At 46.6% G+C, this 57,671-nt stretch carries 61 protein-coding genes, 1 pseudogene and 1 riboswitch (2 of these 63 cut by a window edge); of the genes and pseudogenes, 5 read left to right on the plus strand and 57 right to left on the minus strand.

The window, feature by feature from the left end; genetic code table 11:
* Nucleotides 1-1,178 carry the 5' portion of a hypothetical protein gene (locus M2108_RS22535; RefSeq protein ID WP_277471623.1) on the minus strand. 1,423 nt of this gene lie to the left of the window's left edge, so 1,178 of the gene's 2,601 nt are visible here — the first part of the coding sequence; it begins with the start codon at nt 1,176-1,178; the stop codon falls past the left edge of the window.
* Between the two features lie 298 nt (nt 1,179-1,476).
* Here M2108_RS22535 and M2108_RS22540 point away from each other — a divergent pair, with 298 nt between their 5' ends.
* The gene (locus M2108_RS22540; protein WP_277471624.1) at nt 1,477-2,454 is read left to right on the plus strand and encodes a phosphotransferase enzyme family protein; all 978 of its coding nucleotides are present in this window, start codon (nt 1,477-1,479) and stop codon (nt 2,452-2,454) included.
* Between the two features lie 64 nt (nt 2,455-2,518).
* On the opposite strand, the gene M2108_RS22545 is transcribed toward M2108_RS22540, so the two are convergent.
* Genes M2108_RS22545 through M2108_RS22555 form a run of 3 tightly spaced genes read right to left on the minus strand, consistent with a single transcriptional unit; the run spans nt 2,519 to nt 3,531 of the window.
* Nucleotides 2,519-2,902 (minus strand): hypothetical protein, encoded by a 384-nt coding sequence (locus M2108_RS22545; RefSeq protein ID WP_277471625.1) that lies wholly within the window; start codon nt 2,900-2,902, stop codon nt 2,519-2,521.
* Entirely contained in the window at nt 2,895-3,185 is a 291-nt protein-coding gene (locus M2108_RS22550; protein ID WP_277471626.1) for a hypothetical protein, read from the minus strand. Before M2108_RS22550 ends, M2108_RS22545 begins: the two co-directional genes overlap by 8 nt.
* A gap of 10 nt (nt 3,186-3,195) precedes the next feature.
* The gene (locus tag M2108_RS22555) at nt 3,196-3,531 is read right to left on the minus strand and encodes a winged helix-turn-helix transcriptional regulator (RefSeq protein WP_277471627.1); all 336 of its coding nucleotides are present in this window, start codon (nt 3,529-3,531) and stop codon (nt 3,196-3,198) included.
* Between the two features lie 185 nt (nt 3,532-3,716).
* Between M2108_RS22555 and M2108_RS22560 the strand changes: the two genes are divergently transcribed.
* Complete coding sequence (locus tag M2108_RS22560) at nt 3,717-4,067, plus strand: NAD(P)H-dependent oxidoreductase (RefSeq protein WP_277471628.1); 351 nt, start codon at nt 3,717-3,719, stop codon at nt 4,065-4,067.
* Nucleotides 4,068-4,225: 158 nt separating this feature from the next.
* Here the strand turns inward: M2108_RS22560 and M2108_RS22565 are convergent, their stop codons facing one another.
* From M2108_RS22565 to M2108_RS22580, 4 genes and pseudogenes are all read right to left on the minus strand, one after another.
* Nucleotides 4,226-6,064, minus strand: a complete 1,839-nt coding sequence (locus tag M2108_RS22565) for a DUF7017 domain-containing protein (RefSeq protein ID WP_277471629.1) — start codon at nt 6,062-6,064, stop codon at nt 4,226-4,228.
* A 12-nt stretch (nt 6,065-6,076) separates the two neighbouring features.
* Nucleotides 6,077-8,929 (minus strand): nuclease-related domain-containing protein, encoded by a 2,853-nt coding sequence (locus M2108_RS22570; protein ID WP_277471630.1) that lies wholly within the window; start codon nt 8,927-8,929, stop codon nt 6,077-6,079.
* 17 nt (nt 8,930-8,946) lie between these two features.
* Nucleotides 8,947-9,033, minus strand: a pseudogene (locus tag M2108_RS22575) (GNAT family N-acetyltransferase); the annotation flags it as partial.
* 113 nt (nt 9,034-9,146) lie between these two features.
* Nucleotides 9,147-10,034: an AraC family transcriptional regulator gene (locus tag M2108_RS22580; RefSeq protein WP_277471631.1), complete on the minus strand. Its 888-nt coding sequence runs from the start codon at nt 10,032-10,034 to the stop codon at nt 9,147-9,149.
* Between the two features lie 215 nt (nt 10,035-10,249).
* Here M2108_RS22580 and M2108_RS22585 point away from each other — a divergent pair, with 215 nt between their 5' ends.
* Nucleotides 10,250-11,005: an SDR family NAD(P)-dependent oxidoreductase gene (locus M2108_RS22585; protein WP_277471632.1), complete on the plus strand. Its 756-nt coding sequence runs from the start codon at nt 10,250-10,252 to the stop codon at nt 11,003-11,005.
* A gap of 137 nt (nt 11,006-11,142) precedes the next feature.
* Here the strand turns inward: M2108_RS22585 and M2108_RS22590 are convergent, their stop codons facing one another.
* Nucleotides 11,143-11,730 carry a TetR/AcrR family transcriptional regulator gene (locus tag M2108_RS22590; RefSeq protein ID WP_277471633.1) on the minus strand — a complete coding sequence of 196 codons (588 nt, stop codon included), beginning with the start codon at nt 11,728-11,730 and terminating at the stop codon, nt 11,143-11,145.
* 149 nt (nt 11,731-11,879) lie between these two features.
* Between M2108_RS22590 and M2108_RS22595 the strand changes: the two genes are divergently transcribed.
* Nucleotides 11,880-12,824 carry a ketopantoate reductase family protein gene (locus tag M2108_RS22595; protein WP_277471634.1) on the plus strand — a complete coding sequence of 315 codons (945 nt, stop codon included), beginning with the start codon at nt 11,880-11,882 and terminating at the stop codon, nt 12,822-12,824.
* Nucleotides 12,825-12,982: 158 nt separating this feature from the next.
* Here the strand turns inward: M2108_RS22595 and M2108_RS22600 are convergent, their stop codons facing one another.
* From M2108_RS22600 to M2108_RS31675, 14 genes are all read right to left on the minus strand, one after another.
* Nucleotides 12,983-13,771, minus strand: coding sequence for a nucleoside phosphorylase (locus M2108_RS22600; RefSeq protein WP_277471635.1), 789 nt, complete (start codon nt 13,769-13,771; stop codon nt 12,983-12,985).
* 23 nt (nt 13,772-13,794) lie between these two features.
* Nucleotides 13,795-14,712: an ABC transporter permease gene (locus M2108_RS22605; RefSeq protein WP_277506339.1), complete on the minus strand. Its 918-nt coding sequence runs from the start codon at nt 14,710-14,712 to the stop codon at nt 13,795-13,797.
* The gene (locus tag M2108_RS22610; protein WP_277471637.1) at nt 14,705-15,763 is read right to left on the minus strand and encodes an ABC transporter permease; all 1,059 of its coding nucleotides are present in this window, start codon (nt 15,761-15,763) and stop codon (nt 14,705-14,707) included. Before M2108_RS22610 ends, M2108_RS22605 begins: the two co-directional genes overlap by 8 nt.
* Entirely contained in the window at nt 15,756-17,291 is a 1,536-nt protein-coding gene (locus M2108_RS22615; RefSeq protein ID WP_277471638.1) for an ABC transporter ATP-binding protein, read from the minus strand. The genes M2108_RS22610 and M2108_RS22615 overlap by 8 nt, the downstream gene beginning before the upstream one ends.
* Before the next feature lie 16 nt (nt 17,292-17,307).
* Nucleotides 17,308-18,378 carry a BMP family lipoprotein gene (locus M2108_RS22620; RefSeq protein WP_277471639.1) on the minus strand — a complete coding sequence of 357 codons (1,071 nt, stop codon included), beginning with the start codon at nt 18,376-18,378 and terminating at the stop codon, nt 17,308-17,310.
* A 56-nt stretch (nt 18,379-18,434) separates the two neighbouring features.
* A complete protein-coding gene (locus M2108_RS22625; RefSeq protein WP_277471640.1) occupies nt 18,435-19,847 on the minus strand; it encodes an 8-oxoguanine deaminase in 1,413 nt (470 codons plus the stop codon).
* 166 nt (nt 19,848-20,013) lie between these two features.
* Nucleotides 20,014-20,111: riboswitch (purine riboswitch) on the minus strand.
* 578 nt (nt 20,112-20,689) lie between these two features.
* The gene (locus M2108_RS22630; RefSeq protein ID WP_277471641.1) at nt 20,690-22,366 is read right to left on the minus strand and encodes a YecA family protein; all 1,677 of its coding nucleotides are present in this window, start codon (nt 22,364-22,366) and stop codon (nt 20,690-20,692) included.
* Between the two features lie 373 nt (nt 22,367-22,739).
* On the minus strand, nt 22,740-24,497 hold the full coding sequence (locus tag M2108_RS22635) for a DUF2326 domain-containing protein (protein WP_277471642.1): 1,758 nt from the start codon (nt 24,495-24,497) through the stop codon (nt 22,740-22,742).
* Nucleotides 24,498-24,701: 204 nt separating this feature from the next.
* Complete coding sequence (locus tag M2108_RS22640; RefSeq protein ID WP_277471643.1) at nt 24,702-25,679, minus strand: SMEK domain-containing protein; 978 nt, start codon at nt 25,677-25,679, stop codon at nt 24,702-24,704.
* A 334-nt stretch (nt 25,680-26,013) separates the two neighbouring features.
* A complete protein-coding gene (locus tag M2108_RS22645; RefSeq protein WP_277471644.1) occupies nt 26,014-26,616 on the minus strand; it encodes a recombinase family protein in 603 nt (200 codons plus the stop codon).
* A 1,051-nt stretch (nt 26,617-27,667) separates the two neighbouring features.
* A complete protein-coding gene (locus M2108_RS22650; protein ID WP_277471645.1) occupies nt 27,668-28,351 on the minus strand; it encodes a helix-turn-helix domain-containing protein in 684 nt (227 codons plus the stop codon).
* A complete protein-coding gene (locus M2108_RS22655; protein WP_277471646.1) occupies nt 28,351-28,533 on the minus strand; it encodes a helix-turn-helix domain-containing protein in 183 nt (60 codons plus the stop codon). Before M2108_RS22655 ends, M2108_RS22650 begins: the two co-directional genes overlap by 1 nt.
* Before the next feature lie 432 nt (nt 28,534-28,965).
* Nucleotides 28,966-29,157, minus strand: a complete 192-nt coding sequence (locus tag M2108_RS22660; RefSeq protein WP_277471647.1) for a helix-turn-helix domain-containing protein — start codon at nt 29,155-29,157, stop codon at nt 28,966-28,968.
* Nucleotide 29,158: 1 nt separating this feature from the next.
* A complete protein-coding gene (locus tag M2108_RS31675) occupies nt 29,159-29,335 on the minus strand; it encodes a helix-turn-helix domain-containing protein (protein WP_481856941.1) in 177 nt (58 codons plus the stop codon).
* A 522-nt stretch (nt 29,336-29,857) separates the two neighbouring features.
* On the opposite strand from M2108_RS31675, the gene M2108_RS22665 reads away from it, so the two are divergent.
* Complete coding sequence (locus tag M2108_RS22665; protein ID WP_277471648.1) at nt 29,858-31,372, plus strand: recombinase family protein; 1,515 nt, start codon at nt 29,858-29,860, stop codon at nt 31,370-31,372.
* Nucleotides 31,373-31,584: 212 nt separating this feature from the next.
* On the opposite strand, the gene M2108_RS22670 is transcribed toward M2108_RS22665, so the two are convergent.
* The 34 genes from M2108_RS22670 to M2108_RS22835 all read right to left on the minus strand — a co-directional run.
* Entirely contained in the window at nt 31,585-32,331 is a 747-nt protein-coding gene (locus tag M2108_RS22670; protein ID WP_277472991.1) for a M15 family metallopeptidase, read from the minus strand.
* Nucleotides 32,331-32,597: a phage holin family protein gene (locus tag M2108_RS22675; RefSeq protein WP_277472992.1), complete on the minus strand. Its 267-nt coding sequence runs from the start codon at nt 32,595-32,597 to the stop codon at nt 32,331-32,333. Before M2108_RS22675 ends, M2108_RS22670 begins: the two co-directional genes overlap by 1 nt.
* Before the next feature lie 4 nt (nt 32,598-32,601).
* Entirely contained in the window at nt 32,602-32,865 is a 264-nt protein-coding gene (locus tag M2108_RS22680) for a hemolysin XhlA family protein (protein WP_277472993.1), read from the minus strand.
* Between the two features lie 151 nt (nt 32,866-33,016).
* Complete coding sequence (locus M2108_RS22685; RefSeq protein ID WP_277472994.1) at nt 33,017-34,324, minus strand: glycosyltransferase family 39 protein; 1,308 nt, start codon at nt 34,322-34,324, stop codon at nt 33,017-33,019.
* A gap of 96 nt (nt 34,325-34,420) precedes the next feature.
* Nucleotides 34,421-34,702, minus strand: coding sequence for a hypothetical protein (locus M2108_RS22690; RefSeq protein WP_277472995.1), 282 nt, complete (start codon nt 34,700-34,702; stop codon nt 34,421-34,423).
* 15 nt (nt 34,703-34,717) lie between these two features.
* Nucleotides 34,718-36,448, minus strand: a complete 1,731-nt coding sequence (locus M2108_RS22695) for a hypothetical protein (protein WP_277472996.1) — start codon at nt 36,446-36,448, stop codon at nt 34,718-34,720.
* Nucleotides 36,390-36,629, minus strand: a complete 240-nt coding sequence (locus M2108_RS22700; protein ID WP_277472997.1) for a hypothetical protein — start codon at nt 36,627-36,629, stop codon at nt 36,390-36,392. Before M2108_RS22700 ends, M2108_RS22695 begins: the two co-directional genes overlap by 59 nt.
* Before the next feature lie 69 nt (nt 36,630-36,698).
* On the minus strand, nt 36,699-37,241 hold the full coding sequence (locus M2108_RS22705; protein WP_277472998.1) for a hypothetical protein: 543 nt from the start codon (nt 37,239-37,241) through the stop codon (nt 36,699-36,701).
* Between the two features lie 66 nt (nt 37,242-37,307).
* Complete coding sequence (locus M2108_RS22710; RefSeq protein WP_277472999.1) at nt 37,308-39,335, minus strand: hypothetical protein; 2,028 nt, start codon at nt 39,333-39,335, stop codon at nt 37,308-37,310.
* Nucleotides 39,336-39,338: 3 nt separating this feature from the next.
* Nucleotides 39,339-39,698, minus strand: coding sequence for a DUF6711 family protein (locus M2108_RS22715; protein WP_277473000.1), 360 nt, complete (start codon nt 39,696-39,698; stop codon nt 39,339-39,341).
* Nucleotides 39,699-39,712: 14 nt separating this feature from the next.
* Nucleotides 39,713-42,571, minus strand: a complete 2,859-nt coding sequence (locus M2108_RS22720) for a phage tail protein (RefSeq protein WP_277473001.1) — start codon at nt 42,569-42,571, stop codon at nt 39,713-39,715.
* Nucleotides 42,571-42,951: a Gp15 family bacteriophage protein gene (locus M2108_RS22725; RefSeq protein ID WP_277473002.1), complete on the minus strand. Its 381-nt coding sequence runs from the start codon at nt 42,949-42,951 to the stop codon at nt 42,571-42,573. The genes M2108_RS22720 and M2108_RS22725 overlap by 1 nt, the downstream gene beginning before the upstream one ends.
* A complete protein-coding gene (locus M2108_RS22730) occupies nt 42,920-43,228 on the minus strand; it encodes a hypothetical protein (protein WP_277473003.1) in 309 nt (102 codons plus the stop codon). The genes M2108_RS22725 and M2108_RS22730 overlap by 32 nt, the downstream gene beginning before the upstream one ends.
* Nucleotides 43,229-43,247: 19 nt before the next feature.
* Nucleotides 43,248-43,697 carry a phage tail tube protein gene (locus M2108_RS22735; protein ID WP_277473004.1) on the minus strand — a complete coding sequence of 150 codons (450 nt, stop codon included), beginning with the start codon at nt 43,695-43,697 and terminating at the stop codon, nt 43,248-43,250.
* Between the two features lie 9 nt (nt 43,698-43,706).
* Entirely contained in the window at nt 43,707-44,096 is a 390-nt protein-coding gene (locus tag M2108_RS22740; protein ID WP_277473005.1) for a minor capsid protein, read from the minus strand.
* Nucleotides 44,093-44,464 (minus strand): minor capsid protein, encoded by a 372-nt coding sequence (locus tag M2108_RS22745; protein WP_277473006.1) that lies wholly within the window; start codon nt 44,462-44,464, stop codon nt 44,093-44,095. Before M2108_RS22745 ends, M2108_RS22740 begins: the two co-directional genes overlap by 4 nt.
* Before the next feature lie 21 nt (nt 44,465-44,485).
* The gene (locus M2108_RS22750) at nt 44,486-44,812 is read right to left on the minus strand and encodes a hypothetical protein (protein ID WP_277473007.1); all 327 of its coding nucleotides are present in this window, start codon (nt 44,810-44,812) and stop codon (nt 44,486-44,488) included.
* The gene (locus M2108_RS22755) at nt 44,812-45,177 is read right to left on the minus strand and encodes a head-tail connector protein (protein ID WP_277473008.1); all 366 of its coding nucleotides are present in this window, start codon (nt 45,175-45,177) and stop codon (nt 44,812-44,814) included. Before M2108_RS22755 ends, M2108_RS22750 begins: the two co-directional genes overlap by 1 nt.
* Before the next feature lie 8 nt (nt 45,178-45,185).
* Nucleotides 45,186-45,515 (minus strand): hypothetical protein, encoded by a 330-nt coding sequence (locus tag M2108_RS22760; protein ID WP_277473010.1) that lies wholly within the window; start codon nt 45,513-45,515, stop codon nt 45,186-45,188.
* Between the two features lie 39 nt (nt 45,516-45,554).
* Nucleotides 45,555-46,430, minus strand: coding sequence for a capsid protein (locus tag M2108_RS22765; protein ID WP_277473012.1), 876 nt, complete (start codon nt 46,428-46,430; stop codon nt 45,555-45,557).
* Nucleotides 46,431-46,460: 30 nt separating this feature from the next.
* Entirely contained in the window at nt 46,461-47,057 is a 597-nt protein-coding gene (locus tag M2108_RS22770; RefSeq protein ID WP_277473013.1) for a phage scaffolding protein, read from the minus strand.
* 106 nt (nt 47,058-47,163) lie between these two features.
* Nucleotides 47,164-48,279, minus strand: a complete 1,116-nt coding sequence (locus tag M2108_RS22775) for a phage minor capsid protein (RefSeq protein ID WP_277473014.1) — start codon at nt 48,277-48,279, stop codon at nt 47,164-47,166.
* Nucleotides 48,276-49,754: a capsid protein gene (locus tag M2108_RS22780; RefSeq protein WP_277473015.1), complete on the minus strand. Its 1,479-nt coding sequence runs from the start codon at nt 49,752-49,754 to the stop codon at nt 48,276-48,278. Before M2108_RS22780 ends, M2108_RS22775 begins: the two co-directional genes overlap by 4 nt.
* 3 nt (nt 49,755-49,757) lie before the next feature.
* Nucleotides 49,758-51,152, minus strand: coding sequence for a phage terminase large subunit (gene terL, locus M2108_RS22785; RefSeq protein WP_277473037.1), 1,395 nt, complete (start codon nt 51,150-51,152; stop codon nt 49,758-49,760).
* Complete coding sequence (locus tag M2108_RS22790) at nt 51,145-51,555, minus strand: phBC6A51 family helix-turn-helix protein (RefSeq protein WP_277473017.1); 411 nt, start codon at nt 51,553-51,555, stop codon at nt 51,145-51,147. The genes terL and M2108_RS22790 overlap by 8 nt, the downstream gene beginning before the upstream one ends.
* Before the next feature lies 1 nt (nt 51,556).
* Nucleotides 51,557-52,120: a putative metallopeptidase gene (locus tag M2108_RS22795; RefSeq protein ID WP_277473018.1), complete on the minus strand. Its 564-nt coding sequence runs from the start codon at nt 52,118-52,120 to the stop codon at nt 51,557-51,559.
* Nucleotides 52,121-52,239: 119 nt separating this feature from the next.
* The gene (locus tag M2108_RS22800) at nt 52,240-52,710 is read right to left on the minus strand and encodes a sigma-70 family RNA polymerase sigma factor (RefSeq protein WP_277473019.1); all 471 of its coding nucleotides are present in this window, start codon (nt 52,708-52,710) and stop codon (nt 52,240-52,242) included.
* A 20-nt stretch (nt 52,711-52,730) separates the two neighbouring features.
* Nucleotides 52,731-53,594: a hypothetical protein gene (locus M2108_RS22805; RefSeq protein WP_277473020.1), complete on the minus strand. Its 864-nt coding sequence runs from the start codon at nt 53,592-53,594 to the stop codon at nt 52,731-52,733.
* Nucleotides 53,595-53,599: 5 nt separating this feature from the next.
* On the minus strand, nt 53,600-54,115 hold the full coding sequence (locus M2108_RS22810) for a hypothetical protein (protein WP_277473021.1): 516 nt from the start codon (nt 54,113-54,115) through the stop codon (nt 53,600-53,602).
* A 132-nt stretch (nt 54,116-54,247) separates the two neighbouring features.
* A complete protein-coding gene (locus M2108_RS22815; RefSeq protein ID WP_277473022.1) occupies nt 54,248-54,550 on the minus strand; it encodes a DNA-entry nuclease in 303 nt (100 codons plus the stop codon).
* Nucleotides 54,551-54,554: 4 nt separating this feature from the next.
* On the minus strand, nt 54,555-54,779 hold the full coding sequence (locus M2108_RS22820) for a hypothetical protein (RefSeq protein WP_277473023.1): 225 nt from the start codon (nt 54,777-54,779) through the stop codon (nt 54,555-54,557).
* A gap of 3 nt (nt 54,780-54,782) precedes the next feature.
* The gene (locus tag M2108_RS22825; protein ID WP_280777194.1) at nt 54,783-55,157 is read right to left on the minus strand and encodes a RusA family crossover junction endodeoxyribonuclease; all 375 of its coding nucleotides are present in this window, start codon (nt 55,155-55,157) and stop codon (nt 54,783-54,785) included.
* 25 nt (nt 55,158-55,182) lie between these two features.
* Nucleotides 55,183-55,443, minus strand: a complete 261-nt coding sequence (locus M2108_RS22830; RefSeq protein WP_277473025.1) for a hypothetical protein — start codon at nt 55,441-55,443, stop codon at nt 55,183-55,185.
* Between the two features lie 282 nt (nt 55,444-55,725).
* Nucleotides 55,726-57,671, minus strand: the 3' portion of a protein-coding gene (locus M2108_RS22835) for an AAA family ATPase (RefSeq protein WP_277473026.1). The gene runs 313 nt beyond the window's last position; the window shows 1,946 of its 2,259 coding nt (coding positions 314-2,259); its start codon lies beyond the right edge, outside the window; its stop codon occupies nt 55,726-55,728.

A 57,671-nucleotide genomic window follows, 5' to 3' on the forward strand; every position in this document is an offset into this window, starting at 1 on the left:
TCTGACTTGTACTCCTTAATAAGCTGTGTATATTCATCAAAGAGAACCGGACGCATGGAACCGTAAGTTGCCACACTTAAAGGATGCGGCCGCCACCAAAGCGCTACATCATCACGGTTGTGGAAGGTGCCTAGTACAGACCGAAGCTTGGCTATATACTTTTCGTCCCCATTAAGAATAGGGCCTATGGATGTATTATAAAGCACTATTTTTTTCCAAGAACCATCAGGTTTCTCAATCCGCTTTTTCCATTGATTAGGCAGCTTGAAATCCTCCGGCTTGGAGTTTATTACCTTATCAAACTTTGGCGAACCGGATGCTACAATCTTTTCCTTCACATTTCCGAAACGGCCAGCGCAATTATGTTCCTTTTCAAAGGCTTGAATGGCACGGATGTAACCGTTGCGCACCTCATTAGATTGTACAAACACTCTGTCAGAATAGACAACACCTTCTACAGTACATAAGTGCTCATCCACGTTATTATTGGACGTCACAAAATACGGGGAGTAGCACAGCAGTCCCGTATGTTTTTTAAGATTTTTGCTGAAGTAATTCGGATGGACAACTGTAATCCTGTTAAACTCGTCGTAGCCGTTATGAATGAAGCTCACATCCGGGCGGCGTTCTTCTATATTATAGTCTTGCCAATCAACGATCGGCACATAGTCTGGATATTGATTTCCTTCATATTGTATTTGCCCTAACCTGCCATCTGGAAGCCTGTCATAATACGGAATCGGAACCACGTACGCATCACACTGGGGATCCGCTTGCGCGGCAAGCCATATTGATTCAAGAGCATCCCACATGGACGCCTTGTAAGGGAAAAATGCAACCTCGATTTTGCTTGGCTTAAGCACATTTTTAATGCTGTTTTCAATCATCCAAAGCTCTTTCTTCAGTTGCTTAATGAAGCTTGCATTAACAGTCTCAATTTGCACAGCAATATTATAAAGACTCGTGTGGTATCCGGTTAACAACTCAACCGTCCGTGTATTCTCAATTTCAATATTTCCTATATACTCACCTATATATACTGCCGCATCCTGACAATCGCCCAGCAGGTTAATTACAGTAGAGAAGTTTTTTTTGGAAAATTGCTTACTGATCTCCTCAGTTGCCTCATACAGTGTTGTTATTAAATCAAGCATTTGCTTCTGCTGGTATTTCCTCATCAAACTTCCACTCCTGTATGAATGTTATGTTCTTCCTCTGCTTTATTTCTGTACACACGGAACTCACTATATTATATAACTTATATCGGTTATAAGCCTCTTTTGATAAATAGTCTGCATAAATCGACAAAATAGACGGAGAAAGCCCCGTAGTAGCTAACTTACGACATATGATCCTCTCGTATGAGACGAATTCAAAGTTTCTTCAAAAACAAACATAATCAAACTTTACATAATCCCCCTAACAACAGATGTGCTATTGTAATCTCATACATTTGTACGAGGGAGTGATTTGGCGTTGAATGAACATTTGAGTATCGCGATGGATGCATTAAATGGCTACCCGATAACCTGCAAATCAATAGAATTTATAGCCCAAAGCGGAAATACGATCTATAAGGTCACTGACCTGGACAAGAATAGTTATAGTCTCCGCTTGCATCGATCTAAAGGGGGTGCCCTTGAAAGCTTTTGGAGCAAGCCGGAAGTGATCCGTTCTGAAATGGTCTGGCTTCAAGCCTTGGCCCTGGAAACAGATTTAACCGTGCCGGCGCCTTATAAGAATAACCACGGGGATTTCATTACGAGTGTGAACGATATTAACTGTACTTTACTAAGATGGGTGGAAGGTGAGCAGAAGCCTTTTATTCCTACAGTAGAGGACGCGGCGGCTATAGGGGAAATGACCGGCAAACTACATCGGCAAGCCTCGAATTGGAGCATCCCAAGTGCATTTGAACGCCCTTCCTTTGACAGCTCCCGTATATTGCAATCCCTGGACAAGCTCAGAGAGCGATCTGATGCAGGTATGCTTAACGCCGATGATTCAGCGCTTCTTCAGCAAGCCGGTCAACGAGTTATTGCAATGATGAACACTATTGAAAGAACCTCCGGCAATTGGGGAATGATTCATGCGGATTTAATTCCAAATAATCTGGTGTTTCATGGAAAAGGAGTACGGCCGATCGACTTTGGCGCTTGCGGGTTTGGTTACTATTTAGTTGATCTTGGCTGGACATTTTCCTATATCCATCCTGCTTTTAGAGACCAGCTTCTTCAATCGTATTCGCAATATTATCCGTTACCGGATAACTATATTGAGTTGTTGGAGGGCTTTTTTATTGCAGCGCAGCTTGAAACCATGAATTTCTGGCTCGGTCTGCCTGACTGGCAGGAATGGCTGCCTGACCATATTGGTAAATTAGCGGGCAGGGAGGTTAGTGCGTATATGAACGGTCAATCATTCCTCTTTAGTGGGAAACCTTACTGGGAATAAGCTGGCACTTTAGGCAGCCCAAAGTTCCTATGGCCATTTTTTTCATCCAATCCTTTTAATGAATTTAGCAGGAACGCCGCCGGCAATGATGGTCCCATCTCCGATCGTGATCATTTGCGAGCTCTTTCTTTTGCTTAATAAGATTTATCGCATAGCCGTGAATCCGGTCTGACGGTAAATGCTGCAGCATCTCAAAGGCGACGTCGCGTATGGCTTCATTATCACTTTCGGTAAGCTCGAAAATAAACTGCTCGTCCAGCGGAAAGCGCACCTTTTTAAACGTCCACAGTAGTTCCAGCTTTATTTCCAGATCGGTTTCCCGGACAGCGTATTCCGCTAATCTAAGCAGCTCATCTTCTGTAGCGGTCCTTGAATAACGGAGTGCCAGCCCCGGCTGCGGAACCCGCCCTGCCTTTCCTTTGCTGCTTCTACCAGTTCTTCTACGCATACTCCCCAAGCTGAATAACAATGCTCTTAAACGCAGAAAATCCATCCAGAGACGTTAACCACACACACAGCCATTCCAGGCTTTCCTTTACTGCAGGATTGTTGAGGCGGGGGAGTGATCCGAGCAGTGCATTATATTTTCCATATAACGCTTCTCTCGCTTTACTGCTTCCATCAGCAGCAAACAGATATAAAAGCTCGCACAACTGACTGAAAAGCCCTATATCCCGATTCTTCTGCATGAATTTGCGGATAATCGCCTTTTCAAAATAGCCTTTATCCATTTTCTCCCCATCAATTGCTGACCTCCGGCGGCTGCTCCTCCAGCAAAATAATAGCTTCTCCCCGTTCCTGTCTAATCTGAATATTCTCTTTACCCCAGGAGCACATCATGTCAATGATTCTATTGGCTGTAACTCCATATTCCGTTAGGCTATATTCGACTTTGCTGATAGACAATTCGAGCTCACGAAGCTGCTGGATCAGCACCTTTTGCGAAATACCTGTAATACTGTGCTGTAGCTCGCTGGTTCTCTTTGTGCCGGACATCAGTAAACATATGATCAACGCTTTCCATTTGCCGCCGATAATCTCCAGAGTCGCCTCTATGCCCAGATGATATTGCTTCATATAATAACACCCCATCCATGCTGATCTATCAAGCCAGATAAAAGATTTATTATCGCATTCCGTGTCAGGCCGAGTCCAGTACACACTTTGAGGTAACCATCTTACTTTATTGTGTGTATTTTCATTTGCCAAAGCCTGCAACATAATGATCATATCAACTATACGGGGTTAAAGGAGAATTCAAAATGAAGACACTGGTGATTCTGGCACATCCTAATCTTGAGGGTTCAAGGGTAAACCTGAGATGGAAAGAAGAGCTGCTACTATATCCAGACGATGTTACCCTTCACGAGCTTTTCAAAAAGTGTCCTGACTGGAGCATTGATGTTCCAGCCGAGCAACAACGATTAGAGGCACATGACCATATTGTCTTTCAATTCCCGCTGTATCGGTACAGCTATCCGCCCTTATTGAAGAAATGGTTTGATGATGTCTTCACTCATGGATGGGCTTACGGATCAACAGGAGACCGGCTGAAAGGGAAAAAGCTGGGCCTCGCCATGTCCATCGGGGATAAGCAGGAATTATCTGCCTGAGGGCTCCGTTTCTTTTACCGTGGATCAGGTGACAACGCCTTTCAAAGCCAGCACAAAATGATACAAGCTCAAGCCTATATAATCTCCCGTATCTGCATGTGCGTATTATATTGAACAGGGTTGGGTATAGATCCTGCCTTTGTATGCGGGAACAAATCCTAATACTCTTCTTCCTCATATTCCGTTTGTTCACTCTTCTCCACAGACGTTATTTTTTCCACTGTCCATCCCCATGCGTTTTTCTTCTTGTTGAACCTTCTCTTTTGGATATAATCGACCTTGTCATCATTTTGAATGTTGTGTTCCTCTACCAATTTAGGAGAGATAAATGCATCATTTACAAATGCAAATGGCTTCGTGTATTCCTTATCAACATAACCGCTCCCGGTTTGAACAAAATTAGATAGAAATGTTTCATCCCCCGGTGCAAGCTTATAAAGCTTAAATAAATTCGGTCGCTTTTTATCTTCAACCATTCTTACTTTTAGAGCTTCATCGGTTATCCAATGATGCGTTTCTTTAATGGAATCCATGTAGAAATATCCATCTTTTATCATTGAAAGACTGCTATTTCCCAGGTATGCAAAATTGACTACACCTTTATCTTTATTGATATAGGTAACAAAAATATTGGTAAACGGAAGCGTTCGATATAGGATTTCTTCAGCTTGGTCAGCGAATTCTTTCAGGTCATCTCTACTTTTAGCCGGCTTCGCTTCAAGATACCAGCTTTCACTTTTCCATTTTTCAAGCTGCTGAGATATTTTTCCCCATTTCTTCATTCGAGTTGAGATCAATTCATCCAATTCAAATTTTGCATGTGAAGACATCTTTTTCTCCACAAGAATCGGGATGATTTTTTCTTGTAAGCCAACTATCATTTCTGGTTTAGACTTACACAGTAATCCTGCACATAAGCAATTGAATTTTTCATCATCATTTCCAAGTTCACTAATTAAATCCCACACCCAGAAGTCCTTGCTTTTCGTTCTTGCAAATGAAGTAACAGTTTCAAGGGCTTCATCTTTTCGGTTCACTTTTATCAATAATTTCGCTTTATAATACAGGAGCCATTCAAACGAAGGATTTTTTCGTATATGTATATTCAGGACATCGATCATGGAATGCAGCCTTTGTTCCGTTACCATATAAAGATCCAATGATAACAGCTTCTTTGCATGAAAATTCAGAACAAATTCTGCCAATGGCCTAACTTCTACACTCTCGCCATTATTATTAGTAAAGTTAGTCTTCTGAAGATCTCCCCGGTCAAACCAATCGAATCCAATGATATCCATAAACAGGAGGTAATTAGCATCATTTAATCTCCCGATCATTTCCTTAATTAGGAAACGCGATGCGGAAGATTTACTATTCACATACAGCCCTCTGTTCTCAATAAACTTCGCTTCATGGCCACAAAACCTCAACAACTCTGGAAAAACGTTATTAGCAAACAGTTCTCCTTTCATGATTACCCTTCGAATGGACCACAAAATTGAATTGACTAACATTTTCTTTGAATCGTCAGTTGTAGACTCATTGAAAAAACAGCTTTCAAAAGATAGCACTGCATTATCATTCAAAATTCTTAAATTGTTGCTGTACCGGTCCACATTTCCTTCAGAAATTTTCAAATAATCATACATAATCCAGCCAAAAGTGATTACTGCATCTTCATTGTCTTGATTGGCTTTAAGATACGGAAGGATTACTTGGAATGCCTCTTGCAGCTTCTCCATTTTCCTCAGCTTCTTTGCTTCATCAATGGGGTCTTGATCCAGTTTCCCGCCGTTGCGCTGGACCTTCTCAGTTATTTTTCTTAACTCCATTAGTATTTCAGTTATTTCACTATCTTCTTTATTTAGTTTTAATTGCTGCACAAAAAGACTTTCATCGATCCGCTGGTTAGCGAAGTCTTGCAACAATTTGAATTTCACAAAGTACTTGGTGCAAATTTGATACAAGTCATCGTTATGGTTTTTTGTTGTGTACATTTTGCACCTCCATTAGTCTAAACCATAAACTTCCTTTATCAACTCAACGATTTTTGAGAAAAGTTCCTTACTTCCCTCAATGTAAATGAATTTAGAAATCATTCCATCACCGTTATACCAAAGCTGGACATCGACATTATTATTTCGACTCACTAAATGTAATAACAAATTCCATTCATGATGACCCGAAACCTTCATTTGAATCTCATCTTTTTCTAAAATACCAGCAAGCTCTTGCATATACGGTTTCATAACGCCAATTTCACTAGAGACATCCTTTCGAGCTGGTTGCAGTAATGGCAAAATCATTCCAAAATCCTCTTCTTGGCCGGACTTCAATCTTGGAATCTTCATTTCACCTTTCCCATTATAGTCGAAGAACAATTCAACTTTTCGGTTATTCATCTCCAGAGTGACAATTTCCAAATAATTTTTCGGGGCTATATTTAAGATAGTTGCCACACCTGACAACTTCGTTTCCAAATAGTTTTGAAGCTGTTCGGTAGAAGTTTGTTCCCCATTGGTGAGTGACAAAATGTAGTTCTTTTTATTTGGAGTGCTTACAGATGATGACTCACAAAATTCCGTTTTCAAAAAAGGAGAGATGGGTTTCCAATTAATCAGACGAACATGATTTAATCCGCTCGATATCCCTGTATAAATCCATTTGAAATATTCCTTATTCGTTCTGCCTCGATTTTCTTCCTGGTTGGTATTAAAGAACACCGTTTCAAACGAATAAGCCATTGCCTTATTCACTGTCATCGCCCAACCAAACTTTACTCTCGCAACATTTAAAAGCTTAAAATATTCGCTTGTTGGTACTTTTAATTTTTCCAGCACTCGATCTCTGTATGTTTTCTCAAAACAAGTCAACTTCCGTTTGTCTTTGGAATCCCGGTAAAGTCCTTTCCCGTCTTTTTCAATTATCGTATATTGGTCAGGATGTTGTAACATTTCTTGATATTCGGTGCTACCTTCATATGGTTCGTTCTTAAAAGCAGCCTCTTCATAGCTAGATAAAACCATTTGATACGCAATCATCTCGTTTTTTTCCAGCTCATTCTTATTAGCTTTCAAGTAATTGTCAAATACAAGCGTTTCAATGATACATCCGTCTTGGAGCTTGATTTGGCAAGGAATAAATCGCAGTATTACTTTTTCGCCTTTAATGACCATAGCTTTTTCGATTATACGGTCATGATCAACAGTGATCACTTCGCCAAAATAACCATTGTCCACCCTTCTAGGTTCCACAAAAGAAAAAGGTTGTTCCATACTATCAAATGGCGAGATATCGTTTTCCACCAAAGCCGGCCGATAAGCGTGAATGGTTGTGTTAAAGACTACATAATCCTTTGCTGCTATTTCTCGACCATTTTTAATAAGATGCTTTTTTATCCAAGTATTCACTTTATTTGCTTGCTCATTGGAAAAAACCAGAATCTTACTGCTATTTGGACTTAAATAGGCTTCCTTCAACACCTCTGTTTGGTCTTTCTTCTCACAAACGGTAATCTCTTCGCTTGAATACACAAATAGCTCATTGTATCGGTCAGCCCGTATATTCTTTGAAATCTTATTGCATACTTTAATGATTTCAGAGCTCCCTTCATGATCCGGCAACTCGATTTTCCCTATCTCTGAAGAAATATTCCGGCTAGCAAGAAGCGCTTCCAAGTATTCTGGATTAACTGCATTTTCAGTGTTCGACCCGTAACTCAGCTTATTTCTGTCTCCAATGAAAATAACCTTTCGCTCGGGATTAGACTCGAAATCAAGATAACTTAACACATCATCTAACAAATCCCCGGAACCGAATTGTAGCACGTCTGAATCAAAACTCGAATTCGTAATCAGTTGACTATCATCGATAATGTACAAGGCCTTATTTTGACCATGGATTTCATCATGTCCCTTTAAAGGAATATTCTTTTTGTAAAATTCATCGATTGTTTCACCCTTGAAATCATATACAGAATTAAATAGTGAATCCACTTCCTCTAGTTCGGGATTGTTTCTCAGCATCTTCCTTCTCAACCGATTAGAGTAAGCAAATACTGGAGCATCATTAAAACCTAAATCAAAGGCGATTTCTCGAATATCTGGAATGAGTGCAGTCTTACCACATCTCGTATTACCTGTCAGGGTCATAACTTTGCTGTCAGATGTTAGGAACTCCCGGATTTGCTGTAGATAATTGCTATTTTTAGTTCGTCCTTCAACAGGAAATTCTTGTAACTCCGGTTCAAATTGAATATCGGAGTGGTATTTATCCGCAGCAAATAAAGTCTCTGTAAACGTTTGTCTTCCCTTTTCCGACAGATAATTCAGATCCTCATCAACCAGCACATCAATTATGTCGACAATTTTGTTGAGATAATGGGTTGAATCAACAATCGAAAAACTGATTTGGAGCTGTCTTGGAATCCTACCAACCACTTCTACTTTATCCTGGAAGCAAACTACAGTAGATATAGACTTACGATCAAAGTCGTATAATCGAAATTTAAGTTCATCAATCAGCTTCATCCGTTGCTTGCCAAGTTGACTAAATGGATTCGGAGCGCTGCCTCCTTTAACAGTTACCTCACCATTTAACGTCCATCTACCAAATCTGAAGTTTTCCTCAGACGGAAGCTCTAGTGTCCCGCTATAATCTTTGAAATCAATAATAATAATTTGGTTTTCAGTAACCAACAAGCAGTCTATTTGCAAATCTTCTCGCACAATACACTCTGGCATTCCAAGTAAAATACCGTCCCACTGTCTTTGCTCAAACACTTTAGATAACTCAACCGATATTTTTCTGAAAAATTCGTTTTCGTACGATTTTGAGGATTTGCCCTTGCGAACCTCTAACATATCATTCTGCCTCCCTATAATGTTCCTTCCTTGATGAATCCATTCTTTAACAATACCTTCTTTGAAGTCTTATTTAAAGGTATCACTTCTGCCTGCATATTGCTGAAAGGTAATTAGAAATTGCTTTTTCCTGTATTACATCGAAAAAAAGCGGGAGCATTAGCGCTCCCGCAATGAATCACATAGCCTCTGGTCTAGAGTGCCATTCCTATTGTGCTTAATTCCTCGTGCTTTCGATTCGTCTTATGTTCTCAGTGTCCCGGGCCGGAGATGAACCGAAGAAGCGGGAGTACTCGCGATTGAACTGTGAGGGACTTTGGTAGCCAACATGATATGCGGCACTGGCTACTGGATAGCCCTCAAATGCAATAAGGTTCCTGGCCTCCAAAAGCCTTAATTGCTTTTGAAATTGAATAGGGCTTAAACCCGTTGCCCTTTTAAACTGACGGTGAAAGGTATTGATAGCCATCCCGGCTTTTGATGCCATCTCGCTGATGTCTAGTGGCCTCATAAAATTAATGCGAACCCAATTTACAATTTGGGAAATTTTAGATAGATTACTTTCCTGCAGACCCAATTGCCTCAGATACCATCCTTGCGGTCCCGTCAGAACACGATAAAGAATCTCGCGCTCATAGGCTGGTGCAAGGGCTGGAATATCTCTCGGAGTTTTCAATAACCGCAATAAGCGCAGCCATGCCTCCATACATTCAATATCCATTTCACAAGCTGCGAAATGCCCGGAAGCAGTCGGTAACAGATTTTCAGGAAGATCTCTTAACAAACTCTGAAGAACGCTCTGATTCAGCTTGAGACCCAGTGACAGGTAAGGACGGCCATAACGGTCCGGATGTACACTCGCCATTGCAGGAACATGCATCGGTAACACGTAATAGGATGGCCCTTCCAGGTCAGTGCTGCGCTCCCCGATTGAAAGAATCTTAGTTCCTTGAACCGTAAAACCAATCATCGGCTCGTAGAGCGCTGCGAGTTGATGAGCGGGAATGTCTCCCTTAATCATACTCAGCCCCGGTACTCCGGTTTCAATCTGCCGGGTGCCTGCGTCTTTCATCAGATCCATTATTTCATTAAGGACGTTATTCATGCACTTAGTTTATCACACGACTTCTTACCTCTCAACACAGCGTTGAAAACTCCGGAATTTTTGTGCTACTCAGATGTAAAACATCAAGGATAATTCGGGAAATCAACAATCATCGTGGTGTTATTAGGCAATCAAAAGGCATTTTCAGGTCTGTTTTATTGCAACAGATGCGACTAAAATTAAAGCCAGATCAAACATAAAACAAGGAGGATCTTATGAAAATTGCGATTGTAACAGGCGGAAGTAATGGCATTGGAAAAGCGACAGCGCTTGAGCTGGGCAAGCGCGGAATTAGCGTCATTCTCACATACAATTCCTATAAGGACCGGGCAGAAGCTGTCGTAAAGGAAATTGAGAAGAACAAAGGCGTTCGGGCATTCGCACTGAAGCTGGATCTGACTCAAATATCAACATTCGAAGGCTTTATTCTGGAAATAAAAAAGAGCCTCCAGGACATTTGGGAAAGAACAACTTTTGATTATTTGGTTAATAATGGCGGTGTCGGCGGACCCATGATGCTCTCTGAGATGAGCGAAGAATACTTCGATAAGATTCTTAATACGAACTTCAAAGGACCGATTTTTTTAACACAGCAGCTTGTCGGATTCATGGAGGATGCTGGGGCTATTGTAAATATCACAAGCTCATCTAAAAACCAATCATTTCCGGGATACTCTGTCTACGGCTCGTTAAAAGCAGCATTCTCCACTTGGACCCGCTACATCGCCAATGAACTTGCTCCCCGCCAAATTCGGGTCAACGCCGTTTCGCCCGGTCCTACGCACAGCAATTTTGGCGACGGAGTATTTGATAAGCATCCTGAATTCATCAAGCCGCTGGCTGAGCAATCTGCGTTTGGCAGAATCGGGCAACCCGAAGATATGTCGAAGGTCATTGTGAGCTTATTGTCCGATGATTTCGGCTGGGTGACTGCCCAGGACATTGAAGTGTCTGGCGGACATTTGCTTTAAGAAAGCTGTTCTCCCATTTTCGACTGTTCAAAAAAAGAAGACGCGCAGGTTTCCTGCTGTCTTCTGTGTATTTAATACAAAATCCGGTCATTTCACATCAGGTCATTCCTCGGCCATTTGATTAATCAACAAAGTCATCATTTATTCGAATCAGGGTGCCGCGGATTGACCGTGCCAAAGAAATGATACGGTGTTATCCCATTTGCCAATAGGCTATCTGCCAACGTGACCAATTCTTCCGAGGATAGATCTTTGCCGTTGCGTATCCAGAGGCGAAAGATAGATATTAATGTTGATATGTAAAACTCAATTATGTATGGTGCTAGGACATCATTTGTTGGAAAGTCTACAATCAATCTCTCAAAGGGAATTTCTCTTTTCAGGCGTTCAACAAAATGAACATAACCATAGTCCCCGAAGAGGGCTTTAAAAACTGAAATTTCCTCTGCATTTTCCAAGCATTGAAGTGCATCTTGGAAAGTATGTGCAGAAAACTCTCTGCTTGCCATTTCCTCGTTAATGGATTTCAATACACGTTCTTCAACGTAGTCCAACAACTCATAGATATCCGTAAAGTATTGATAAAATGTACTGCGATTATATCCTGATTGGTTAGCAATCTCTTGAATGGTTATTTTTTCAATTGGTTTTTGGCTATATAAATTGCAGAATACATTTATAAATGTTTGCCTTGTTTTATCCGTCATTTCAGGTTGCTTTTTCATGATTGGCCTCCATTTTCTGTTCAATCGATTATCCGACAGATATTAAAGATCTGATGGTTGATGGCCGTATAGTGAATCTATACAATAACATTATACAACACGTTGTTTGATCATCAACAAGGATTAATATATATGTTCAGGAGGCTAATATGAGAATCTTATTCTTCGGTAGAGGTGTAATATCGACCCAATATGCTTGGGCTTTTGAACAGGCAGGGCACACCGTTGAGTTTTACGTTAGAAAAGGGAGAAAAGAAACCTTCGGAAGCAACATAGAGCTTGAAATGTGGGACGCACGAAGAGGGAAACAGCTAATAAAAGAAAGCTGGAGCGTTAAATTGCATGAGGAGATTAGCCCAAATTATGATCTCATTATTGTGAGCGTCAACACGGAACAACTTCCAGAAGCAGCACAATTATTATCGACTGCTGCTGGAACCACCCCTGTCCTCATATTCAATAACGTTTGGCAAGATTTGAAATCATCGATCGCACCATTGTCTATGAACAATGTTGTCTTTGGGTTCCCGGGAGGGGGCGGTGGCATCACGGACAATAGGCTTAGAGGCGGCTTTTTGAAAATGATATTTCTGGAAAAACCACGGGTAGGCACTGAACATATTAACAACAAGGTCAAAGAATGTTTTGAAAGTGCCCATTTTAAAATTAGTTGGGTAAAGGATATGCAAAACTGGCTATGGATTCACTTTGCCATGAATGCAGCTATGGAGACCGAGGTGTTACAACGGGGAAGTTTTCCAGCGCTCATGAACCATAGTGACTCATTCGCAAATGTGGGTAAGCATATGAGGGAAATGATCCCTGTACTTAAAGCAAGAGGTGCAAAGAATGATATGATTTTGCTACTCTTAACTAAGATTCCGCCGGCACTTCTTGGCACGCTTTTTAACAAGGTTATTTTAGCAAAGGGCAGCTTACCGCGACTTTTCATCGAATACAACAATAGTAAAGCAGGTTTTGCGGTATCTGAAGTTGTGAGAGAAGCAAAAAAGCTAGGCATACCTTTGCCACGTCTTACGATGGCATTTGAAAATACGGAACATCACAAAGCTATTGAAAATTCCATATCATAGAAATCTGCAGGATTCTCTGTCATCTGAAGGACATGGAGCGGCGGGATGCCGGGCGTACCACACAAAGAGCCTATTCCCCGGCCGACAACCGGATGATAGGCTCTTTGAACGCCGCGGTAAGGCATCTGTTATTCAATCACGAGCCTTCGTGAGTCTCCTCACTCTACCACTCCCTGCTTCCTCCATTCCTCAAACCGGTAGAAGGTCTCCAGTACGACTTTGATTTCCTTGTCCCAGGCTTCCACCAGTTTGTCGTTGGTTGTCTCGTAGATTACCTCTCCGGTGACCAGATTCCCTGATACGCCGCAAATGCAGGCTGCGCGCAGATCCCGGAGATGAGCAATGGTAAACAGGGCCGACGCCTCCATCTCGATATTTTGAATCTTCAGCTTGTGCAGTTTCTCAATCCACTCCTGCGTTTCCCCGTAAAAAGCGTCGTCAGTGGCGCTGATGCCCACATGCACTTTGTAATCATGTTCTTTCGTCAGCTCCCTGGCTGTCTGGATAAGGAGCTGGTTAAGTTCGAAGTCCGGAACGGCCGGGAATACATCGGGCACGTAGAAACGGGAGGTCCCTTCGTTCTTCATCGCCCCGGTCGTCACCAGCAGATCGCCGATGGCGATGCCCTCCTGTATGGCTGCCGAGCTTCCGATACGGACAAATACCTTGGCGCCAATGTTAGCCAATTCCTCCATGGCAATCGCCGCTGACGGGCAGCCCATCCCGGTGGAGGTCACAGAGACTTTAACGCCCTTGTAATAGCCGGTAAACGTCCGGTGCTCACGGTTATTCGCCACAAGCTCCGCCCCTTCCAGATATTTGGCGACCATGTCGCTGCGTGCCGGATCGCCCGGAAGCAGTACGTATTCGCCGACGTCACCGACGCCGCATTTAATGTGATACTGCTTGCGTCCAAGCGTTTTTTCTGCCTTGTTTAAAATACTCATGGGTGATCTCTCCTTAGGTATGTTTATTTGGGAAGCTGAAGCGTTCGTCCCGCGAAGGCGGGGCCCTTGGCGTTTCTATAGGTAAAGACGAGTACAAGCAGTGTGGCGATATACGGGATGGACTCCAACAACTGCGGAGGCACGGGGAGCGCCTGAAAGCTGTATTGCAGCGCCATAACGTACCCGAAGAACAGCGATGCCAGCAGCGAACCAAACGGTGTCCAGCGTCCGAAGACAACTACAGCAAGCGCGATAAATCCGCGTCCGGCAGACATATTCTTTGTAAAGACGTTAAGCATGCCGATGGACAGGTAGGCTCCGGCCAATCCCACAAGCGCGCAACCGGCTATAACGCCGATGTACATGTACACCTTTACCGGGATGCCCAGCGATTGGGCCGCCGCCGGATTTTCCCCAACCGAGCGATAGCGGAGTCCAAGCTTTGTCCGATATAGAAAAATATGAACAGTACCGACTACGACCAAGCCGATCAGCGTCAGCCAGTTCATGTTATGAACGACAGTTCCAAGGACCGGCACGCCGTCGGCAATGCCTCCCACAGAACCAACCGACGTTACAGACGGTGACTGTCCTTTGTTGTTGAAGAACAGCTGCAGCAGGAACACGGTCAAACTTCCCGCCAGAATGTTGATCGCGACCCCGCTGATCACATGATCCGACCGGAAACCTATACAGACGGCCGCATGAAGAAGGCCGAGCAACATTCCCGAGCCGAGGGAAGCCAGAACGCCGAGCCAAGGGCTTCCTGTATAATAGGACACTAACACAGCCGAGAAAGCGCCGGTCAGCATAATCCCTTCCAGTCCCACATTTACAATGCCCACACGTTCGTTCAGCAGGCCTCCGATGGCGGCCAGAAACAGCGGAGTGGCAATGGACAGGGTAAGCGTCAGCATATGTACGGACAAGAAGCTACCCAACGGCCTTCACTCCTTTCCTGCGGTCCACTTTGCCGGCCAGAAACGCAGCCGAGGCGATAACTACGATAATAACGGCCTGGAGAATCGGCCCCAGCTCTCTCGGAACATCCACCATCAGCGACATCGAAGAAGCGCCGGATTCCAGCATCCCGAAGATGAAGGCCGCCGGGATAATGCCGAGGGGATGATTGCGGCCGAGCAGTGCGACTGCAATCGCAGTGAAGCCGTAGCCGCTGGAGAAAGTCTGCATAAACCGCTGATATACGCCTAGCACCCGTTCCGCGCCCATAAGTCCCGCCAAGGCACCGCTGAATAGGAGTGCCATAAATATCATTTTACCGCTGGAAATTCCGGCGTACCGGGCAGCGATACCATTCAGCCCGTTCACCCGCAGGGCGTAACCCCATGCGGTATGGTACAGGAGCACGTACAACAGAACGGCGCAGCCCAGCCCGATCAGAAGACCAGCGTTGACCTTGGAGGGCGGGGCCAGAAGCGGCAGGGACGCTTCTGGCGCGACTTTGGGCGTCTGGGCGACCGCGCCTTTCTCCAGAAACTGATGCACGGTCAAATATCCTGTTACGGCAAACGCCACATAATTGAGCATGACGGTGGAAATGACTTCATGCACGCCCGCCTTCACCTTCATTACGCCGGGGACAACCGCCCAAAGCATGCCTCCCGCCATCCCCGCGGCGACCGCAAGCGGAAGATGTACAAAGGGTGGAAGACCTTGTAGGCCGAAGCCGGCAACCGCAGAAGCGAGCGCTCCGATAAACATTTGGCCTTCCAAGCCGATGTTGAAGAGACCGGCTTTGGCTGCGAGGGCAAAGGCAAGGCCGCCGAACAGGTAAGGCGTGGAGCGCTCCAGCGTCTGGGACAAAGGGCCGCTTCCCCCAAGCGAGCCCTTGAACAGCGCCGCATAGGCCTCGAGCGGGCTTTCCCCGATCATGGCGATTACAGCGGCGCCGATGAGCAGGGAAACAGCAACCGCAATTACGGATGGGAGCAGAACTTTAAGCCAGGCTGACAATATATTTCCTTCACGCATATTCCGCCGCCTCCCCTTTGTGATGTACGCCTGCCATCATGAGTCCGATCTGCCCTTTGGTGAAATCTTCCGTCCTCCCGATGCCCATGAGCTGTCCACCACACAGCACCCCGATACGGTCGGACAGGGACAGTACTTCCTCCAGTTCCTGCGAGACCAGAAGAACGGCGTTCCCCTGGTTGCGGTGCCTCAGCAGATTCCGGTGAATGAATTCAATAGAGCCTACATCGACGCCCCTCGTCGGCTGAACGGCTACCAGCAGCTTTGGTGACAGGGAAAGCTCGCGGCCGATGATCAGCTTTTGCTGGTTGCCGCCGGAAAGACCGGTTATCGGGGTGTCGGGCGATTCTGTTTTCACACGGTAGTTCTCCACAATTGACCGGGTCCAATCTGCCAGCCTGCGCCCTGAAAGAAAGGGTCCCCGGCGCAGCCCCGCGTACCGCTGATAACCCAGATAGGCATTGTCCTTTACCGAAAAATCTTTGACCAGCCCTTCTTTCAGCCGGTCCGAGGCAATACAGCCGATGGACAGTGTGCGGTAATCCTTCGGAATCCGGTTGGTGACATCCGAGCCTTCGACGACGATCCGGCCCGAGGCAGCCTTGCGGATGCCGAGGATGCCTTCAACCAGTGCTTCCTGGCCATTCCCCGCAATCCCGATTACCCCGAATATTTCGCCTTCGCAGATATGAAAGGAGATATCCCTTGCCCCTTGCTCCAATCCCCCGGTTTTTACCGTGAGGCCTTGAAGCTCAAGCACCGGCTTGCCGGGGACCACTCCTTCCTCGCGCTTAACAGTCAGCGCCACTTCGCGGCCGACCATGCTGCTCGCCAAAAACTGCTCGTTCACCTCCCGGATCGGCCAGGCGCCGACGGTCCGTCCGTCACGGATGACCGTTACCTGGTCCGCGATGTCCATAACCTCCTTCAGCTTGTGCGAGATGAACAGAACGGCGCAGCCGCCCTGCTTCAAATCCCGCATGATGGCGAACAGACTCTCTGTCTCCTGAGGGGTAAGTACGGCTGTCGGCTCGTCCAGAATAATGATCCTGGCGCCCCTGTACAGAATCTTGATGATTTCAATTCGCTGCTGAGCCCCGACGGACAAACCGGAAACCTTGGCTTTCAGATCGAGGCCAAGCCCGTATTTGCGGCAAATTTCGCCGACTTCCTTCTCTCCTCCCCGCGAATCCAGAAACACTCTGGAAGGCGGTTCGGCACCCAGCATAATGTTCTCAAGAGCGGTGAACGCCTCCACCAGCATAAAATGCTGATGGAGAACGCCGATGCCGGCCCGGCTCGCTTCTTTGGCGGAGACCAGAAGCTCCGGCTTCCCGCCGATGATGATCTCCCCTTCGTCGGGTTGAAGCATACCGCCCAGCTGACCCACCAGCGTCGATTTGCCGGCCCCGTTCTCTCCGCAGATCGCATGGATTTCACCGGCACGGACAGCAAGATCAATACCGTCGTTTGCTTTGACGCTGCCGAAAGCCTTCCTAATTCCCTTTACCTGCAAAGCGTAACTCATGCCTCTCACCCCTTGCTTACTGAGCGGTTACATCGATAACCTTGATGTTTCCGTCGATGATCTCCTGCTTTAGCTCCTCCAGCTTCGCAATCTTCTCTTCCCCGATCAAATCCTTCGTATATTTCATTTCCGACAGGCCGACCCCTTCGTTCGCCAACCCGTATTCCATGATGCCGGGTTCAAACTTGTCCTCCGTGAAGCTCTTGATCGTATCAAATACGGCCACGTCGACGCGTTTCATCATGGAGGCCAGCACCAGACCTTCGGCCATGTAGTCCTGGTCGGAATTAACGCCGAACGCGTATTTGTTCTGTTCCTTAGCAGCTTCAAACAGTCCCGTTCCTGAACCGCCGGCGACCGGATAGATGACATCAATGCCCTGGTCGTACATCGACAGCGCGATATTCTTCATTTTGCCGGGATCGTTAAAGCCTGTAGAATCCGAAGCAATCGGCTGAATGGATACCTTCACGGAAGGATCGATATACTGCGCGCCCTGCTCATAAGCCTTCGTAAACCGGTTCAGGAAAGGCACATCCATCGCGGGCACCGCCCCGATCTGCTTCGTTTCCGACATCATCGCTGCCAGCGCACCGACCAGGAAGGAGGCTTCATGCTCCTTGAATACGAGGGAGCGGACATTCGGCAGGTCGATCGTGGCGTCGATGACAGCGAACTCCTTGTCAGGGAACTCTCCTGCAACTACGGTAAGAGGCTCGACCATATCGAAACCGACGGCGATAATAAGTTCGTTGCCCGCATTCGCCAGATCGCGGAGCAAACCTTCGGCAGCCGCCAGCTCGCCCGGCTCCACCACCTTAAGCTCGATCCCGAGCTCTTCCTCGGCCTTCAGCGCCCCTTCGTTGGCGAGATCGTTAAACGAGCGGTCCCCAAGTCCAGCAACACCTGTGAGCAGTCCAACCTTGAAGTCTTTGGCAGAGTCTTCCGAAGCAGCACCTTCGGAAGTTGAAGCTCCATTCTCCGATGCCGACGCGCTGCCGCCACCGGAATTGGAGGAGCAGCCGATCATTGCGGCCAACAAAACAAGTGTCATTAGAAACAACATGGTGCCGCGTACTTTCCTCATTATGAAAACCTCCCTGAATTAGATATGTAAGATTAGGATGGTGAAAGCAATAAACGTTAAGATCTGTTGCGGTACTTGTAGTAATTGGCTCCGCTCCGCCTGGAAGCAACCTCCAGCATCCGGGCAGCGGAGGCCTGTCCCTCTCTGGCCAGCAGCATCTCGTCGGTGCCGACAAGCTGTCCGTCCCTGACAACTACCTTTCCCCCGACAATCGTCATGTCAACGGGCCGGCCGCTGCCGACTGCAGCAGGCAGAGCCGCGTCGTCGAATAGCGCGCCGGCATATTCGAGCCGCTCAGCGTCAATCATGAACAAATCGGCCGCCTTGCCCGGCTCCAGTGAACCGATGGCATCCTCCCAGCCAAGCACCCGGGAAGAACCTACAGTGCCGACCCACAGGCTTTCCTCTGCCGACAGACCTTCAAGTCCCGACGTCAGCCGGTGAAGCAGGTACGCCTGTCTGACCTCCGCAAGCATGTTCGAACCATCATTGGAAGCAGAGCCGTCTACGCCAAGCCCCAGCTTCACGCCGGCTTTCAGCATTTGCCGGATCGGCAGCACGCCGGAGGACAGCTTCATGTTGCTGCTCGGGCAGTGCGCCACTCCGCAGCCGCACAGACCCAACCGGTGGATTTCGTCGTTGTTAAAATAAATGCCGTGAGCGTACCAGACATCGCTGCCGACCCAGCCGGTCTTTTCCATGTAATCCAGCGGCCTGAGTCCCAGCTTGTCGTAACAGAACTGCTCCTCGTCCCTGGTCTCCGCCAAATGAGTATGCATACGCACCTTGTAGCTTCTCGCCAGTCTCGCGGACTCGCGCAGAAGATCCTCCGACACAGAGAACGGAGAACACGGAGCAACGCCTACCCTGAGCATCGAAAATCTGGAATCGTCATGGTAGGCTTCAATCACCCGCATCGTGTCCTTCAGGATCGTGTCGATGCTCTGTGTAACCTCATCCGGAGGAAGACCACCGGCGGAGCGTCCCAGATCCATTGAGCCCCGGGTCGGAAAAAAGCGGATTCCCAGCTCCTGCGCGGCCCGGATCTCTTCATCGATCAGTTCGCCGCTCACCCCGTCAGGAAAGCAGTAAAAATGATCCGACGCCGTCGTGCAGCCTGTCTTAAGCAGTTCGCCAAGGCCAACCTTCGCGCTTAAATATACATCCTGCGGCTGCATGTGCCTCCAAATGTCGTACAGCGTGACAAGCCAATCGAACAGCTCGCAGTCCTGGGCCCAGGGAATGTTGCGGGTAAAGGTCTGATACAGATGATGATGCGTGTTAATCAGTCCCGGGTATACGATTTTTCCCGTCGCATCGATTACCGTATCCGCCGTTTCGTAGGGTAGTTCATACCCGATCGCCTTGATTTCCTGACCGTCGGCGTACAGACTCCCTCCGGGATAGCGTGAGCGGTCCGAATCCATCGTGATGATGTTCCTGGCATTCTTGATTAGTAACGTTCCCATATCGCACTCCTAATGATTGTAGTAAAAAGAAGGATTTTATTCATAAAAAAAACTACATCCCGTGTAGGAAAACCTCTGATCATCACCTCCCAATAAAATATCATGTCATATTTCATACAAATACATGACACAATTTGAACAACAAAAAAACCTAACACAAACGCAATAGAGTTAATATTGCGTTCGTAGTTAGGTTTTTACGGATCCTAGTAGAGCCCCCGAACCGATTATCAGGGTTATACGAACAACTTATTTAATTGATTTTTAGTATAAAACATAAAATTTAAAAGTCAACAAAAATGGCAAAAAAAATTTAAAAAATAAGGATTCTATGTTATATAATCTAACATTATAATCAACTTCTTTTCCTTTCCTTATAAAATTTATATATTTTTCCTGTCATTAACATCATTGCCCACTCTCTCTTGAAGACGAGCCGATTTTATCATAAATGTTCTTTCCACATACCTACATGCACAGCAGAGTGCAAGAAACGGATAGTTGGTTACATGAAAAGGGAAAAATCAAGAGAAACGCACATGTTATCTAAATACTTCACTCGATACGTTACTTCGCTATAAAAAAGAAGCGGGATATTAGCCCACTTCGTCAGTTTCCCGCCAATACATCTGAACTATTAGTCATTCCTAACCAACAGCGAACAGCACTCCACATGTGTGGGTTGCGTAAATTAGACAAACAATGATGTGACAGTATTCGCGGAAATTTCAATATTGTATAAAAAACATCTGATACTATTTAAATCGCCAAGACCATAGGTAGAGGTATTAAGCACATGGTATAGTCATACAGAATTGTAATAGAAGAGGAAATATCTATTTCTAACCGCAACATTTTTTATATTTTAATCCGCTCCCACACGAACAAGGATCGTTTCTACCAACTTTTTGCTTACTATTATTACTAAGATATTCAATAAAATTGAATATTATTTTTGTATTCTCAAACACAGTAATAAACAAAAGATTATCAAAGTAATTTAATCCTTCATCTCCATGTAACGCACCCGCACGTAAGTTGTGATAAATGTCATTCCTTAGCGCATAAAGCAGTTTATAATATTTATCGTTTAAAATCTCTTTAATCGCATTAACTAAAGAAGACTTTTCTGTTTTTTTCTCGAAATCTTGGAAGTACATTATATCTGCGTGTTTAGGATAATGTTGTGCTATGTAACGAGATAATTTATCATAACATGAATAGATTCTCGAGAGAGCACTATAAAGCAAATATTGCTTATCTATCAAATCATTTAACTTTAGATTCGCATTTCTCACCCACAATTGATAAAAAACATCGTTTTCTATATTGCAATAATCAAAGATACAACGTACTACTTCTCCCATCCTAAAAAATACATCGCCAATTAATGTGCCGCCATAATTAGGAAGTTTGCTGAACAGTCTCAACTTATAATCTTCCAACTTCTGTATTTCCTGAACATTGTATTGCCTTGGAGTAATTTGTAACTTATAATCCATAAATTTTTCAATCATTGGAAAAGAAGTTAGTTTACTTATATTTGTCTCATGACTGCTGTGAAGAATCAACTGATCTAGTAGATCAAAATGCTTCTCCAAACAAAATATAAGATTTTTTATTTTGGGCAAATATAAGTCAGAATCTACCTTGTCTCCATCTCTATCCCAAAAATCTTGTGCTTTCACAGCATCCGTTTTAATTTGGTCTTCAATTGCTTTTGAAAAGTATGACAAATCATGCGTGTTGATTTGTCTCATGGATTTTAAAGTGTCGTACATTTGGTTACTCTTAAGACTTTCGAGAATTTTTTTAATATCAGAATTTTTATAATCAGCTTTATTTTTTATATAATTTTCTATTCTATAAGACTTATTACGAGATAAGTCATCGTCAAAATTATAGTTATAAAGTATACCTAAAATAACATATAATCTTTCGTTTGCCTGAAATAAGTGTTCAACTGCATTATTATAAAAGAATCGTCCTGAATAAAACTGTATAGGAGCAAATAAAATGCCGCAATTGAATAATGCCAAGTCCTTACAGCAAAGATTCATGAAAAAATGCGTATCTTCTAAAAGATTAATTAGATACCCGAAAACAGTCATTTCCGAAGGTACCTTCTTCAAACTATTTTTATTTAGATAATCAACAACTAGATCATCTAGCTTTTCTTCAATCTGACTTGTTCTCTTAAATAAAAAAGATTTTATTTTTTGCTTTTCATTAGTAGACAATAATCCATATCTATTATCTTCAATAATTTCGGTTAACATTTGATTCATTTTCTCATCATCAACCCAAAAATGTTCTCTAATATAGCCTGATGTGAAAAAACCATCAAAATTATCTTTTCTAAAAATAGTAGCAATATCTATCAAATTATCCTCACAACCATTTTCACATTCACATGCAGTGTCATGAATTATATATAAAGAATTACTTTCACATTCAGGACATATAAACTTCTTTCTATAATCGAGACTCGGTCTACTTCTAAACATTTTTTTCCACATAGTTTATCTCCTTAGTTTAATTTTTTATTCTTTCATATGTAACATGCTTCATGTTCAAAAATAGCTCAATTAATTCACGTTCACGGAAAAATTACTACGAGTATGACGCTCTAGTTATGCATTTATTATCTAATTTGCAAATGGTTTTGGACAGGGTGCAAGTATTACGATTTGTAAATTCTTAACCAGATAATAATAAGACACAGTCCGATCATACTTTACTCAGACTTCTAGGTTCATATACACTTTTGTAGATATTAATTGATTTGATGTATAGGTACGAAATTCTTAAGTAAATGAAATAAAGGACAGTCTGGTTAGACTATCCTGGTAAAATTTTTGTATCACTCACAGTTCTATTTAATATTTAAAATTACTTTTCCTGATAATTTTTTTTCAAGAACTTATTATCTTTTGTAAAAGTAGCAACTTTATGTTTTTCAATATCAAGACTTAGTTGATTTAGATTCTCTTCATGTTCAATTTTATCTCGATTTAAAGTAAGGATATATTGGAAATCTTGATACTTTTCTTCTTGTATAGCTAAGTAATTTAAACTTTGAACAAGTGTATCTTGATCCACATCAAAGATATTATCATGAATGAGAAGACCAGGATGCCGCTTTCGTGTATGTTGATTAAACAAAAGAGCCATATCATAAATAAATACCTTTGTTCTATCTACACTGTGACTGCCATCGTCGTAAATCCGCAATTCAATTTTTACTATTTGTTTACTTGTTTTACTATTTACAGTTTCAATCGTAAACGAGCATTCCTTATTACCCATTATTAATTCATGAATAGATAGTACTGTAGTAAGGAAACTATTTAAAATATTCTTTTTTTCATCAATTTCATTATCTAATTCAAGTATCTCTTGAGTTTTCTTCAAGAACAGTGTTTTCTTTTCTTTCTCAGCATGCTCATACTCTTTAAATAAGCCAATTCTTTTTGAGTACTCTTGATTTTTATGATTATAAATCTTCAAGCTGCTTTTTAGATTTTTCAGAACCCCTTTTTGATCTATAATCCTTAATTTTTCACCGTATTGTTCGTCTAACCCTCTTATTTGTTCGGTTATTTCATATAATTCATTCTGCAAGTCAGAAGCCCTTTGGTTAATTAATGACCTCTGAAAGGTTTCTATCTTTGTTTTAAATCCAAGGGTCTCTTGAAGCGATTTAACAATTAGTTCACCGAGTCCTTGCTTAAATTGATTATAAATAAGTTCAATTTCAGAACTGTCAATTTCCTCAGGCTTAGGAAGACTTTTAATCCGTTGTAGTTCATATTTAATAGCTTTTTGGCGAACTCTAAGTTTGTCTAATAGATCCTCTAATCCAACAAGATCTTTCTCAATTGAATTAAATGCTTCGTTACTTCTAAAGCTTTCAATTGCATCATTCATTTTTAGCACTTCGTCGTTTAATGCATTTAATTCTGCTCTTACATCATTAATCTTTTTCTGATTACCGTTTGTAACTTCTTTCTTCGCATTTGTCGAAACATTTTTATATTGCTCTATTTTCTTAATAGTTTCTTGAACCTTCCTATAAATCACCAATGAGATATTAAGAAAATATAAATGAGGAATTACACTTACTGGAATTTTTTTACTAACATCAAAACATTCTAATATGGTTTTAAATTCAGATTTTTCGTCTCGTATCAATGGCGATATCAGTTCACGAAAGTTGGGAAGTACCACCTCATTAAAATCATTATAAAGTAAGTCCTTAAGATATCTTTGGGCTTCATCCACACTTTCAAAAATAATAGTCTCTTCATTTTTCTTTAATATAGGCCTATTCTGTTCACCCTTACTTCTTATAATTGTTATTTCTTCTTTACCAATTTGTAAGTCAAGCTTTATTAGCACATCATCACTGAACACTTCATCAGGTATAAGCCTAATTCTGCTATCACTGTACTTCTTAAATAAACAAAAATTAATAAACTCAATAGACATTGATTTCCCAACACCATTGGTTTTTCTGCCCCGAGTTGTATTTGCATCTGATTTCTCGCCTAGAATAATATTTACTCCATCTTCAAATAAAATGGTTTCGAATACTTCAGGTTCAGAATACAACTTTAACAGTTTGATTCTATTAACTACTCTATCCATAAATAAGGCTCCTCAAATTTCACTATTCCCAGTGAATATAAAAACAATAATCCGAATATTAATTGTCTGCTATGTGATATGCCATTTTTCTTCAATGTATCAGACACCTTATATATAGAAACCTTTTTAGTTTCACTCTTTTTTACTTCTTTTAGTATTAAATATCCGATATAAACAGCGGATGTTTTAAAGTTCTCACCATCTTCAACTAATAACGCCAACTTTTTCACCTACTATATTGGGAAATACATTACATTTTATTGTTTCAGAAATCAAATAGTACTTTATTGCCATTCTGTCAAATTCAAAACCCGATGCACCCATTTGCGCCTCGAAAAACGACGCTAGCAATTCTAGTGCTTCCCTGGGATTCCCACCTGTTTTTTCCAAAAATTGATTACTAATATCTCTCAAGTAAAGCCTAATCACCAAAATTTTCACATCATCTAAGCCCAATATGTCATTTGCCTGCTTAACAGCTTCCCCATACAATGAAACTAATTCGATATAAAGCCCTTTTAAAAAATCTGAGTACTCTTTAAACCTTCTATTGATTTTATCTTCAGGATCAGTAACTGTCTCCTCTTTCTTTGCAGTAACCTTTTTATGATTGCTTAAGTACTCAATTAAGGCAATGACTGTTTCCACTTCACTCGCCTGTTTTCTTGTTGTTTCCTTGACTTTCACAGATAATTCTCTATCTAAAAATTCGGAAATCCTTTTCAAATCTTCTGTATCTTTTTCTTTAATGTGTTGCATCATATCAAAATGATCAATTATATCAGTATCTTTCGAAAAAGAGAAAAGACCACTTGTATCAAATGTTGTTGTATATTTTTTCTTCTTGATAAGCATTAAAAAAATTAATCTGTCATATTGAGTATGTAGCTTCTTATCATTAAACTTTACTATAGTATCAATTATCTTTGTGCTAGAGTTATCAGAGGTGACTTGAATAGCAATTCTACTAACTTGGTCAGCTAAATCAATTGCTGACATATTCTTTTCAATAATATTCAAATTTATCAAGTTATAGCCGTACACTAACTTTAAAAACTCTTTGTAGAAGTCCTCCGCAATAATATTGATATCAAATAGACTTATACAATTTCTAAGTTCGACTTCAAGTGCTAGTTTTGCCAATGCACTTGATATTAACTTTAAATAAATCTCTTTATTCACATAAACAACTCCAATTGTAAGATACTTCAAGCACATTTACAGTTTAGCATCTTTTAGAAACGTGAACAGCTACTTTTTTTGAGGGAATATAGACTCTGTAGATTCTGTAGATTCTGAGGAGTTGTTGTACGTACAGCGTATTTCGAAAAAATGGTATGAATCCAACGGGGTTAAACTCCGCCGCGGAAACAATAAATGATTCATTCCGCACTGGGTGTGGTCTAATTATAAGCCCATTAAATACCTTTACAACATAGGTAAAAGAGCCGCCCTGTCTTTGTTGGCTCTGTCTTTATCAATCCTTATACAGTCTATTAGCGGCTCTAAGAGTGTCTTAATGAGTTTGTAACGGCTCGCTACTATTATTATCCGTCTTTGTTGCTCTTTGCTTCCTACGATTTAGTTCACGGTAAAGTGAGCCCTTGCTTACGTCAGTCATTTCTTCAATCTGTGATACTGTAAATTCTCCGCTCTGATGTAGCTTGATCGCCTTGTCTAGCTTCTTCTTATCAGTCATAGGGCGACCACCCTTCCTTCCACGTGCTCTAGCCGCATTTAATCCTGCTACAGTACGTTCATGAATGATTGACTTCTCAAACTCCGCAAAGACAGCCATCATGCCAAACATTGCCTTTCCTGCCGCCGTAGACGTATCAATGTTATCGGACAGACTTACAAACTCAACGCCTTTCCTTTTCAGTGAGTCAAGCGTTTCAATTAGCTTTAGTGTCGAACGTGCCAATCGGTCAAGTTTGTATACAATGAAGGTATCTCCTTCACGTAGCATGTCTAGAGCCTTAGCTAGTTCAGGGCGGTCATCTTTGCCACCGCTTGCTTTTTCAGTATAGATACGGTCAAACCCGAACTTTTCTAATGCGTCCAATTGTGAATTAAGTGACTGGTCAGCGGTAGATACTCTTGCGTAAGCTATTCTCATGGTTTACGTTCCCCCTAGTCATTTCAGTAGTTTAATTGTATCAAAAACGTACTATTTCGTAAATATGATTTTGAAACGGGTTTCGTACTGTTTTTCTCAGGTTTTACGCTCAAAAATAGTAGGTTCACGAATCGTTTCATAAACAATCGTTTTCGTACCGCCAGTTAGAAACAGGTTACTTTATTCATCCCCCCTCTGAGCGCTGTTATGAAATGAGTAACTTTAATCATAAAAGGGAGAGGGACTATGCCACGAGGTGGAGTGCGAATAGGGGCAGGACGTAAAGCACATGGATTACGTGAAAGGTATCCCTAACTTTATCACAAGAACAATAGGAGCAAATTGAATCATCAGGAGAGCCAACGGTAGCGGTTTACATTCAGGGTCTTATGAATGAAATTACATCAATTAAAGAAGATGTCGATACTGCTTCTGAATTAGGTTAGCCGAATCATAAAGGGCATCAAGTAGTAAGCAGGAAGGAAGTCGAAGAATTTTGGGTAAAGCCTAACTTTGTTTGTCCTTTTACTGGAAAACGATTCGGCTCAGTAAAAGCTATGATAATGGCGGCTGTGCCGCATTTGGTTAAACCTACACGAAATAAACATATGGTTTGAAAGTAAAGAGAACGCGAAGCGAAACCTCTGACCGCCGAAGGCGTGTCAGATAGATTGATTCTCTCTCTGAATCTCTTTATTGAATCTAATATATTGAATATAATTAGGCGGAACTTCTTACTGTTTTAACAGATTTCACTTCTCTCTTGATGACGTTTATTTCTACTCAAACAGAATTTACTACTTCTATAGAAAAAAACGTACATAGCTGAACTACATTCTGTTCAGAGGGAACAAGAATAACCCATATCGGATTTTGCTTCTACTGAAGTGGAGTTTCAATAGGTTATGGAAAATTTCGTACATGGCAGAATATTCTTCTGCTCAAGGGGAAGGTTATTGCAACTTTTAAGGCATTTTCCATTAATGAATTGGAACAGAAAAGAGGAGAATCGGCTATCTCCAACTAGTGGATATTGCCGAATCTCCTCTTTTCATTTAACCAATGTTTCAAGATGTTTCTTGAATCGCTTCACGATTTCTTTTACCTTTTCCGGCTCGTCTGAGTAGTCTCCCGATTCTGCACTATTCATGTAAGTTCTCTGAATTTCAGTTGCATATTCGGCATACTTCCCACCATCAATAAACTTTTTTACGGATGCTAGGAGTAACTTCTCATTAAGCTTTTCAAAGTTACGCTTTTCTCTGATGAACTGATGGGTTAACTCGGATAAGACAACATAAGGGTTATCTTGAAGATTAGCCGCTAGAAAATATAGGTTATTGTGATTGCGGTAATCCACCCAAATAAAGTCCTTTTCACTAAGTGACCATAAGTGGTCAGATACAGTTTTTGAAGATGCTCCAATATTTAGAGCAATCGTTTCTTGAGTTGGGAAACAGCGGCTGTTAGCTCCCATGTATGCTACCAATTCTGTCAGAATCATTTTTTCGTAAATCGTCAAGCCTAAGCACCTATACAACTTGTGAGGGAGTTGAACATAGAACTTATTGAAGTTAGCGTAGGCTCCATTGTCAGCAATTTTCCGCATGTAATCAGATGCGTTGTCTTCGCTTCGATTTAACCAAGCTTCATCGGAGTATGAACCTTTGAAATAAGTTGGCTTAAATGCTTCGCGTTGTTTTGTTTCCGAGTTATTGTCATGGACTATCTCCATTATTCTCGCCCCCTACGTTGTAAGTAACCTTCTAATGCTGTGCGGCTTATGAGGTACGTTGATGTTATACCGTCACCAATTTTTTGGGCGGCAAGTTTTTTTGCAGCAATTGCTCGTAGCACTGTCCTTGGGCAGACTCCTGCTATTCTTGCGGCTTCCTTACAGTTAATCAGTTCATTCATTGATACCCCTCCCAACTTTGACCTAATTTCGACATCGAAGGATAAAAAATATCCTCGCAAAGTAACAATCGTTCCTTTGGGCGGTATCGTTGCAAGCGATTTGCTTATAATAAAGATACACGTCCTTTCTTCATGCCCCTGCCTTCACTCAGCAGGGGCTTTTCTTTGTTCATTACTATCCGGGCGGCTAGTCATTGTCAGGAAAGAGCCTGTCAAAGTCATATCCCATCTCGGTTAATACATCCTTCAAATGCGATTCCTGAACCCAATAGGGATACTTGCCTACACCCCTGATATTTCCGGGGATTCGTTCGACCTGCAACTTGCCTTGTCTTACCCATCCATAGACTGCATCCTCGCTTACCAGTCGGCTACGGCTGTGAACAGACAGTCTATGTGCGATTTGTGAGACCGTGTAGTTTCTCTCCATGATTAACGTCTCCCTTCTTCTAGTGCTTGCAGGATGAAGTAATTCAAGTCCTTCTCACGTATACGCCAAAGCGTACCGCCTAATTTCATCGCAGTTAGCTTGTTTTCTTTTACCCATCTATCAACGGTTTTACGGTCAACTTTTAGCATCTTGCTGACTTCGTCAACAGAGTGAAGCTTACCTAGTAATTCCATGTTACTGACCTCCTGTAGTGTTATTGAGAATGAAGTTCCTAAGACTTTCCTGAGGAATCCTAATCGAGCCCCCGATTTTACAGCTTGGTAACTGCCCGTTCTGACACATGGCATAAACCGTTGTATGAGACAGTTGTAGAATGTCCATCACTTCACGGATGGTGTATAAGCGTTCCAATGAGAACTGCTCCTTTCAGGTGTGAAATAGATTCATTCACAATATAAGGATTAGTTTTGGAAAATTATCATCGTGACGTAGAAATATTGAAGAATCTTTATTTATTTGATAAGTACGGGCATTTAGTTTGGAATGTGGAAGAGAGAACGAAGGTGACCTTTTTCAAAGATAGAATGAGCGTTATAGTAGCTTCATTACCATTTAATCCATTGATTTCATCTGCAAAAAAAACAAAACGCGTCTGCTTTGTATTTTGGGGAATTGGGTTATACCAATAGAATTTAAATATCAAGCACTCCACCGCAATTATTTAAGACCTTGGCTCGATAGTTACTGTGAAAACGCCAAGGGGGTAGACGTAATGAAAGTAACTTGTAAATTCTACAACGAAAACAACATACAAAACCTCATACTTGAACTCTTGAAATCTCGTATTGACACGTTGATTGAGCAGTCATACGATAATAAGCAAGCGAATACTGCCACATCTCAAAAACAGGACTCCAAAGGGGGAGAATGTGCATGAGATGTGCCATTTATGCAAGGGTAAGTACAGGATTAGATAGTCAGAAGGATAGCCTTGAAAGTCAAGTATCGTACTTTGAAAACCATATAAAAGAAAAAGGTTGGGAACTTGTAGACGTTTATGCAGATGAGGGCATTACTGGTACAAGTATCGCCCAACGTGAAGAACTAAAGCGACTTATGCGAGATGCAGAAAAGAAACGTTTTGATGTAGTCCTAATCAAAGCATTGTCTAGACTATCTCGTGATACAGCCGACACTCTAAACATTGTCAGAACTCTTAATAGCTACGATGTGATGTTATTTTCTTCAAGAGAAGGCGAAATAAAAGACGAGTTACAGCTTACCGTTATTTCAGCGGTAAACCAACGGCAAAGCGAGGATACGTCATACAACGTTAGTTGGGGAATAGGAGTTAAATCACGCAACGGCATCTTTCACGGTACGCCGCCCTACGGCTACGACAAAGTGAAGCCGGGAAAATTAGTTCCTAGTGTCACTCACGCCCCCACCGTACAGTTAATATTCGACCTATACCTAAACAAAGGGATGGGCGTTCAGGCAATAGCCAATTACTTGAATGATGAATTAGGTGTACTTCCTTCGAGAAAGAACACAAAGAAGTGGCATGATTCCTCCATCCGCCTGATGCTTACTAACCACCACTATATTGGCGACTTGGTACAAGGACGTTCTAAGGTGGATAGCACGGACAAAATCCATCTTCAAAAAAAGGGCTACAAGAAGCGACATAAGATTGATGAGAAGGATTGGATAGTCGTTCCCAATACACATGAACCTCTCATTACTCACGAACAATTTGAAGCCGTTCAAGAAAAAATGAAGCAAAAAGCTCTACGAGTATTTAGGGGCAGAGGGCGCAAATCTCTATTCGCAAGGGTAGCTTTCTGCGCGGATTGCGGAGCAGGAATGAACTACAAGAACGACCGTCAATCATATGTCTGCTCTACGTATCAAAAGAATACGGCTAAAAAATGTTCCTCCCATATCATCAAGCATGACGCTCTTAAGCACGTTGTCCTTGCTCATCTAAAAGACTTGATTGGTAACTCGTTGAACATGCAATTATTAGTTGACATGACTATCCAAAGAGCAGGAATTAAGAAAAACAACGCTGTTAAAGAACTTAAAAAGGTTCAACGCGAAATCACCAAATTGGATATGGAACTCGTTCAGCTTACGAGAAAGTGGACTAGCGGTGATATTAATAAGGAAATATTCAACGCCTGTTGTGGGGCGGTCAAAAATGAACGCCAAGCATTAGAGGAAAGGAAGGCTCGACTTCAAACAGAAATCGCCCACGAACATGATACAGAATCACGAGTATCAGCGTTTAAGGCAGAGTTAATGAAGTTTTCCGCGCTAGATGTAAGTAATGAGGAAATCCTGCGAGATATGATTCACAAGATGATTAACCGTGTTGATGTTCATGAGGATGGTTCAATTGAAATCAGTTACAACTTCCAAAATCCACTAAAACAAGGGGCGTAGCCTATTTAGGCTCGCCCCTCCATTCCATCAATAATACGCACTCCACATGCACCGTATGCGGGAACCGCTTCGGCTACTATGGATTTTAATAAATTACAAAGACCCTTATAAATCAAGGGTCTTTTGCCTATTGAGTAGGGCGAATTAAGTTGAATTAAGGTACCACTTAGAGGGTTATGCCCCCAATTCGCCCCCAGTACTAGCCCCCGATTTTACTTGGTAGTGAGTATAAACGATAGCCAAGCAAGCTCAGATACGGTGAGCGTTTTTTCGGAAATTTTCGTCAGCCAAGCTTTATCCGAAATCGTCCCTGCTTTAAGCAGGGCTTCAACATTATTCTTCAAGGCATCCCATTGATATTTAGTCAGCTCCAAAATGTCATCCCCCTTAATGGCCTCCGTAGTGTTGTATAAATTCCTTTCAACCGCTGCGATCTGCGCTGCCGTTGGCTGCCTGCCGATCCGCAGTTGTGTGGTAGTCAGGCCGAATACCATCTGCAGGTGCGGTAGATCCAAAAAGGAACGCCAGTCGCCGCCCCATTCAAACCCGAGCCTTTTAGCCTCCTCTACTACCTCAGACCAATCCGGCAGGCTGTCTTTGTCATCGTCCCGCAGCGTGTCCCATGAGACGGTACGCCCATCCGGCAGCAGCAATGCAAAGTCGATAGCCCAACCAAAGTTATGATTGCTGTACCCGCCACGGGCATTCGTGACTTTGGGTTTGCTTGGCTGCGCCTTTACATGGGATAAGCCCACTACGTTTAGCTCCGCCTGTGTTCTACCTTGCGCAAACAGCGCGTCCTGCTCCGCAATGGTCCGCAGCCCCTGGGTAATGATGATCTGCACTCCTCGGGCGTAGCAGCGCTCAATGAGCGCCTCAGCCGCCGCCTTGACGATCGACTGAAGTCTTTCCAGGCGCGCGGCAGACTTTACTTTTACCTGATCCAGTGTCAGCGCCATCACTCATCCGTTCCCTTCTTAGTCTGCTTGACCAGTTGGTTACCATACACAGCCACAGCCCCGCACAGAATGCCCTGCAGGACGCTGTCCGGGCTTAACCCCAGCATGAGGCAGACAACAATAATAGCCACCAGTGTGACGATATAGATGATCGTCCAGTCAGGCACGCGTGGTGTCTGCTTGAGGATATACCCAATCACCCAGCAGACAGTAAGCACCAGCAGCAGCTCCGGCTTAATAAAGCTCGATACAGCATTCCATTCCATTTGTTTAACCCCCTGTTAATTTGATGGCTGCAACAATAACACCAGTGACAACGGTGATAGCCGATGCCGCAAACGTCCGCCAGAGCCAACGCTGGTTGTCCTCAATGCGGTCTAACCTGTGATGCGCGGCCTTAGCGCTTTGAGCAGCATCTCTCGCCATGTCCCGCGCGGACTCTACCGTCGATGTTAGCGCCGGCACAACCTCTAGCGTCTTCTCGATCCGTGCCAGCTGGATCTGTATCTCAACCAGTTTATCCTCTGTCCCCACGATCCCGCCTCCTGACATAATGTAATCCCCCTATCTGTGTCGGTATGAAAAAGACACGCCCCGGAGGACGTGCCTGAATTGTGAAGCAAAACAAAACCGCCTCATCGGGCGGTTATCGTTAGTGCGCAGTATTCTCCTACTGCGAGAAAAATTATATCCGTTCTGTAGTACTTTCTTTTTTCTTAGTTTTTATGTATGAGTAAAGAACAAAAACCATACATAAAAATTGTAGTTTGTGCCTTACCGCTGTGCCTGTATTACTATCAATTATCGAATTTGCCAGCAGACCTATGAAACAAATCAAAATAAATGCAGTCATTGCTAATTTATTCTTAGATACTCCACGCAGTAATCTGATATTTTTAATGACTACAGCCGAAAAAAACATCAGAATTAAGCTCTCTACTGCCGAAAGGGCCTGTTGCAGATTATATGCCTGCCACAGAAACGGAGTAAAGAGGAAAAATATCAGTCTGACTGGAGCATAGATAATTATATCTAGCCAAGATGAGTACTGCATACTAGTAAGATACGCACTGCCTCCATCCGTCCTATAATTCATCTCACGGATGACATAGGATATATCCAAAGCACTTAAATAACCGAGTTTCCAAGCTACACCAAATAGTCCAAGCAGCCCGCCAAATCCTGCAATTACCCATATAGGTTTAAGTAAAGGATGCGCTCTTTTGATCGCAAACAATACTATCAAAGGTAATACAGTCCCACCTAAAAGCGCGGCATTTTGTTGCCGGATCATAATGTTTCCAATCAGTAAAACAACTACTAAAAAAAGACTACTACCTTTGCTATACTTGATCCATTTTATTAAATTCAGCAAAAGTGCAAGAATTAGAATGGTAGCCAGTGAGTCGCGCATATTCATGGCAGAAAAAAGTATATGTGATGGCCAAAATGCTAAAATAAACGCAGCTAACTTTCCTGACTTTTCATTAAACAACTCTGATCCAATGCGGTAGATCAGTATAATCGATAGTGTACCCCAAAGCACATTTAACAACATCATAAATACGGGATTGCTGCCAAAGATGTAATATACCGAAGTAGCTAGATACGTATAGTACTTCACATTTCCTGACATAGGGAAGGAGTATCCGAAATCCCCTCTTTGCCAGTTAGGCAGGAGAATTTCCGAATACTCGTCCCACGCCACATCAAACGAGTATGGCAAGATGTTGAAGAACGCAATAGCTATTAATACGATTAGCCTCAAAGACAGCCCTAAATAGACGAATTTGGCTATTTGATAATGATTTTTAACTGAGGTTACAACAACAAATACTACAGATGAAAGCATCACTAAAACTGCTAAAAAACCCTTTGACTTGGATTCGAGGAATATACCCGCCATACTTGAGGAACTTATTCCTACAGCTATAAATCCAGCAAAAACCAACGCAGTAAACCAAATTAGAATTTCTCTTGTTCGAATTTCCACCATAATCCTCCAATATTTGACCTCGCCCAAATATAACATAAATTACCGAAGAAAAATATGGATATTATTTAAAATTTTCATTGAAGGAAACACCTCTTATGCGTCAATTGCATCAGAATACTTACCCAATGTTTTCATGTAATTGTAAATTTGCCTTTTGGCGTTTACCGATTCCTCCGAGTACTCTGCTTGCATTAGAATAACGTCCTCAGTTCCTTCTATCGGGGCCTTACCTTCTATCTCAAGTTCTTTGCTGACGTATGCTCTGATCCTTGCACTTACATTATTTTGTGAATCGGATTGATAACTGTCTATTTTTATATAGGCGTTGGGAACTTCCATTCCAGTAGAACTCATTAAATTTTTTTGTAACGCCATCTCAATAACCTCCTTTTATTCCGCTCTCGTAGCCAAACACCGGTATGAATCACTTACAGTGGTTATATTGGCAGCAGTTGAATTAGACATACGAATGGTGATGGTATTCGCCGCTGAAACAAACCCAGTCAAAGTAAGTCCTGCATCGATTGCCGTTAGCCTAGAAACTTGTACAAAATCCCCTACGGATGCACCATTTGCTGTAATTGTTAGATCCTTTGTGGAGTTCGCATTTATTGTCCCGAAATCTCTGGTCCCAATCACATATACATTTTTAACAATAGCCGATGCTCCAGTTGTACCATAACCAACTATGATTTTATCCATGAGCAGCCTTACTATCCCCGTACTTTGGGTAAAGTCGATATCTCCGTTGGTCGATGTGCCGGATCTCGTAATCTCGTAGTTACCATTTGAGACATTCTGCGATCTTCTCCAGTACCCAGTTACTCCATGAGCAGATACACCATCCACTTCAAAAATCATTTCGCCGGATAGGAAATTGAAAAGTCCCTTGTTTCTTTCTGTACTCCAGATTATATTTCGAGCACCTAAATTAACTACTAGGTTAGTAGCGAAATGGTTGTTCGGCATCCCTAATATTTTGTTTTCCACACTGGTGGAATCAATATAAATTTCATTTGTAGACATGCCTGCGCTCTCTAGGTATGGATTCAAGAATGTATTGGCACCAGAACCATATAATGAAAGGTTATTGCCAGCATTTCGTTCTGAATGCACCCCAACAAAGGTATTACTGTAGGCATTTAATAGCTTAAGGCCGTCCCCGCCATTCCCAGCAACGTCAATCCCATAAGCTGAACCGGCGTTTGTATCAGGCAGAACAGAATTATTAGAAGCAATCAAAACTCCGTTCCTTCCATTTGATTTTGATTTTAGATTAATTATATTGAAGTTGTTAACATTTGTAGTCGCGCTTTCGCTGCCGAAAACGACGCCGTCATTCCCTTGATTTGTGACCAATAAATTGACTGTCCATGGTCTGCCGCCTGTAAAGTTAATTCCGTTTCCTGTATTCCCCGGCGCTCCATATATATTGATATTAGAAGCACCGGAACCATCGCCTGATAATGTTAACTCTCCCGATCCGCTTAATATAATGATTGATCCTATGGAAGAAGATAGAGTGGGAGATAAATTCCCCTCAATAACCACCGGCTTGGTAAAAAATAAATGAGAGGTTATTTTTGTACCAGCGCTAACCGGGACAAGTATCTTGCCGCCGCCTGCCGGTAGCGCATCGTGCGCGTCTATCCACGCCTGTGTATCGTCACTAACGCCATCAAGCGCAGCCCCAAAGGACCGTATGTTGAGCGCAATATCCGCCAACTGCGCACTAAACTGATGCTGCATATCCCGGACCATATCACCCGCAACGACAATTTCTCGGCCAGGAGTGTACCCCGGATCGGGTGTTTTAATGTCCGTCAGTTCGGGGTCTTTTCCCTCTCCACCACCGGCGATAATTGTACTGACCCGCTCATCTACAAAATCAATCGCCTGCTCAATATTTTCCGCTCCCACAACAGTGCCGGCATACGTGATGTGCTCTGCAGCATGGGCGGCAGTGGAATCTTTATGTTCGGTTACCTCAGCTTGGATACCTTCAGAGACAGCAGCAGCTGCGTCCAGCTCAGCTTCGGTATTGTCGAAGCCGACATTCAGGTCATCCCAGTTCTCCTTTATCGGCTTGGTCCCGTCCAGGTTCATCAGGCGATTTGGCATGCTTCTCAGCTCCTTTATCTAAAAAGATCAATCTCTTCTCCAAATTCTCCATGAGCCCAAGCAGTATGGATCGTTCCTGGGTAGGGTGGAACCGGGTAACAGCTTGGATGACGGAGAGCAATTCAGGCACAGGCAGGCTGGGATCAAGCTCAGCTTTAATGACAGTTTGAATATTACCCAAGGGTGAAACCTCCTCTGACCGCAACACAAAAAGCCCCGCCGGATCCGGCGAGACTCTGTGAGAGCTATATTAGTTTTTCAGAGCCGCAATCTCGGCGTCCAGCTCGGTCAGCTGCTTCTGCAGATCCGCGAGCTCGGCCTTACGCTGCTCGTATTCGGCCTTGCGGGCCTCCAACGTTTTAGCAAGAGCACTCTTCTCAGACTCAGAAACGGCTCCCTGATAGTTTCGTTCAGCATTTGGGATGTAGGTTGTCTCGTACATCTTAACACCACCCTCAGCCGCCTGAACATCTTTCAGAAGCAGAGTCCGTTTCAAATTCAATGCATTAAGTTGAATGGTCGTTTCATCTGCTGAAGCAGCTGCGCTGCCTGACTCTATTATGATAGTTCTCCCCTCCACTGTTAGCGAGGCCCCCACGGCATCGGATACTGCTCTGACTGGTGCATACGCTGACCCGTTAATGATACCTGCCTCAGCAACTTTTTTACCGTCCTGCATTATGGTATAAATCCCTGTCACTTTCTTTCCGAAAATGCCTACTGAATCTGCAAATGCTGATGCACTGGCAAACAGTAAAACGCCGACGATAACTCCGGATATAAACTTCTTCAACCTAAACACTCCCTTGGCAAAGATTTCTATATCTTATTATCGTCTGATTTCGTCAAAAGTTTCAACCTATTGCGGAATATTTACAATTGCAAGTTGTGTGCCGGCCATGCTAAAAAGTTTTAAATTCCGTGTAGTTGGATCAAACGTCATGTTAATGGCTGCTGACGTAATCAGGGACACCAAGGTATTCAACTCAGATTGAAGGGAGCTTCCCGTCTCCTCACTGCGGAAATCACTCCACTTGGACACATAGGATCCGTTATAGCCTCGTAAATAGATATTGGCGAATTCCATCATCAGGCTCGCATTTCCGTTAAGATATAACCCTGAATTCGGGAGACTCATATAGGCGTAAGTGCTGCCATTCGTGAAATGCAAGTCAGTTAGCGAGCTGGCTCCCAGAGATCTCATATCAATTCCAATGGATGATGATGTCCGAACGGAAAACATCCTGTTCGTGCTGCTCATTTCGGCTCGGGGGTACACGCCATCCTCTGCCGTCTGGATCTGCCCTGCTGTAAATGTACTTGCCAGGATTTCGGAAGATTGAATAGTACCTTGGATAAAAGCATCAGTTGCGGTCATGTGGCCCGTCATATCCACCTTAAACGGTGCGTCCGCATAAGTCTGATCCCCGGACCAGAAACCCCAATCATTGGCTTTGAACACATTGTCTCCGCTGCCGATCTCGATCTCGCCGCCCTGCAGCTTCCCGGTGAATACCCCCTCCGCTGCTTCCAGCCTTCCGGAAAACTTAATCCGGTTCGCAAGAGCGTCATAATACAGCTGGGAGACGCCGTCCACTCGCCAGTCCATAATATCCGAATTAAGCGTAAGATCACTCTTGCCGTCGCTGCGCTGCACCTTGATGCCGGCAAACCGGGTGATCGTCGTACCGTAGTAGTACTTGCCTTCTTTCACCGCGGTCCTATCCAGATTATCGACCGCCTCTGAAAGAGTGCCGGGCACCTTAAACTCACTCTGCTGCTCCGACACGGACGGCGACTCTATGGACATCAGGAGTCCGCCTTTGAAGGAGAACACCTGGTGCAGGACGTAAGACTGATACTGCACGACGCCCGTCCAAGGGATTTCCGTTGCGTTCCACGGCGTGATTGTCTCCATCCAGCTTGTGCCTTCATAGAGTCCCACACCAATCCGGTCACCTCGCTCCAGCTGCGGATAACCTTTGGCGTCCATAGTGAGGGGTAGATAAGACACGCCGCTCAGAGAAGCGCACAGAGCGTCTGCCATTGCCTGCGTTATCAATGGATTCTCCAGTGTGAGCGTGTGATTCTCATCGCCGCTGCCGGACTCATAGGTCAGGTTATCCTCCGTGTCATATGTAACCACAACGCGGCTGTAGGATTTGAGAGGATTGGTCTGCCGGGCACGAATGTAATCAGCCATTCCCAGATCAAAGACGGGCTGCTCATTGGGTACAAACCGCTTCATCTTCAGTTTACCGTCGCGCCCCATGAACAGAGAGGCGCAGTTGGCGCCGGCTATATACCCGAGCACCTGCCGCATTGAGAAGCCTGACGGGGCCACCGGAACAGTGTAGGTCGGGTTAATAGCCACACTACTATCACTGACGTAGCCCAGTCTGCTGCAAAGCTCATCAAAGACAGCCTGCTGCGTTGTTGGATATGTCAGTGACGAGATGTAAGGCTGATCTGCGTATACCAGCTTGTCATAACAGGTATACTCCCAGACATCATTCACCTTGTCCCGGCTGTCTATATAAAACTCGCCCATCGGCAGCCATTCTGTGGCCCCGCCTGTCCAAGGGAAGGGGTTATCCTCCCAAGCAATATCCGCTTCCATCCAGGTCATGTTTGCCAGCGACAAAGCCACATAGGGGATGATCTGAGCGTTAGCAGGAAGTTCCTCCGCCGCCCGAATCCGGAAGAGCAGCTTACTGGGGATGGCTGTTCCGATCTCAAAGCCATCCGACAGCGTAAGCCGGTCCTCGACGCTGAAATCTACAATTTGACTGTCTGTGTACTCCTCCCCGTTAACTGTAGCCTTAACGTGAAACTCCTGATCGTGCCGGCGCAGGTACTCCGTGAAGATATTAGATATAGGGTGCATACGTCATCGCTCCGTCAAAGTCAATTTGAGGGCATTGTATAAAGTCTCGTTCCCTTTGCTCAAGGCAATCGGCGCCGTTCGGTTGCCAACATACATCCGGCGTGTCTCATATTTCCCGGACATAATATCCAAGTAATAAAAATCAAAGAACACACCGGACATGGACTGCAAGAGCGCTGATATTTGAGCAGCAGTAAGAATCCCCCAAGTCATATCAATTTGCCGGAGCACTCGTATTCGAGAACGATTTAATGTGCCATTGGCAGTCCGGACAGTGGCATCACCGTCGTCCAGATCCATCACAGTCGGCTGAAATGTGGCCGGGTATGCGGCAATCTCCGTGCCGTTAATTTTTAGTAACATTCACCAACTCCTCCTTAAACGTTCAGCAACGTCCGCCCTTGTTGCTTTTGCACACTGTTTATCGCCTTGATCGCAGCGCGGCCCAACTCCGTCTCGCCGAACTTGATGACCGTCTCTTTGTCATTACTCCGAATAGCATCCAGAATCTGTAGCAGGACAGCCACCATCGTCTGATTGCTCATGTCCAGCATTTCCTGCAGGGTGGACAGCGGGCTGATTACTTCCGGATCTGCGGCAGCTCCCCGGTTATCCCCGACCATGGCCAGCGTAGGGCCGTATGCGAGTCCGCCCTTGGCCAGTTTCGGAATCTTCGGGATATTGATGCCGAAAGACTTCCCGCCCATCCAATCCGGCAGGTCGATTTCAATGCTGTTCAGTCCCTTGATCACGGCATTTATCGCATCAATGATCAGGTTCAGCGGAGTCTTCACAATTCCGTACAGCGAGTCGAAGACACCCTTAAAAATCATCTTAACGCCGTCCCAGGCTTTGCCCCAATCTCCTGTAAAGACGCCGGTTATGAATTTGAGTACACCGTTCAGCGTGGTCTTCAGGCCCTCAATAACAGTCCCGATTCCCTTGAACACTGTGTCAAACGCAGGTTTCAAGGTATCCCAGAGCACGTTGATAACTGGATTGATCACGTTTTTCCAGAGCCAAGTCAGCACATCTATAACCTTGCCGACAACCGGGATGACCGTTTTACTCATAATCTCATAAATAGACTTCCAAGCTTCTGCCAGCACGCTGCCCACAGCTTTCGCAAGCGGTAGAATGATATTCTTCCAGAGCATGGTCAACAGATCGGACAGAATACTGAAGACCGGCTTCAGTACCGTTCCAATAAAGTTGGCCAGCGGGATAAGCACCTGCTGCCACAACTGCTTGAATAGCGATATGAGCTGCGGCAGCAGCGTCTTCAGGAAGAAGTTAATGGCCGGCTGCAGGATCTGCTTCCAGGCATCTGTCAGAACGGTAGAAACGAAAGTAGCCAGCGGCTCCAAAGCCTGCTTCCAAGTCTCACCCAGCTGCACGATCTGCTGCCGGAACGTCTCGCTCTCCTGATACAGCTCGATGAAGCTAACGGCCAGCAGAGTGATCAGGCCCGCCACAAGATTCACGGGGCTAAATACCGCACTGAATGCCGCTGCCAGCCCTTCCATAGCCGCCGCCATAGCCAGTCCTGAAGTGACCGCCTCACCTACTACAACGAGGAGTGGGATCAGTTCCAGAAGGATGCCAGCTACCTGAAAGGCCGCAAAGAAGCCGCCGATCAGCAATGCCCCCTTTACGAAGGCGTCCTGATGCTGATTGATCCAGCCCGATACAGCATTGAGACCGTCCGCTAGAGCGTGCAGACTTTCGATGATGATTCCGCCGGTCCATGCCGCTAACGGCTGCAGGAAGGTATCCCAAAGCCAGACTGCCGCGGGCTTAAAGGCATCAATGACACTGTTAACGCTCCGGATACCGCCAGCCAGAACATCCAGGAATGCCGGCAGCGCCTTCTCAATCGTCCATTTCCCCAGAGGGACCAGCACATTATTGAAGAACCACTGTAAGCCCTGTCCTACATTCTTAGCGAACGGCTTTGCTGCGCCCCATAGCCCGCCTAATGATTTGCGGAGTGGATCCAGATTGATCTGCCCCAATGAGCCAAACATCTGTTTCATGTCTGCCACGAAGCCCTTAACCTTTTCTTTAACGGGGTCAACATTGATATCCGGGGCCCCCAGATCAAGGTCACCAAAGCCTCCGCCCAGCCCTGCTCCGAGATTTCCAAAGCCGGCTGCAGCTGCATCGCCGGCGTCACTCGCAGCCGCTGCCGTGGATTTCGCTAATGTGTTTAGCTGATCGAACCCGGCCAGGCTGCCCTTGACGTCCTTACCGGCCTTCTTCGTCTTCTTGCCCGCGTCCGCCGTGGCGTCACCCATGTCGCCCATTGAGCCCGCAGTGTCGCCAGCGGCGGTTCCCATTCCGCCGATAGCCGCTGCCGTGGACCCGGCAGCCGCAGATGTATCCGCCGCATTACCAAATATAAGCTCGGTAAAAGCTCTGAAATATTGAGCTGCAATCTGCAACTTACCGATCAGCCAGTTCAGTCCCCGGATAACCGGAGTCAGCACGTTGATAAAACCGGCACCCATCGTCCCCTGAAATATACGCCACTGCTCCGTCAGTACCCGGGTCTGGTTCGCCCAACTGTTTGACGTACGGGCGAAGTCACCCTGTGCGTCTGCTGTAACCTTCATCAAATAGCCGTACCGGAGCATGGTCTGCTCAGCTTGCGTCATTGCCGCCCACGACTTGCTGATGCCTTGCGTCATCGCATAAGCTTCCATGTTCACGACTGACATATTGATACCGAGCTGCTTCAGCGGCTCAATCTCCCCAGTAAGGCCCGAGAACACCTTGTAGAAAGCCTCATCATTGGCAAGGTTGTAGAATGATGCCATGTCCGCAGAGAGCTGCGTCAGACCAAGCGACATATCGCGAACGACCTCACCTGTGAGCCCAGATGATTTGAGCATCGCCCCCATCGTGCTGCTGTAGCGTTTGGCTGACAGTTCGCTAAGGCCAAAGGACTCAATCAAATCCTGTGACCAAGCATCCACCTGTGCTGACATGGTGCCAAACGTAACGTCCACTACGTTCTGCACTTCCTGCAGGTCAGAGGCCAGGTTGATCGCTTCCCGACCGAAATCCACCAGCCCTTTAACAGCAAAAGCCCCGGCGATGATTCCGCCGAGACCTTTAAATGCATTTCCCACCAAATGGTCTGCTGTATTTGCAATGCCGCTGAGCTGGCGCTGAAACGAACCATAGTTCAGCTCAAGATCTAAGTCTATCCTTCCCGCGCTGCCTCCGGCCATTAAGTGCCACCTCCTCCGAACATGCGGGCCAGCGCAGCCTCCATGCTCTGCATTTGCTTATCCAGCTTCTCAGGGTCCTGCAGCTTTGCCTCGGCCTGCCGGGTCCGCCACTCGCTATGAATTCGCCGCTGATCCGGACTGAAATTCTTTATAACCTTCCGGTCCTGCTCCGCGCGGATCGTTACAATGCTGCCCAGCGGAGTATCCGGCATCAGCCCGCTCACAAGTGTACAGAACTCTTCCCAGGGCATATCCCCTTGCTGCCGAATCCGGATGCCGTATTGCTTCGCCAGGCTCGCTTCAATTAGCGCCCAGTCCTCGCGCAGGTCATACCAGTTTTGAGGCGGATCACCGTTGAAATCGGGCAGAAGCGTCCTCATAAGTCGTTCCCTGCAGGGCAGCGGACAGACCGGTAATCAGGATTTTCATGTTGGCAAGACTCATTTTCTTAACACCGATATCTTCAACCGCTTCAGCGCCAAGGACGCCTTCCAGTGCGGCAACAAGGGAGCTGACACGCCCATCACCGGCAACTGCATCCTCCAGCAGCATCGCTGTTTCAACAGACGCATCAAATTCATAAATCTTGTCGCCGATCTCGATACCCGCTTTTTCATCTTTGGCAAATTTATTGGACAATTTCACTACTTTAGTCATGTGATTAATCTCCTCTCAATTACGGCGTTACTGGCGCCGGTGTAAATGTGGGCTTGCCGTCTGACAGCAGTTCGAATTCCAAAGAATCAATATTGGTGGAGTCACCACCTGCTGGAGCGGTCAAGTTGATTACACAGTTCATTTCAAGTTTCGCGCCACTCGGCAGCGTCCATTCGAATTTTGTTTCAACCTCCTGGCCGGTGCCCAGCATCAATCCGGCAATGTAGTCATTACCAGGATCACCGTAATTCCGCTTGCCTGTGAAGCTGATGGTCATGCCCTTACCGGTTACGGCCCGGCGCGTCCAGCCTGCCTGGTCCATTGGGGACCACTCTTCAGTGTTGCCATCAATGGAAATACTGAAGTTCTCCAGGTCCTTGATTTCAATCATCTCCAGGGCCGTAGAGGCCCGACCCATAGAACCAACCTTGAAAATATTATTGTGTACCGGGAAAACACCTTCTGGCATTTAAATCCCCTACCTCTCATAATAGATCGTGACCTCAATCACGTATTCGTAATACCCTGCGTCATCTGTGCCGACGCTGACCGGCTCTGACGTCCGCATCTGAAAGCTAATCACCCGTTTGCCTGCAATGACAGCAGGCTGCCCAAATAACGCAGCATAGACCTCCTGGGCCTTCTGCTCCGCTGTGTCTGCGTTTTTTGTCCAGTGCACCAGGATAGAAATCGGCTTTACTGCATAACTGGTGTTCTCCAGCCCCCCGATCGCAAGCACTGGTGATTCGTTGTTCATACTATACAGAGCGATACACTGCGGCTTGCTGGTATCCGCTTTACCGATATACCAGTTGGGGCAATCTACCTGTGTTTTCATCCAATCACGAACCGCGGCAAGAGTCATCATCGGATAAACCCTCCCGCCAACTTCTTCAGTAATGCCTTAAAGGCTTTAGTGACACCCCTGGTCTTCGCACCCTCCGCCCAGGCTTTAAGCCACTCACCCTGTGCATGCCGATTCTTGTCTTTCCGGAACGAATACTCCGGATGCCAATATAGCCGGCGGGCATAAGGCGTATCGTAGGTAATAGTCACCTTACCGCGTTTCGATTTACTAGCATCGATCGTCGCGCTGCGCTCCAGTTCGCCAGTCTGCTTAGGTACGACCTCAGAGACCATAATATCGGACAGGATGCTTTCTTTGGCACCTTCGACAACTTGGATCAGTGCTCTCTCAGGCGCTGCCCGTAAGCGGTTCATAGCCCGATTATTCATCAATGTTCTAACCTTGACCATCTACATCAGCTCCAGTTCCGTGCTGAACACGCTGCCGTCCGGATGCTGCGGCCGTGAAGTGCTGAAGATAGGCCGCTCGATCTCACCGAAGCGCACCAGCCCCTCAATCAGCTTCCCGGGGTTAATGTCTCCCTGGATGATTACCTTGCCGGAGAGCGTCACCAGGCGGCGCTCTTTGTCCAGCTTCTGCTTCATTTTTTCTTCATAACAGCAGAGCCCATCGAAGATTAACTCCTCGACAGGCTCCCCGTCCTCACTGGTATAGGTCTGATAGACTTTCACCGGCGTTTTGAGTATCCACTTTGGAAACGGTAGCTTCCCCTTCATCAACATAGCCTCCTACTCGTCAGCCCTGTGGCGGCTAAGAGGCTGCTCACAGCCTCCGTGGTCTGTACCCCTCCAGCTCCCTCAACGCTCTTAAACGACAGCGAGACGCTGCCAGCAGAATAGCCAGAGAGTGGGAAGTTTAGATAGTCGCCATAGGTATGATAGAAATCAGCCTGCTGACAGACCGCTTTGATCACTTTAAGCTGCTGGAACGATGTCAGATCAATTATGCCGCCTGCAGCTATCCGGTTATAGGTCAGCGCATCAATCTGATCACTGGCCCGCTCCAGCGCGGCAGGCAGCTCCTCTGCAGGTATGCTGCCGTCACCGTACTGCTCATACTCCGCTACTGTGGCATAGGCCATATGATCACCTACTTCTCAGCTTTGGCGGTCTTCTTGGCATCAGCCAGCTGCGCCTTCAGAGACTCGATCTCTTTTTCAGCATCAGCCAGTTGCACCTTCATGCCGTTCAAAGCTTCAGGAGTGCCGGATCCGGACGCTGCCACCTGCTTAAGCAGTTCAGCATTTTCCTTGACCAGTGCATCATACTCCGTCCATGAAACGGTTTTACTCGGAGCATTCTCGACCACCTCAAGCTTATTGCCCTCCTGCTCAGCAATGTCATACCCGAGCTTGAGGTAGGAGTCCCGCTCCGAATCATCGATTTTAAGCTGCGTGTTACCCTTCACTGCAATCAACATGTGATTTACTCCTCTCTGTCGGCCCTTGGCCGTTATAAATTAGGGTTGAACGTTGATCTGGATAGCTGGCGTCTTCCGCTCGATCAGGAACAGGTCCGTATAACGGCGGTTTTGGTACAGATATCCGTCACCTTGGGTGTGGCTTCCTGGCTCCCACAGGTAGATGGCCGTGTGCTTGATTGGCGCCCATACGCAATCCGGATGGATCAGAATCAGGTTGATCTGCTTAGCCCCTACACCAGGTACAGCTCCGTTGGTGAAGTCATAAACGGTCTTCATCCGACTCGACGGCACGGAAATCAGCTTGACCTCATCCAAGCTGCGGACCGTGCGGTTAACAGCTCCACTGTTTTGATTCACATAGATGACCTTGCGGATTTCTTCTGCCGCTTTCAGCAGCTTCAGATAGGTCGGAGTTACATACATAATCCGGCCTTCCAGTGGAATCTCCGCTTCGTCCATGTTCAGCATGAGCTGATCAAAGACCTCAAGCGCATTGGTCGCGTCAATCACTGTAGTGTCCGGGGTCTTGCCAAAGGCCACATAGTCCGCGTAAATCTTCGAGAAACGATATTTATCCAATTCCGGAATCGCCTGTTCCTTCTCAAATACGGCCGTAAGGTTTGCAGCGGACACGATTTGATTTGTTTCATCCACATCCATAGCGTCCACATAGAACTCAACGTCACGGTCAAAGGTCAGCGTCTTCAATTCAAAGTCATTGCTGACCGCTTGACGGTTCCAGCCACCTGCGCGGCTGTGATTTTTATAGCCGGCTACGTCCAGGCGTGGCACCTTAATTGTCTTGTGATTGACCCACATCGCATTCTGCGTGGTCAAATCATTTGATGCCAGCTCCTTCGTATATTTCTGCTGCAAGGTAGTCTGGAAGCTCTCTACATAGTTGTACGGCATTTGTACATCTCTCCTTGTTTAATAAAATGATTACTTGGTTTCAGCCACTCCAAAAATGCTGGCTAATTGATCATTGGTAGCAGAGCCTGTGCCTGCCTGACCGCCCCCGCCGCCTACACGGAAGCCACCATTACCGCCACCACCTGCCCCGCCGTTACCCTCAGGCTTGAACAGATACGCGTCAGAGGTCTTCAGCGCGGTCAGCTGCTCATCCAGCCCGACCACCTTACCGTCATCCCCGATTACCAGCTTGTCCTTCTTAATCAACCCCTGGACAACCGCTTCATTGTGAACCTTGCCGCTGAGCGCAGCATTGATCGCGTTCGTCAGCGTCATGTCCTTCAGGCTGTTCTCGTAATCGGTTTTAGCCTTGGTATTCTCGCCCTGTAACCGGGTAATCTCAGCCTTCAGCCCTTCAGTAGCATTAGCATCCTTGCTGAGTGTTTCAAGCTGTGCATCGCGGTCTGAAATGTCCTTTTCCAGCTTCTTCTTAGTGTCGGACAGATCGTTATATTGCGATTTTGGGACAAAATGCTTCGGCAACTCCTTATTCACATCACCGATCAGACCGTCCACCTTTGAATCTTCCACGCCTGCTGCCTTCAAAAGCGTCTTCAACCATTCCATTAGTCATCAACCTCCATAGATTTTTATAGCTGCTCTCCAGCTATGGGAGTGGCCGATATACTCCGGCCAGAGTAAAAGCTTAGGCCCCAGCAGTCTCAGCCAGGGCCTAAGCAGGTGGTATTCGTATTTTCTCGCGACTATAATCCCGCCTCAACTCCGGATTCGCCTTCAGATGACTGCGGAGCGCGGACTGCCACTGCTTCACCTTAGCTTCTGCGCGCGCCTTATTGGCCGGGTCCACGCTGCCGGCTGCTCTTCGCTTATACAGCCGCACCTGACGCTCCATGTACCGTTGCCGCTGCTCCTGCTTGTAACTGGCTAGCGCTGCCGTATTGTCTACCGGCATCGGCATACGGCTCACATTAGGCACGAACGTGGTCATGTTATGCCGGCAATTCGGGTGAAATAGGCCGCCTGCCATTGCTGTACTCAGCAACGGATAAGGGCCGTCTGAGGCTTTACCGCCACTATAGACATCATCTATATAAACTTTGCCCTGCCACGGCAGACACAGCTCTGAGCAGTTGCTGTGTGCAGATACGACAACAAAAGGATTACCAGCCTGCTGCCGCTTGGCCCCCTCTCCCGCGAATACTGCCCGCTGAGACGAGGTGCGCAGGGACATTTCAGCGTATGAAGCAATATTCACCTTGCGGCCATCCTGGTATGTGATGCAGTCCAAGCCTTTGTCCAAAAAATCCCTTGTGGCCATGTCGATTGCCTGATCCAGCGAAGCAGCGCCGCTGTTCAGATAGACTTGGCTCTTGAAGATGGTCTGCCGGAACACATCATCTGTCCGGCGTAGGATGGCCTGATTCCCTTTCCTCAGCTCCTGCTGCGCAGCCGCAGCCAGAGCGTTGATCCTGTGCTCATTTGCCTTGAAGAAATTGCTGTCGTCAATGGCGTCCTGCTTGGTCGGGATCACCCGGTTAAAGATCTTCTTCAGCAGCCCGCCTACTCGACTGAAGCCGCGCCTGAATGAGCCCTTAACCTCCTGCTCCACCGTCTCCTCAATCTCCGGTATGGCCTTGTTGACGATCCTTGCAGCCTCGATCCGGTACTGCTTCAGGTCCTCCAGCTTCCGCTGCTGCCACTGCTCCCACTCGAAGCCCTCTTTCTTCTCCTCATTCTCATGCCGCGTCAGATTGCGCTTCATACTGGCGATCAGGTCAATCTCCATCTGCGCATAGATCCGGCGAAGATCATAGGCTTTATTACTCATTCCGGATCAACTTCTTCCGGATCTCGCACTTCCGGTTCATCGAAAGTAGGTCCAGACTGCTCAGCTTTCAGCCTGGCGACCTCCTCGGCCTTCTCCTCATCCGTCCAGGTATCGCCATACATCTCTTCCACGGCTCGCTCAATGGACATCACACCGAATGTCCGGGCCTTGCCTACTGTCTCCACGACAGAGCCAAAGTCTGGCGCGGCATACTCCCCGAAGGTCACGCTGACCTCATACTCGCCAGCAGTGCGGCCTTTCATCGTGTCGTACACCTTCAGGACGGTCTGCACCAGCTCCGGAATGACCTCATTGAGCCGATCAACGATTTTGCCCCGTGTGTACAGCGTGGCTTTCTCCTTCTCCCGCTGGGCCTCCGCATTGTCAGTCTTCTTCAGGTCAATTCCCAATGTGCTGGGTGAGATGATGCCCTGCAAGCACATATCCATGGCTGAAGCATAAGAAGCCACGAACGCCTCATAGAGGATCTGAGGCTGCACCAGGCTAATCTGCCCCTTGGCATCCTCGGCCATCACGCTGCTAATCCGGATAAACTGATTATCAAACGGATTCGGCCGCATCAACGCCCCGGTCTCGGGATTCTTTGGAATCATGTCTTCCGGAATGTACTTTTGTACCCGACCGGAGCGGATTGCATCCATCCACTGGCTGATAACCTCATCCAAGGCGTCAAATGAATCGGCTTTGCTGTCGAATATCGACTTCCCGCGTCCTGGCCACTTCGTAGACTTGAACACCATGAGCGGCACGGCCATAATAAAGTCGCCGTCATACTCGATATCTCTCAAATCCGCAATTTCCGGCACCAGGGACAGCGGCACCTGCTTGCCATAGGCATCCAGCAGCTGATAACGGATGTATTTCCGGCCAAATGTCTCTATCAGGCGATAATCCCGCTTATCCACGCTGTAGTCGCTGTAGAATATGACCTCCTGTAGCCGGCCACGGGTCCGCTTGTACTCCACCTGATCCCCAGAATAAAATTCGATCAGCGGATACTCGCTGACCTCGGGGTCCAGTGTGACCTTAAATGCTCCGTCTCCTGCGCTCAGCGTCTCTGTAACGGCACCAGCCAGCAGCTCAGGAAAATCATTATCCTTGCTGATTTCATCCCACGCGGTTGTCTCAGCATCGTTCTGGAGTGTGATGGCGTCCATATCGGCCACTACGATATCCGACAGCCTGTCCGCCACCATGGCCGGTAGCCCTGAATGAATCTTGCGGATACCCAGGCCCGTTGACGGTACGGCTGCCCAGAAGCGGGAACGGCCCACCGCATCCGTCACATTCTGCTTATAGAACTGATCCAGTTCGGACGGATCTCCCCGATACCACAGCCGGTTGCGCAACACATTGGCCCCGTAGCTATACGGCTCCTGAATCGTGATGACCTGGCTTTCCGGCGCCGGCGTGATCTTTAGTATTTTCATGACCATGCTCTTAAACCACCCCATTTCCTAACCTCCATTCAGCAGGTACATTGTTTCGACCAGGCCTGTTGTAGCATCCGGCGCATCATCATGGGTGTTCTTGCCCTCCCGCTGATAGCTCGTCATGGCCTTGTAGTAGTCCGGCCAGCGGTCCCGCCAGTTGACCGGGAAATAGACGTGCTGCATGACCCAGGTCGCGTTACTGACGATCCGGGCCGTCTTATTCTTGCTTTGGTGGAACCAGCTCACATCGGTACGGTTGCTCTTCAGCTCCGTTTCTAGGATCCGCTTGATGTTCCGCGCGAAAGCCTTACCGCCGTTATTGGACTCAATACGGGCTTTATTTGCCTTGAACGCAAAAAGAGCCTGCGCTGTGGCTGGCTCCGTAATCTCCATCGGTTGCTTGGTATAGATGACATCCAGGACGTACGCCTCTTTCTGATACGCACCCCAGATGATATTACACAGGTAATCCGCCCCGTCGTCCGCTGAATCACAGTATGCGTAAATACCCGTGAACAGCGGCTCATCGTGGCCATCCGCCGGCAGCTGCGTATATGTCTTGAAGCTGCTATACAGCTTGCCCTTGATATCAATCGGGATCTGCTGATAGTTGGCGCTGGCGATATCCGCCCCCATGGCCCGGACCTTCATGTCGTAACTCTCACGGGACAGGACATCCGGGCACAGCATCGTGCCATCATCCTGGAGCGCCTTCATGGTCAGGTGACGGACGCGCTTCTTCTCACTTCGGAAATGCTCCAGCGCCCGCCCTGCCAAGTCTCCTGTAGCCCAGCGGGTCATGATGATGATGATCTTGCCGCCTTCCTCCAAGCGGGACAGCATCGTGTTCGTGAACCATTCCCAATGCTTCTCCAAGGTGTTCTCGTTGCTGGCCTCTTCGGCATTCTTGATCAGGTCATCAATGATCAGCAGCGTGGCCCCGAAGCCGGTAGCCGTGCCCGTAGGAGACGTAGCCAGATAGCTGTTATAGCCGCCCTCCAGGCTCCACAGGTTCATTGCCCCGTCCCCGCGTTGAATGCGGACCTGGGGGAAGATATCACTGTACACAATGACGTTCGGATCAGCCTTCACGGTACCGATGCCGTTACGAACGGCCTTGGAGAACGTAGTGGATAGGGTCTCGTTGTAGCTGCCCGTCATGACCTTCTCACGCGGGTTCTGCCCGAAGACCCATTGGGCCAGCATGGAAGCTGTCCGGCTCTTACCATGCCGGGGAGGCTCGTTGACGATTAGGATATCATCGTCCGATTGGTAAAAATCCTGCATTTCGCCGCATAAGTCCGTCAGGTACTGCCGATCCGAGCGGTAGAAGTCTGGAGCCATTGCCTGGCAGAAGCTGAAGAACTCGCGCCGAGCCAGCTCGATACGGGCACCCCGGATGATCGTCTCCCTATCCACTGTCAATCAGCTTCTTCAGCTCGGCTGTTGTTAGACCCTTATACGGATTGTCGACTTCAACGGAGCCGGACAGCTTCACATCGGACTTTTCAGCATACAAGCCAGCCATCTCCAGGACAACCTTCCCGTGCTGGAAGCTGCCGCGCTGTGCCTCCCGGACAAATGTATTGAGCACGGAAGCCACGGACTGCTTGACGAGATCCACCGACCGCTTATTATAAAGCGCGACAAATTCCGGCTTCGCGAATGCTCGGTAATACGTGGCCCGGTCCACTTTGGCGACTTTGCAAATGTCTGTCACACTCTTGATCCGATTCTCAGGATTCAGTAGGGCCTCAAGCAGCGCCTGCTCTGATCTCGTGAGATTTTGCTCATTATCCGGATTTGTTGCAGATTGCTGCACCCTACTCACCTCCTAAAATATCTGGCAATTCCTTACCCGGCTCATTCCAGTCAAGCCCGTATGGCTCCAGAATGTCCTTGAAATCTTCTATGTCATGGGGGCGGATCTTCAAGCCCTTTTCCCCAATTGTGATGTGCCGAAGCTCATGAAGCATGAGAACCTTCTGCTGATTCTCATTGAGCATTCCCGTGTTCCGCTCATAAAACGTGATGATGAAGTCATAAGGCAGATACGCCCTGAAGACTTCCTGCACCTTCCGGCAATCCGCATACGTGATCTTCTCGCCGCGCTTACGCTCCTGGCTGACCACGTAGCCGATTTTGATATTAAACTCCCGAATGATGCTGAACTCGGGAAACCGCTTGATGATCTGATCGGCAAGCCGCTTTAAAGACCGGCTAGGCTCTGCGTCCTGGATGCCTAACTGTCTTTTCAGGTTACGGATGCGAACCGTCTTGTCCTTCTCATCCTGCGCGTCATAAATCTGATACAGCGTTTGAATGGCAGCACAAGGCGACTCGCAGGTTATGAATTTAGTGCATGACTGGCATATTGCATTGCTCACGGCGCCTCGGCTCCTTTCACGGTATACGGAACGCAAAAAAGAGCCCTCCGCAATGGAGGACTCATGATAGACAGACTTATAGCACTGTATGAGTTACTACACGAATTACTACAAGATTACTACAAAGGCCTTGGAAAATGCTTCTTAAGCTTATCTTTGGCCCGTGTTACATACATATACACGGTACTTGGTGCTATGCCAAGTTTATCAGAAATCTCTTGACACAGCAAGCCCTGAGCCACATAAAGCAGAAAACATGTTCGCTCTCTGTCAGACAGGAGAAGCAGCGCATCGACCATATGCAGCTTCTCCTCGTTGCTCATTTCATCTCCTGCCAGTTTAACCAATAGCTCACGCTGTCGGTATACATCCGTCCGCTCAGCTCCTCTGCGGCTCCCTGGCCGTCTGCCGCGCCGCATCCAGGTTAAGGCATATCTCATATCTGCCAGCATGCCTGAGACCGTCTCGGCCTCCTCTGCCGCTGCCGGGTCCTTCAGGTCTAAGGTGTCCCGGTAGCGTTCAAGCGTATGGGCTTCCGTTGCGTACTGACAGATCAGCGTCTCAATCCATGTTGCCTTGATAATACTCATGCTGTACGACCCCTTTCTGTTTACTCTCCGGAAGCTGTTAGCCGGTTCAGGATCCAACGCGCCCGGGTCAAATCAGCAATAGCCGTATCCAATACAACCGACTCGGAAGGCTTATGCACTTCAGCCAGCATCGGGTGACCCAGCGTATCACGCAGCTCCTCCACCTCGCTCCAGGCCCGTGTGGCTTCTCCCTGGGCCTCAACCATTCGGCGCTCCAAGCGGTCATTCTCAGCTACCAGTTCGTCACGCTCGGTGATCATCCGGTTAATCTCATCCCGAAGCATATCTCGCTCCTCATATGCTTCCACCAACTCCTCCTGCGCTGAGTCTCTTGCAGCTGCAACACTGCCCGCCTGCTCTTTCCACTTCTTCTCCTCAGTCTCAGCCGACTCTAAGCGGGCTTGTAAGATTTTATTCGCCTCACCCTTCGCTGCTACCTCGAGTGTCAACCGTTCGATTTCATGGATGGCCTTATCCAACTGTTGAGTATCTGCCGGCGGAGCAGCATCCTTCTCGCGCAACAGCTTTTGCTCATTCTGCCCTTTTTCACTAGCCTCCCAGCGTCTCATGCTGTTATAGACTGTGACTTCGGTAACATCCTGTTCCTTCGCAATCTGCGCAATCGTCTTGCCGCTTTCCCGGGCAGCCTTAAATTCCGCCTCTGTCATTGTAAACTTACCCATCCGCTTCTCCTCCTGAAGTTTAGTCTTGATTTCAATTGGGGCCTTGAATTTCTTATCTCGCTTCGTGACCGGATATTTTTGCCGGATTTCTTCCAGCTGTTCTGGAGTGAGCGTATATTCCTTCACAGACCCGGTACCGTATGACTGATGTTCAACAGCCCGGTTGGGTATCGGTGTACCTGATTGTCCGCCTCGCCGCATCTTTTTCACCTTCTCCCAAAAATAATTGCTGCCCAATCGCCTTCACGTTCCCGCCGGCGCTGTGCGCCTAACCGGCCTATCTGCTCACGGGTCCATACCGGCTCCGTTGCTGCTCGCTCTAGGTCCCATCCATGAATGCGAACCCGTGTGTGAAAGGTGGCATACGGAATACCGTTCTTTTCAGCGAGCCTAAGGTATTCACTCGGTAGCTTACGCATGTGCTCTGTCGCCTTTAAGGCATGAAGCTTTGCTTCTTCTGGAGACTCCAAAGGCTTTGTCGCTGCCAGCTCCATTGACCATCCCCGATATACCCTCGACATGAACGCCGCATAGTTGATTCCGTTCTTTTCGGCAATAGCTGCCCAGTGTCGGCGATTCGTTCCCTTTCTAGGTGGTGTAGTCATCGCTTTTTCCTTTGACCAACCCTGTTCTCTGATCCGGCGATCCAGCATACCGGGTGCTATTCCGACTTCTTCAGCAGCGGCATACTCTTCTGGCGTGATGTAAAACCAGTGCCCCATTTCAACTGTCGCCTCCTTGCTGGCGGATCCGGGAGAGTCAAGAATACCTCTCCGATCACCTTCCCGTTATCGTCTGTTATGAACTCCCACGGAATGTCCTGAAATATTGGATCTGGGGTTATGATTCGCATGTCATACCTCCAGTTTTTTCTTATAGCTGTTACGGTAGTAGTCAACCTTCCCAGTCTCCAACAGTTCCTTGTACTTTTTACGGCAAGTGCCTTCCGTCTTTCCGATCGCATAGGACAGAGAGCGTGTCGTATCAAAGCCGAAAAAGGTACAAAGGTATTCCAGATCCTCTAGGCTGTAGTGCTCACCGTGACTGAAATGGAAATCGGGATGGAATTTCATCTTACCGCAGCTATCGTAAGTAATACCGTCCAGTGCATCTTCTTCTGGAATCGGGGCAAGCGCCCCGCGTATAAACTTGCCCATATGATCAACCGCCCCTCTGTTGTTTCTCCAGGACCCCCTCCAGCCATTCAGAAAGCATCTGCATCTGCTTGATAGCCAGAGGATGATCCTGATACTTGCTGCAGATACTTCCGGCAGAGCCGGATACCCACTGCCAAAACTCCGGACTGCTCATACCATAATGAGCAGCTGCCTGATTCGCCTGACCGATCCACGCCTGCACATCCGCGAAGAACGCTCCGTAGTCCATGGCTTACAGCTCCTCGATCCGGATATAGATGCCAGGCAGCGCCGCCCAGAACTTCTCAGCGATCAGGCTGGCAACTAGCGCGTCGTCTTTCCAGTACCCGCAGGCCGTCATGCAGTCGAACAGCAGCTTCTGGCTGTTATCGATATCTGGCTTCGTCGCCTTGTACTCCCCGTCCTGGTGCTGGCCCTTCAGCGGGAAGCACCACTTCACCAGGAGCCGAACCGGACCGACATACGCACGCTTCGGAGCATGTTGACCAAGGTGTGCCATAAGCATCGCCCGCGCAGCCTTCAACTCATCCGGCTCATAGAAGACTGGCTTGTCGTTAACGATCGTTACCTGCTTCTGCTGATGGGTGATGGTCGGTGGCTTTTTCATAGGCATAAAGAATTCAGTCGGCATGTTATTCGCCCTCCAACATCTCTTCCCAGTCATTGATTGTCGCCCGCAGGTAATCGGCCGCTTGGTCATCATCGAATAGCTCCTTGCGGTCAATAACGAATTTGACCTGATATACCGTTTCGCCAGCCTTGTTTGTATATTTTGATCCGAACTGAAGCTTTCCGGCTTTATCATAGCAACGCATGAAGTTATTGCCGAATTCAATAACTTCCCCTTTTTCTTCATCCCAGTAGTTGCTGGCATACTTTTTTTCTTTCGTCATTTTTTTCTCCTTCTCGCGCGGATGTCAGTGACGAGTCAAAGGAGGGGAGCCCGCAGGTTTAATTGCGGGGTCCTTCTCTTTCTGACTTTACAGTCTCATAAACATGATTTAATCAAATATGCGCGCGCGTTATATTTATATATATAGGGAACTCTCCCCGCATCTTTTCGCGGGATTGCGGCAATCATGATCATTGCAAAGTTGCAGCGAACATGAAATGATGGTTTCCCCGCAACTTATTGCGGTTTGCAACTATCATGAAAAAAAGATAGCCGCTGCATTTTAAATCACTTCCCCGTCCTCTTTTTTGACGATACGGAAACCGATAGAACGGTCAATTTCATAGCCGAATTTCTTGATCCAGTCCCGAACTGTCCGCTCGGCGACTTCCTTTCCGGTCGAACTGTACCAGGCCATGACGTCGTTAAGCGTGGGCGGCTCACCGTAATTGCAGTTGTTTACCACGTCCTCGAACTCCTCTGCCTTCGTCCGACGCTCCTCTTTGGCTTTCTCCTTCCGCTTACCGGTGGCCTTTTTGTAAGGCGGCTGCTCTCCCTCTGGCTCGATGTCCTGGAGACTGCCGACCTCATCAACGCGGTGAATAGGGTACTGGAACCACATATTGACCGGCTTGAACTTCGGATATTCCCGGAGCGTACCTTCTACCCGCCAAGCCGATCGGATCCGGACGGACTCAAGCGCCTTATCGATTTCTGTCTGTACGTAGGCAGCCTGTGATGCTAGCCCGCGCTTGGCATGCTCCTCCATGACAGCTTTGCTGAGCAGATCATCCTGAGAGACGTGAGCTTCCAGGTAGGCTGTATTGAATTGTCGGAATAAGCGATCATATACCGCACATACGGCTTTATTCTCCTCTTGCTTCAGCAGCGATTCTGTCAGCTCCAGCTCCACCAAGTCAATCAGAGCATCCGGATCGCGGGCGAACACGCCGCTGCCACTGGCCCGGTCCATCGACTTCTTGCCGCCCTGGGAGCCTTTACTGTGATGATGACAGTAAATAACGCTGGCACCGAGCTCCGTAGCGATCTTGTCAAACTGGTTCGTGAAATGAGCCATCTGATCAGCGCTGTTCTCGTCTCCCGTCAATACCTTATAAATAGGGTCAATAATGACCGCGATATAGTTCTTCTTCTGCGCCCGGCGGATCAGTTTCGGTGCCAGCTTATCCATCGGTACCGACTTCCCGCGCAGGTTCCAGATATCGATATTGCCGATGTGCTGCCCCGGTAGGTCCAGGGCAGTGTACACATCCTTGAATCGGTGCAGGCAGCTCGCCCGGTCAAGCTCCAGGTTGACGTACAGCACCTTCCCCCGCTCACACTGCCAGGCCAGCCATTTGATGCCCTCAGCGATTGCGATAACCAGCTCGATCAGGGAGAAGGACTTCCCAGCCTTAGACGGCCCCGCCATCAGCATCTTGTGCCCCTGCCGCAGCAGACCGTGAATTAATGGCGGGGAAAGCTTCGGCATGTCGTTCCAGAACTCCGTCAGGCCTTCCGGATCTGGCAGATCATCGTTAACGCCCTCGATCCACTCATGCCATTCCGCCCAGGTGGACTTGCCGATGTTGGTGTCCACAATAAATTGCTTCTTCCCGTTCCGCTCGATTCCCGGCATGCGGGAGAGCCGTGAAGGATTCCGGTTCTGATTATCCACGGACAGGCCGTTACGCTTACAGACGTTGTACAGGTAATCAACCCGTTTCCGGTACTCCTCGTAATCGGCCGCCTCGACCCGCACGATGGCGTGGAGGCTCTTCCCACCGCTGTAGACCATGACCGCGATCGGCAGCTCCAGCTCCCGCATGACGGCGTTCTGCTTCTCAATGTCCATCGTGTCAGACTCTACCAGCGCATACCGGAATTCCGTAACGTTCTCATTCTTGACGCCCTTGCCGTCCAGCGGGTTGAACCGGATCCAAGCGCCGGCAGCCGGATCATAATCCCCCAGCACGGAACCGATGTCTCCACCGGACTGATTGAGTAGCTGAATCAGCTCGCCTGCCGTACGGTCCCAGTTCCCTTTGGTCGGAAGATACTTGCCTTCGTCGTTCTTCCAGGTATCTGTGACATAGCCGACTTGCTCCGATGCTTCAAATAAAGCACTCAAATACGTTGTTAGCTGCTGAACGGGATTCCAGTCAACTGGCTCGTGGATCTCCATCCCTTCAATCCAGTTCTTATCGATGACCACGTAATCTCCAGCGG

The organism is Paenibacillus sp. PastM-3, from assembly GCF_029893965.1.
In the GTDB taxonomy this organism is placed as follows: Bacteria; Bacillota; Bacilli; order Paenibacillales; family Paenibacillaceae; genus Paenibacillus_AQ.

Bases quoted from the DNA above. Each gene is read 5' to 3' on its own strand.
- M2108_RS22545 (WP_277471625.1), bottom strand. From the start codon at position 2,902: ATGCGTAGAAGAACTGGTAGAAGCAGCAAAGGAAAGGCAGGGCGGGTT.
- M2108_RS22550 (WP_277471626.1), bottom strand. From the start codon at position 3,185: ATGGATAAAGGCTATTTTGAAAAGGCGATTATCCGCAAATTCATGCAG.
- M2108_RS22555 (WP_277471627.1), bottom strand. From the start codon at position 3,531: ATGAAGCAATATCATCTGGGCATAGAGGCGACTCTGGAGATTATCGGC.
- M2108_RS22560 (WP_277471628.1), top strand. From the start codon at position 3,717: ATGAAGACACTGGTGATTCTGGCACATCCTAATCTTGAGGGTTCAAGG.
- M2108_RS22565 (WP_277471629.1), bottom strand. From the start codon at position 6,064: ATGTACACAACAAAAAACCATAACGATGACTTGTATCAAATTTGCACC.
- M2108_RS22570 (WP_277471630.1), bottom strand. From the start codon at position 8,929: ATGTTAGAGGTTCGCAAGGGCAAATCCTCAAAATCGTACGAAAACGAA.
- M2108_RS22580 (WP_277471631.1), bottom strand. From the start codon at position 10,034: ATGAATAACGTCCTTAATGAAATAATGGATCTGATGAAAGACGCAGGC.
- M2108_RS22585 (WP_277471632.1), top strand. From the start codon at position 10,250: ATGAAAATTGCGATTGTAACAGGCGGAAGTAATGGCATTGGAAAAGCG.
- M2108_RS22590 (WP_277471633.1), bottom strand. From the start codon at position 11,730: ATGAAAAAGCAACCTGAAATGACGGATAAAACAAGGCAAACATTTATA.
- M2108_RS22595 (WP_277471634.1), top strand. From the start codon at position 11,880: ATGAGAATCTTATTCTTCGGTAGAGGTGTAATATCGACCCAATATGCT.
- M2108_RS22600 (WP_277471635.1), bottom strand. From the start codon at position 13,771: ATGAGTATTTTAAACAAGGCAGAAAAAACGCTTGGACGCAAGCAGTAT.
- M2108_RS22610 (WP_277471637.1), bottom strand. From the start codon at position 15,763: ATGCGTGAAGGAAATATATTGTCAGCCTGGCTTAAAGTTCTGCTCCCA.
- M2108_RS22615 (WP_277471638.1), bottom strand. From the start codon at position 17,291: ATGAGTTACGCTTTGCAGGTAAAGGGAATTAGGAAGGCTTTCGGCAGC.
- M2108_RS22620 (WP_277471639.1), bottom strand. From the start codon at position 18,378: ATGAGGAAAGTACGCGGCACCATGTTGTTTCTAATGACACTTGTTTTG.
- M2108_RS22625 (WP_277471640.1), bottom strand. From the start codon at position 19,847: ATGGGAACGTTACTAATCAAGAATGCCAGGAACATCATCACGATGGAT.
- M2108_RS22630 (WP_277471641.1), bottom strand. From the start codon at position 22,366: ATGTGGAAAAAAATGTTTAGAAGTAGACCGAGTCTCGATTATAGAAAG.
- M2108_RS22635 (WP_277471642.1), bottom strand. From the start codon at position 24,497: ATGGATAGAGTAGTTAATAGAATCAAACTGTTAAAGTTGTATTCTGAA.
- M2108_RS22645 (WP_277471644.1), bottom strand. From the start codon at position 26,616: ATGAGAATAGCTTACGCAAGAGTATCTACCGCTGACCAGTCACTTAAT.
- M2108_RS22650 (WP_277471645.1), bottom strand. From the start codon at position 28,351: ATGGAGATAGTCCATGACAATAACTCGGAAACAAAACAACGCGAAGCA.
- M2108_RS22655 (WP_277471646.1), bottom strand. From the start codon at position 28,533: ATGAATGAACTGATTAACTGTAAGGAAGCCGCAAGAATAGCAGGAGTC.
- M2108_RS22660 (WP_277471647.1), bottom strand. From the start codon at position 29,157: ATGGAATTACTAGGTAAGCTTCACTCTGTTGACGAAGTCAGCAAGATG.
- M2108_RS22665 (WP_277471648.1), top strand. From the start codon at position 29,858: ATGAGATGTGCCATTTATGCAAGGGTAAGTACAGGATTAGATAGTCAG.
- M2108_RS22670 (WP_277472991.1), bottom strand. From the start codon at position 32,331: ATGGCGCTGACACTGGATCAGGTAAAAGTAAAGTCTGCCGCGCGCCTG.
- M2108_RS22675 (WP_277472992.1), bottom strand. From the start codon at position 32,597: ATGGAATGGAATGCTGTATCGAGCTTTATTAAGCCGGAGCTGCTGCTG.
- M2108_RS22690 (WP_277472995.1), bottom strand. From the start codon at position 34,702: ATGGCGTTACAAAAAAATTTAATGAGTTCTACTGGAATGGAAGTTCCC.
- M2108_RS22695 (WP_277472996.1), bottom strand. From the start codon at position 36,448: ATGCCAAATCGCCTGATGAACCTGGACGGGACCAAGCCGATAAAGGAG.
- M2108_RS22710 (WP_277472999.1), bottom strand. From the start codon at position 39,335: ATGCACCCTATATCTAATATCTTCACGGAGTACCTGCGCCGGCACGAT.
- M2108_RS22715 (WP_277473000.1), bottom strand. From the start codon at position 39,698: ATGTTACTAAAAATTAACGGCACGGAGATTGCCGCATACCCGGCCACA.
- M2108_RS22720 (WP_277473001.1), bottom strand. From the start codon at position 42,571: ATGGCCGGAGGCAGCGCGGGAAGGATAGACTTAGATCTTGAGCTGAAC.
- M2108_RS22725 (WP_277473002.1), bottom strand. From the start codon at position 42,951: ATGAGGACGCTTCTGCCCGATTTCAACGGTGATCCGCCTCAAAACTGG.
- M2108_RS22730 (WP_277473003.1), bottom strand. From the start codon at position 43,228: ATGACTAAAGTAGTGAAATTGTCCAATAAATTTGCCAAAGATGAAAAA.
- M2108_RS22735 (WP_277473004.1), bottom strand. From the start codon at position 43,697: ATGCCAGAAGGTGTTTTCCCGGTACACAATAATATTTTCAAGGTTGGT.
- M2108_RS22740 (WP_277473005.1), bottom strand. From the start codon at position 44,096: ATGATGACTCTTGCCGCGGTTCGTGATTGGATGAAAACACAGGTAGAT.
- M2108_RS22745 (WP_277473006.1), bottom strand. From the start codon at position 44,464: ATGAATAATCGGGCTATGAACCGCTTACGGGCAGCGCCTGAGAGAGCA.
- M2108_RS22750 (WP_277473007.1), bottom strand. From the start codon at position 44,812: ATGAAGGGGAAGCTACCGTTTCCAAAGTGGATACTCAAAACGCCGGTG.
- M2108_RS22755 (WP_277473008.1), bottom strand. From the start codon at position 45,177: ATGGCCTATGCCACAGTAGCGGAGTATGAGCAGTACGGTGACGGCAGC.
- M2108_RS22760 (WP_277473010.1), bottom strand. From the start codon at position 45,515: ATGTTGATTGCAGTGAAGGGTAACACGCAGCTTAAAATCGATGATTCG.
- M2108_RS22765 (WP_277473012.1), bottom strand. From the start codon at position 46,430: ATGCCGTACAACTATGTAGAGAGCTTCCAGACTACCTTGCAGCAGAAA.
- M2108_RS22770 (WP_277473013.1), bottom strand. From the start codon at position 47,057: ATGGAATGGTTGAAGACGCTTTTGAAGGCAGCAGGCGTGGAAGATTCA.
- M2108_RS22775 (WP_277473014.1), bottom strand. From the start codon at position 48,279: ATGAGTAATAAAGCCTATGATCTTCGCCGGATCTATGCGCAGATGGAG.
- M2108_RS22780 (WP_277473015.1), bottom strand. From the start codon at position 49,754: ATGGGGTGGTTTAAGAGCATGGTCATGAAAATACTAAAGATCACGCCG.
- M2108_RS22800 (WP_277473019.1), bottom strand. From the start codon at position 52,710: ATGAGTATTATCAAGGCAACATGGATTGAGACGCTGATCTGTCAGTAC.
- M2108_RS22805 (WP_277473020.1), bottom strand. From the start codon at position 53,594: ATGCGGCGAGGCGGACAATCAGGTACACCGATACCCAACCGGGCTGTT.
- M2108_RS22810 (WP_277473021.1), bottom strand. From the start codon at position 54,115: ATGGGGCACTGGTTTTACATCACGCCAGAAGAGTATGCCGCTGCTGAA.
- M2108_RS22815 (WP_277473022.1), bottom strand. From the start codon at position 54,550: ATGGGCAAGTTTATACGCGGGGCGCTTGCCCCGATTCCAGAAGAAGAT.
- M2108_RS22820 (WP_277473023.1), bottom strand. From the start codon at position 54,779: ATGGACTACGGAGCGTTCTTCGCGGATGTGCAGGCGTGGATCGGTCAG.
- M2108_RS22825 (WP_280777194.1), bottom strand. From the start codon at position 55,157: ATGAAAAAGCCACCGACCATCACCCATCAGCAGAAGCAGGTAACGATC.
- M2108_RS22830 (WP_277473025.1), bottom strand. From the start codon at position 55,443: ATGACGAAAGAAAAAAAGTATGCCAGCAACTACTGGGATGAAGAAAAA.